Origin of the sequence: Pseudomonas sp. W15Feb34, assembly GCF_023127765.1 — a bacterium.
Taxonomy (GTDB): Bacteria; Pseudomonadota; Gammaproteobacteria; order Pseudomonadales; family Pseudomonadaceae; genus Aquipseudomonas; species Aquipseudomonas synxantha_A.
Genome location: NZ_SPKN01000044.1, coordinates 286899 through 343301, shown reverse-complemented (window position 1 = coordinate 343301; position 56403 = coordinate 286899). Strand labels below are relative to the sequence as shown.

At 60.6% G+C, this 56403-nt stretch carries 53 protein-coding genes (2 of these 53 running past the window's edge); 38 read left to right on the top strand and 15 right to left on the bottom strand.

What is annotated here, in order from left to right; genetic code table 11:
* From E4O97_RS21535 to E4O97_RS21495, 9 genes are all read left to right on the top strand, one after another.
* Positions 1-88, top strand: partial view of a sigma factor-like helix-turn-helix DNA-binding protein gene (locus tag E4O97_RS21535; protein ID WP_050989018.1) — the 3' end only. It extends 455 nt beyond the left edge of the window; only the last 88 of its 543 coding nucleotides appear in the window; the start codon falls outside the window, past its left edge; its stop codon occupies positions 86-88.
* Positions 89-191: 103 nt separating this feature from the next.
* Positions 192-419: a RebB family R body protein gene (locus tag E4O97_RS21530; RefSeq protein ID WP_003187543.1), complete on the top strand. Its 228-nt coding sequence runs from the start codon at positions 192-194 to the stop codon at positions 417-419.
* Between the two features lie 18 nt (positions 420-437).
* Complete coding sequence (locus E4O97_RS21525; protein WP_078819992.1) at positions 438-1010, top strand: hypothetical protein; 573 nt, start codon at positions 438-440, stop codon at positions 1008-1010.
* 82 nt (positions 1011-1092) lie between these two features.
* Complete coding sequence (locus tag E4O97_RS21520) at positions 1093-1719, top strand: hypothetical protein (protein ID WP_003187547.1); 627 nt, start codon at positions 1093-1095, stop codon at positions 1717-1719.
* Between the two features lie 40 nt (positions 1720-1759).
* Positions 1760-2080 carry a hypothetical protein gene (locus tag E4O97_RS21515; protein WP_248128521.1) on the top strand — a complete coding sequence of 107 codons (321 nt, stop codon included), beginning with the start codon at positions 1760-1762 and terminating at the stop codon, positions 2078-2080.
* 82 nt (positions 2081-2162) lie between these two features.
* Positions 2163-2477, top strand: a complete 315-nt coding sequence (locus E4O97_RS21510; protein WP_248162188.1) for a RebB family R body protein — start codon at positions 2163-2165, stop codon at positions 2475-2477.
* Between the two features lie 296 nt (positions 2478-2773).
* On the top strand, positions 2774-4216 hold the full coding sequence (gene gabD, locus E4O97_RS21505; RefSeq protein ID WP_248162186.1) for an NADP-dependent succinate-semialdehyde dehydrogenase: 1443 nt from the start codon (positions 2774-2776) through the stop codon (positions 4214-4216).
* A 178-nt stretch (positions 4217-4394) separates the two neighbouring features.
* Complete coding sequence (gene gabT / locus E4O97_RS21500; RefSeq protein WP_078819994.1) at positions 4395-5672, top strand: 4-aminobutyrate--2-oxoglutarate transaminase; 1278 nt, start codon at positions 4395-4397, stop codon at positions 5670-5672.
* A gap of 118 nt (positions 5673-5790) precedes the next feature.
* Positions 5791-6999 (top strand): HDOD domain-containing protein, encoded by a 1209-nt coding sequence (locus E4O97_RS21495; protein ID WP_248162184.1) that lies wholly within the window; start codon positions 5791-5793, stop codon positions 6997-6999.
* A gap of 99 nt (positions 7000-7098) precedes the next feature.
* On the opposite strand, the gene E4O97_RS21490 is transcribed toward E4O97_RS21495, so the two are convergent.
* Positions 7099-8100: a sensor domain-containing diguanylate cyclase gene (locus E4O97_RS21490; RefSeq protein WP_248162182.1), complete on the bottom strand. Its 1002-nt coding sequence runs from the start codon at positions 8098-8100 to the stop codon at positions 7099-7101.
* Between the two features lie 188 nt (positions 8101-8288).
* Positions 8289-9473, bottom strand: a complete 1185-nt coding sequence (desA, locus tag E4O97_RS21485; RefSeq protein ID WP_005783697.1) for a delta-9 fatty acid desaturase DesA — start codon at positions 9471-9473, stop codon at positions 8289-8291.
* A 166-nt stretch (positions 9474-9639) separates the two neighbouring features.
* On the opposite strand from desA, the gene dibA reads away from it, so the two are divergent.
* From dibA to E4O97_RS21455, 6 genes are all read left to right on the top strand, one after another.
* On the top strand, positions 9640-11553 hold the full coding sequence (gene dibA, locus E4O97_RS21480; RefSeq protein ID WP_078819997.1) for a phosphodiesterase DibA: 1914 nt from the start codon (positions 9640-9642) through the stop codon (positions 11551-11553).
* 250 nt (positions 11554-11803) lie between these two features.
* Positions 11804-11986, top strand: a complete 183-nt coding sequence (gene oscA, locus E4O97_RS21475; protein WP_003170956.1) for a sulfur starvation response protein OscA — start codon at positions 11804-11806, stop codon at positions 11984-11986.
* A gap of 64 nt (positions 11987-12050) precedes the next feature.
* The gene (locus tag E4O97_RS21470; RefSeq protein WP_078819998.1) at positions 12051-13061 is read left to right on the top strand and encodes a sulfate ABC transporter substrate-binding protein; all 1011 of its coding nucleotides are present in this window, start codon (positions 12051-12053) and stop codon (positions 13059-13061) included.
* 199 nt (positions 13062-13260) lie between these two features.
* Positions 13261-14079 (top strand): sulfate ABC transporter permease subunit CysT, encoded by an 819-nt coding sequence (gene cysT / locus E4O97_RS21465; protein ID WP_005783708.1) that lies wholly within the window; start codon positions 13261-13263, stop codon positions 14077-14079.
* Between the two features lie 13 nt (positions 14080-14092).
* Positions 14093-14965 carry a sulfate ABC transporter permease subunit CysW gene (cysW, locus tag E4O97_RS21460; RefSeq protein ID WP_005783709.1) on the top strand — a complete coding sequence of 291 codons (873 nt, stop codon included), beginning with the start codon at positions 14093-14095 and terminating at the stop codon, positions 14963-14965.
* A 3-nt stretch (positions 14966-14968) separates the two neighbouring features.
* Positions 14969-15949 (top strand): sulfate ABC transporter ATP-binding protein, encoded by a 981-nt coding sequence (locus tag E4O97_RS21455; protein ID WP_005783710.1) that lies wholly within the window; start codon positions 14969-14971, stop codon positions 15947-15949.
* 62 nt (positions 15950-16011) lie between these two features.
* Here the strand turns inward: E4O97_RS21455 and E4O97_RS21450 are convergent, their stop codons facing one another.
* The gene (locus tag E4O97_RS21450; protein WP_032878461.1) at positions 16012-16539 is read right to left on the bottom strand and encodes an Mpo1-like protein; all 528 of its coding nucleotides are present in this window, start codon (positions 16537-16539) and stop codon (positions 16012-16014) included.
* 83 nt (positions 16540-16622) lie between these two features.
* On the opposite strand from E4O97_RS21450, the gene E4O97_RS21445 reads away from it, so the two are divergent.
* Positions 16623-17309: a Crp/Fnr family transcriptional regulator gene (locus E4O97_RS21445; protein ID WP_248162179.1), complete on the top strand. Its 687-nt coding sequence runs from the start codon at positions 16623-16625 to the stop codon at positions 17307-17309.
* Here the strand turns inward: E4O97_RS21445 and uraH are convergent.
* Complete coding sequence (gene uraH, locus E4O97_RS21440) at positions 17304-17714, bottom strand: hydroxyisourate hydrolase (protein ID WP_032878459.1); 411 nt, start codon at positions 17712-17714, stop codon at positions 17304-17306. The two genes, E4O97_RS21445 and uraH, sit on opposite strands and share 6 nt — an antisense overlap.
* A 27-nt stretch (positions 17715-17741) precedes the next feature.
* Complete coding sequence (locus E4O97_RS21435) at positions 17742-18215, bottom strand: heme-binding protein (RefSeq protein ID WP_248162177.1); 474 nt, start codon at positions 18213-18215, stop codon at positions 17742-17744.
* Positions 18216-18315: 100 nt separating this feature from the next.
* On the opposite strand from E4O97_RS21435, the gene E4O97_RS21430 reads away from it, so the two are divergent.
* Positions 18316-18681 carry a response regulator gene (locus tag E4O97_RS21430; RefSeq protein WP_005783719.1) on the top strand — a complete coding sequence of 122 codons (366 nt, stop codon included), beginning with the start codon at positions 18316-18318 and terminating at the stop codon, positions 18679-18681.
* Between the two features lie 115 nt (positions 18682-18796).
* Here the strand turns inward: E4O97_RS21430 and E4O97_RS21425 are convergent, their stop codons facing one another.
* Positions 18797-19801: an AraC family transcriptional regulator gene (locus E4O97_RS21425; protein WP_248162175.1), complete on the bottom strand. Its 1005-nt coding sequence runs from the start codon at positions 19799-19801 to the stop codon at positions 18797-18799.
* A gap of 101 nt (positions 19802-19902) precedes the next feature.
* On the opposite strand from E4O97_RS21425, the gene E4O97_RS21420 reads away from it, so the two are divergent.
* On the top strand, positions 19903-20973 hold the full coding sequence (locus E4O97_RS21420) for a fatty acid desaturase (protein ID WP_248162173.1): 1071 nt from the start codon (positions 19903-19905) through the stop codon (positions 20971-20973).
* On the opposite strand, the gene E4O97_RS21415 is transcribed toward E4O97_RS21420, so the two are convergent.
* Both E4O97_RS21415 and E4O97_RS21410 read right to left on the bottom strand, forming a co-directional pair.
* Complete coding sequence (locus tag E4O97_RS21415; protein WP_248162171.1) at positions 20960-21775, bottom strand: ABC transporter ATP-binding protein; 816 nt, start codon at positions 21773-21775, stop codon at positions 20960-20962. The two genes, E4O97_RS21420 and E4O97_RS21415, sit on opposite strands and share 14 nt — an antisense overlap.
* Entirely contained in the window at positions 21772-23370 is a 1599-nt protein-coding gene (locus tag E4O97_RS21410) for an ABC transporter permease (RefSeq protein WP_248162169.1), read from the bottom strand. Before E4O97_RS21410 ends, E4O97_RS21415 begins: the two co-directional genes overlap by 4 nt.
* Positions 23371-23657: 287 nt before the next feature.
* On the opposite strand from E4O97_RS21410, the gene E4O97_RS21405 reads away from it, so the two are divergent.
* Positions 23658-24659 carry an ABC transporter substrate-binding protein gene (locus tag E4O97_RS21405; RefSeq protein WP_216090575.1) on the top strand — a complete coding sequence of 334 codons (1002 nt, stop codon included), beginning with the start codon at positions 23658-23660 and terminating at the stop codon, positions 24657-24659.
* Positions 24660-24762: 103 nt separating this feature from the next.
* On the opposite strand, the gene E4O97_RS21400 is transcribed toward E4O97_RS21405, so the two are convergent.
* Positions 24763-25683: a LysR family transcriptional regulator gene (locus tag E4O97_RS21400; RefSeq protein ID WP_248162167.1), complete on the bottom strand. Its 921-nt coding sequence runs from the start codon at positions 25681-25683 to the stop codon at positions 24763-24765.
* Positions 25684-25865: 182 nt separating this feature from the next.
* On the opposite strand from E4O97_RS21400, the gene E4O97_RS21395 reads away from it, so the two are divergent.
* The gene (locus E4O97_RS21395) at positions 25866-26771 is read left to right on the top strand and encodes a TauD/TfdA family dioxygenase (protein WP_248162165.1); all 906 of its coding nucleotides are present in this window, start codon (positions 25866-25868) and stop codon (positions 26769-26771) included.
* Between the two features lie 121 nt (positions 26772-26892).
* Here the strand turns inward: E4O97_RS21395 and E4O97_RS21390 are convergent, their stop codons facing one another.
* Together E4O97_RS21390 and E4O97_RS21385 are read right to left on the bottom strand one after the other, a co-directional pair.
* A complete protein-coding gene (locus E4O97_RS21390; protein ID WP_248162162.1) occupies positions 26893-28500 on the bottom strand; it encodes an alkaline phosphatase family protein in 1608 nt (535 codons plus the stop codon).
* A gap of 190 nt (positions 28501-28690) precedes the next feature.
* On the bottom strand, positions 28691-29635 hold the full coding sequence (locus tag E4O97_RS21385) for a LysR family transcriptional regulator (protein ID WP_248162161.1): 945 nt from the start codon (positions 29633-29635) through the stop codon (positions 28691-28693).
* Positions 29636-29790: 155 nt separating this feature from the next.
* On the opposite strand from E4O97_RS21385, the gene E4O97_RS21380 reads away from it, so the two are divergent.
* Positions 29791-32106: a TonB-dependent receptor gene (locus tag E4O97_RS21380; RefSeq protein WP_248162160.1), complete on the top strand. Its 2316-nt coding sequence runs from the start codon at positions 29791-29793 to the stop codon at positions 32104-32106.
* Here E4O97_RS21380 and E4O97_RS21375 read toward each other — a convergent pair.
* Positions 32077-33264, bottom strand: a complete 1188-nt coding sequence (locus tag E4O97_RS21375) for a CynX/NimT family MFS transporter (RefSeq protein ID WP_248162157.1) — start codon at positions 33262-33264, stop codon at positions 32077-32079. The genes E4O97_RS21380 and E4O97_RS21375 overlap by 30 nt on opposite strands.
* A complete protein-coding gene (locus E4O97_RS21370) occupies positions 33251-33712 on the bottom strand; it encodes a nucleoside deaminase (protein ID WP_248162155.1) in 462 nt (153 codons plus the stop codon). The genes E4O97_RS21375 and E4O97_RS21370 overlap by 14 nt, the downstream gene beginning before the upstream one ends.
* 93 nt (positions 33713-33805) lie before the next feature.
* Between E4O97_RS21370 and E4O97_RS21365 the strand changes: the two genes are divergently transcribed.
* The 12 genes from E4O97_RS21365 (at position 33806) to E4O97_RS21310 (ending at position 45828) form a co-directional block, all read left to right on the top strand.
* Complete coding sequence (locus E4O97_RS21365) at positions 33806-34669, top strand: LysR substrate-binding domain-containing protein (protein ID WP_078820013.1); 864 nt, start codon at positions 33806-33808, stop codon at positions 34667-34669.
* A 234-nt stretch (positions 34670-34903) separates the two neighbouring features.
* Positions 34904-35704 (top strand): energy transducer TonB, encoded by an 801-nt coding sequence (locus E4O97_RS21360; RefSeq protein ID WP_248162152.1) that lies wholly within the window; start codon positions 34904-34906, stop codon positions 35702-35704.
* A 49-nt stretch (positions 35705-35753) separates the two neighbouring features.
* Positions 35754-36476, top strand: a complete 723-nt coding sequence (locus E4O97_RS21355; protein ID WP_103734064.1) for a MotA/TolQ/ExbB proton channel family protein — start codon at positions 35754-35756, stop codon at positions 36474-36476.
* Position 36477: 1 nt separating this feature from the next.
* Positions 36478-36879 (top strand): biopolymer transporter ExbD, encoded by a 402-nt coding sequence (locus E4O97_RS21350; protein WP_034125467.1) that lies wholly within the window; start codon positions 36478-36480, stop codon positions 36877-36879.
* A gap of 187 nt (positions 36880-37066) precedes the next feature.
* Positions 37067-39964: a DUF6543 domain-containing protein gene (locus E4O97_RS21345; RefSeq protein WP_248162150.1), complete on the top strand. Its 2898-nt coding sequence runs from the start codon at positions 37067-37069 to the stop codon at positions 39962-39964.
* Between the two features lie 240 nt (positions 39965-40204).
* The gene (locus E4O97_RS21340) at positions 40205-40786 is read left to right on the top strand and encodes an alpha/beta hydrolase (protein WP_032878440.1); all 582 of its coding nucleotides are present in this window, start codon (positions 40205-40207) and stop codon (positions 40784-40786) included.
* Positions 40787-40834: 48 nt separating this feature from the next.
* Positions 40835-41761 (top strand): sigma 54-interacting transcriptional regulator, encoded by a 927-nt coding sequence (locus E4O97_RS21335; protein WP_032878439.1) that lies wholly within the window; start codon positions 40835-40837, stop codon positions 41759-41761.
* Between the two features lie 109 nt (positions 41762-41870).
* A complete protein-coding gene (locus tag E4O97_RS21330; RefSeq protein WP_032878438.1) occupies positions 41871-42653 on the top strand; it encodes a MetQ/NlpA family ABC transporter substrate-binding protein in 783 nt (260 codons plus the stop codon).
* Positions 42654-42904: 251 nt separating this feature from the next.
* Entirely contained in the window at positions 42905-43570 is a 666-nt protein-coding gene (locus E4O97_RS21325; RefSeq protein ID WP_005783759.1) for an amino acid ABC transporter permease, read from the top strand.
* Entirely contained in the window at positions 43551-44210 is a 660-nt protein-coding gene (locus E4O97_RS21320; RefSeq protein WP_248162148.1) for an amino acid ABC transporter permease, read from the top strand. Before E4O97_RS21325 ends, E4O97_RS21320 begins: the two co-directional genes overlap by 20 nt.
* Positions 44207-44983, top strand: coding sequence for an amino acid ABC transporter ATP-binding protein (locus E4O97_RS21315; protein ID WP_005783763.1), 777 nt, complete (start codon positions 44207-44209; stop codon positions 44981-44983). The genes E4O97_RS21320 and E4O97_RS21315 overlap by 4 nt, the downstream gene beginning before the upstream one ends.
* Entirely contained in the window at positions 44980-45828 is an 849-nt protein-coding gene (locus E4O97_RS21310) for a transporter substrate-binding domain-containing protein (RefSeq protein ID WP_078820017.1), read from the top strand. Before E4O97_RS21315 ends, E4O97_RS21310 begins: the two co-directional genes overlap by 4 nt.
* 99 nt (positions 45829-45927) lie before the next feature.
* On the opposite strand, the gene E4O97_RS21305 is transcribed toward E4O97_RS21310, so the two are convergent.
* Positions 45928-47088 (bottom strand): AAA family ATPase, encoded by a 1161-nt coding sequence (locus E4O97_RS21305; protein WP_248162139.1) that lies wholly within the window; start codon positions 47086-47088, stop codon positions 45928-45930.
* A gap of 121 nt (positions 47089-47209) precedes the next feature.
* On the opposite strand from E4O97_RS21305, the gene E4O97_RS21300 reads away from it, so the two are divergent.
* The 4 genes from E4O97_RS21300 to E4O97_RS21285 all read left to right on the top strand — a co-directional run bounded on the left by E4O97_RS21300 (position 47210) and on the right by E4O97_RS21285 (position 54774).
* Positions 47210-48292: an efflux RND transporter periplasmic adaptor subunit gene (locus tag E4O97_RS21300; protein WP_216090587.1), complete on the top strand. Its 1083-nt coding sequence runs from the start codon at positions 47210-47212 to the stop codon at positions 48290-48292.
* Complete coding sequence (locus tag E4O97_RS21295; protein ID WP_032878432.1) at positions 48289-49359, top strand: efflux RND transporter periplasmic adaptor subunit; 1071 nt, start codon at positions 48289-48291, stop codon at positions 49357-49359. Before E4O97_RS21300 ends, E4O97_RS21295 begins: the two co-directional genes overlap by 4 nt.
* Complete coding sequence (locus tag E4O97_RS21290; protein WP_032878431.1) at positions 49356-52421, top strand: efflux RND transporter permease subunit; 3066 nt, start codon at positions 49356-49358, stop codon at positions 52419-52421. Before E4O97_RS21295 ends, E4O97_RS21290 begins: the two co-directional genes overlap by 4 nt.
* Positions 52422-52584: 163 nt before the next feature.
* The gene (locus tag E4O97_RS21285) at positions 52585-54774 is read left to right on the top strand and encodes a glycoside hydrolase (RefSeq protein WP_248162137.1); all 2190 of its coding nucleotides are present in this window, start codon (positions 52585-52587) and stop codon (positions 54772-54774) included.
* Positions 54775-54883: 109 nt separating this feature from the next.
* Here E4O97_RS21285 and E4O97_RS21280 read toward each other — a convergent pair whose 3' ends face one another.
* Entirely contained in the window at positions 54884-55510 is a 627-nt protein-coding gene (locus E4O97_RS21280; RefSeq protein WP_032878428.1) for a class I SAM-dependent methyltransferase, read from the bottom strand.
* A gap of 177 nt (positions 55511-55687) precedes the next feature.
* Here E4O97_RS21280 and E4O97_RS21275 point away from each other — a divergent pair, with 177 nt between their 5' ends.
* Positions 55688-56403, top strand: the 5' portion of a protein-coding gene (locus tag E4O97_RS21275) for a hypothetical protein (RefSeq protein WP_216090589.1). It continues 388 nt past the right edge of the window; only the first 716 of its 1104 coding nucleotides appear in the window; its start codon is at positions 55688-55690; the stop codon falls past the right edge of the window.

The following is a 56403-nucleotide window of genomic DNA, read 5'->3' as shown; positions in this document are numbered from 1 at the left end:
GCCTTACCCGCAAATCGCCGCCGAGTTGCACGTGAAGCTGCCGCTGGTGCGCAAGCGCGTGCAACTGCTGCGCAGTGCTTTGCGCTGAAGGTGATTCACAGACGTTGGCGTGGGGCGTTCTAGTGATATGAGCGCAGCACGCCGCCGCTATCCACACCCAAACCTGGGTGAATGCCATCAAGGAGAGATGTATGACAGAGGTCAACAGCCAGATCACCGACGCGGTCACTCAAACCAACGTCAAGGTGGTGGCCGAGGCGCCGGCCCAGGCCATCGCGTCGCTGTACCAGGTGGCCAGCAGCGCGGCGGGCCTGTCGTTGCAGAACGCGGTCAACAGCCAGCAGGCGATGAATCAGATTTCCAACGCGGTGATCTCCAAGGCCGTGGCGCTGATCATGCAGATTGGCGAGAAGGGCTGAGGCCTCGGGAGATTGATTATGTCGTGGTTCAGCAGAAAGAAACCCGCCGCCTCCCAAGCAACGCCCGCCGCCGACCCGCCGCCGCCAGCGCCCGCTGCACCGGCCTCGCGCTCGATCATGGCGCGCATGAACGAGCACCTGCTCAACCAGGTAAGCACGCCGTCGCCCGATAGCACGGCGGCGCTCAATAGCCAGATCGTGCAGGCGGTGCAGTTCACCAACGCGCAGAACTTTGCCTATGCCCCGGCGCAGATCGCGGTGCCGGCCGACATGATGATCAGCCAGGCGGCCGGGCTGGTGGCGCAGGCGGCGGCGGGGTACTTCGACGGGGTCAGCAAGATCGCGTTGGCGGCCCAGGCCGTGCTGCTCCAGCAAATGACCGAGAACATCGTCAACGACAACCTGCCAGGCGCTGCCGAAGACGCCTTGGGCGCCTTGGCCACCGACCTGCTGGTGGGCGCCGCTGCCGCCGTGGCCGCCGCCGCCGGAGCCATGGAAGCCGAAGCCGCCAGCGTGGCCATCGACAAGATCGACCAGAGCATCGCCAAGTACGCGAGCACCCTGGCCAACCGGGCCGCGCCAGCGGCCTGAACCCAGCACAGCGCTCCAGCGTTCGGCTGGAGCGGTGCAACAGCAACTTGAAAGCAACTTTTCTTGAGTGAGGAGCGACATCATGCAGCCTGGAGATATTATTTTTTCTGTCAAACAAGATGACGACAGCGCTACGCGGGCGTTTATCAAAGCAGGTCAACTGGTCAAGGCCAAGGTGTTCTCGCAGGACACGACCTACCTGAATGTGGTTCACCCGGCGATTGCGGTAAGCGACACGATGGTGATCGAAAGTGTGGGCAGTGGCCTGGCCCTGACCGACCTGAGCCTGGAAAAACCGCCGCGCTCGGCGATGGTGTTTTCCTGCGTGGATACCGAACTGGGCGAGGCGGCGACGGTAGCTGCCAAGCAGTTCTACTTCGACAAGATCGGCGGTGATATTCGGGGCCGCTACAGCGTGTGGAACGCGATGATTTCAGCGTTCCGGCGCTGGACTTCCGATACCAGCCTGGTGACGCGGATCAACGAGTCCATCGACATCGGCAGCGGGTCCTTTTGTTCGCAGTTCGCGGCCAACTGCTATGAAGTCGGCAACCTCTACAACGAGGCCAATCTGCTGCCGCCTCCGCCTGCCATTTTCCCCAACCAGCCTAGCGCCATAACGCCTGCGGAGTTGGCGACCTTCTGTGATTCCTCGCCGCACTTTTACTTTGCAGGGTTCTGGCAGGACAACGTTGAGGTGCGGCTTTAGCGGCGCTGTTGCCGCCCAGCCAGTGCCGCAGGAGGTTCACATGCAGCCACCGGTTCTATCCAGCGCTGATCGCCAGCGGCTTGAGGCGATGCTGCGCAGCCCGCAGATGTTCGAGGGTGCGCCGCGAGCCATCGTTGACGAAAGCCTCAAGCGCGCGGTGCAGGTGCTTGAACAATCGAAGACCAACGAGCAGGCCATTCGCCAGGCCGCCCAGCAGAGCGAGGCGGCGGTACGCCAAGCGCTGAATGGCGCGCCCGATCAAAGCGTCGAGCAGTTGGATCTCAAGCGTGAAGTGAACAAGGAGATCCAGCAGTTGATCGCACGGATCGAGGCCGCCCGGGCCGGACCTGCGAAATCCTGAAGCCACAGGTTTCACAGCCCTTGTTTGGCAACGTTCATTGATGAACACGGAATGCACCGTGTACTAAATAAGGAAATTGATCATGGCATTTGTTAACGAGCAAATTACCGACGCGGTCACCCAGACCAACGTCAAAGTGGTGGCCGAATCGCCAGCGATGGCGATGAGCACCATCTACCAATCCATGGGCCAGGCCACGGCGATCCTGTTCCAGAACTCGGTCTCGGCCCAACAGCAACAAAACACCCTGGCCCAGGCGGCCACCAACCAGGGCGTGATGCAGATCTACAGTGTCGACACCACCGCTGGCGCCGCGGCCACCGAAAAAGTCGCCCAGGGCGGCGTGGCCGACAACTTGACCAGCCTGCTGGCCGTGCTCAAGTCGTTCCAACCTTAAGCTGCGAGGTCCCCAACGGCCCCGGCGCCCACAAGGCTCCGGGGCTGTTGTCGTGTGTGCGCTTGATCTGAAAGATGAGCCGGATGCGCCATATTCGTTCTTTTTTTCGAACATCCTATTGCCCTGTACCCCCATTGATCCTAGGATTCGTTTGAGATTTCAAACGCTCTGTCTCCCGTGCGCACTTTTATTTCTTCTGCGCGCTGGGGCTGATTTCCCTGACGGCAGCCCACAAGGCGCCTTTCAACAACTCTAATTCGCTCCGCGTGCGCGCGGTGCTGTTAAGGAAAGCCGACATGCAGCTCAAAGATACCCAATTGTTCCGCCAGCAAGCCTTTATCGATGGCGCTTGGGTCGATGCGGACAACGGTCAGACCATCAAGGTCAACAACCCCGCCACGGGCGAGATTCTCGGCACCGTGCCGAAGATGGGCGCCGCGGAAACCCGCCGCGCCATCGAAGCCGCCGACATGGCCCTGCCGGCCTGGCGTGCACTCACCGCCAAGGAGCGCGCCAACAAGCTGCGCCGCTGGTTTGAACTGTTGATCGAAAACCAGGACGACCTCGGCCGCCTGATGACCCTCGAACAAGGCAAGCCACTGGCCGAAGCCAAGGGCGAAATCGTCTACGCCGCCTCCTTTATCGAGTGGTTCGCCGAAGAAGCCAAGCGCATCTACGGTGACGTGATCCCCGGCCACCAGCCCGATAAGCGCCTGATCGTGATCAAGCAGCCTATCGGCGTGACCGCAGCCATCACCCCGTGGAACTTCCCTGCGGCGATGATCACCCGCAAAGCCGGCCCGGCCCTGGCCGCCGGCTGCACCATGGTGATCAAGCCGGCCTCGCAAACGCCGTTCTCGGCCCTGGCCCTGGTTGAGCTGGCGCACCGCGCCGGTATCCCCAAAGGCGTGCTCAGCGTGGTCACCGGCAGCGCCGGCGACATCGGCGGCGAGCTGACCAGCAACCCGATCGTGCGTAAATTGTCCTTCACCGGCTCGACCGAAATCGGTCGCCAGCTGATGGCCGAATGCGCCAAGGACATCAAGAAAGTCTCCCTGGAGCTGGGCGGTAACGCGCCGTTCATCGTGTTCGACGACGCTGACCTGGATAAGGCCGTCGAAGGCGCGATCATCTCCAAGTACCGCAACAACGGCCAGACCTGCGTGTGCGCCAACCGTCTGTACATTCAGGATTCGGTGTACGACGCCTTCGCTGAAAAGCTCAAGGTGGCGGTGACCAAATTGAAGATCGGTAACGGTCTGGAAGAAGGCACCACCACGGGCCCGCTGATCGACGAAAAAGCCGTGGCCAAGGTTCAGGAACATATCGCTGATGCCCTGAGCAAAGGCGCCACGCTGCTGGCCGGTGGCAAGGCGATGGAAGGCAACTTCTTTGAGCCGACCATCCTCACCAACGTCTCCAAAGACGCCGCCGTGGCCAAGGAAGAAACCTTCGGCCCGCTGGCGCCGCTGTTCCGCTTCAAAGATGAAGCCGACGTGATCGCGATGGCCAACGACACCGAGTTCGGCCTGGCCTCTTACTTCTACGCCCGTGACCTGGGCCGTGTGTTCCGTGTGGCCGAGGCCCTGGAGTACGGCATGGTCGGCGTCAACACCGGGTTGATCTCCAACGAAGTGGCACCGTTCGGCGGCATCAAGGCCTCGGGCCTGGGCCGTGAAGGCTCCAAGTACGGGATCGAGGATTACCTGGAAATCAAATACCTCTGCCTGGGTATCTAAGGCGCGGGATTGCAGTAAACGCAGAGGGCACGAGAGCGCTGTCCCTTTGCGTGTTTCACATCGTAATTCGTAGTGGCCGGGAAAGCTGGGGCAGTCGATCATCGAATGCTGCCGTAGTTGCCTCCCCGCCACGTATGCCTTGGACCACGCCACCCGATGAGTGGCGAATGAGGACTTTATGAGCAAGACCAACGCTTCCCTGATGAAACGCCGCGAAGCCGCTGTACCGCGCGGTGTTGGCCAGATTCACCCGATCTTCGCCGACTCGGCGAAGAACGCCACCGTGACCGACGTTGAAGGTCGCGAGTTCATCGACTTCGCCGGCGGTATCGCCGTGCTGAACACCGGCCACGTGCACCCCAAAATCATCGCGGCCGTGACCGAGCAGTTGAACAAGCTGACCCACACCTGCTTCCAGGTATTGGCCTACGAGCCCTACGTCGAAGTGTGCGAAAAAGTCGCCGCCAAGGTGCCGGGTAATTTCGCCAAGAAAACCCTGCTGGTCACCACCGGTTCCGAAGCGGTGGAAAACGCGGTGAAGATCGCCCGCGCCGCCACGGGCCGTGCTGGTGTGATCGCCTTCACTGGCGCTTACCACGGCCGCACCATGATGACCCTCGGCCTGACCGGCAAGGTCGTGCCTTACTCGGCCGGCATGGGCTTGATGCCAGGTGGCGTGTTCCGTGCGCTGTATCCGAACGAACTGCACGGTGTGAGCGTCGATGACTCGATCGCCAGCATCGAACGCATCTTCAAGAACGATGCCGAGCCACGTGATATCGCTGCAATCATCATCGAACCGGTACAGGGCGAAGGCGGTTTCTACGTCGCGCCGAAAGCCTTCATGCAGCGCCTGCGCGAACTGTGCGACAAGCACGGCATCCTGCTGATCGCCGACGAAGTGCAAACCGGTGCCGGGCGTACCGGTACCTTCTTCGCCATGGAACAGATGGGCGTTGCCGCCGACCTGACCACCTTCGCCAAATCCATCGCTGGCGGCTTCCCGCTGGCCGGTGTGTGCGGCAAGGCCGAATACATGGACGCCATCGCCCCAGGCGGCCTGGGCGGTACCTATGCCGGTAGCCCGATTGCCTGTGCGGCAGCCCTTGCGGTGATGGAAGTGTTCGAAGAAGAGCACCTGCTGGACCGCTGCAAGGCTGTCGGCGAGCGCCTGGTGACCGGCCTCAAGGCCATCCAGGCCAAGTACCCGGTGATCGGCGAAGTGCGTGCCCTGGGCGCGATGATCGCGGTCGAGCTGTTCGAAGACGGCGACACCCACAAGCCAAACGCTGCCGCAGTTGCCTCCGTGGTGGCCAAGGCGCGTGACAAGGGCTTGATCCTGCTGTCCTGTGGTACTTACGGCAACGTGTTGCGCGTACTGGTGCCGCTGACCTCGCCGGACGAGCAGTTGGACAAGGGTCTGGCGATTATCGAAGAGTGTTTCTCCGAACTCTGACACGCCCCGCTCCTACGAAAAGCAAAAAAACCGCTTCGGCGGTTTTTTTGTGCCTGCTTCATTGTACGCACGCGGCGGCATTGTCTAAGGTGCAAGCATTGCCGATGGAGCGTGCTGGATGACTGCTGTTGATTTACCTGCTGTACCCCGAGTGTTGATTGCCGAGGCGGACCCCTGGTCGCGGGACCTGCTCAAGCAAGTGTTGTTGAATGTGCGTTGTGACGCGCGGCTGGATGTGTGCGCAGATGGTGACCACGCTGCTGCGCTGTTACGTGAGAAAAGCTATGACCTGATCCTGGCGGATTGGGAGCTTGCAGGCGTCGATGGCCTGAGCCTGCTGCGCAGTGTGCGCCAGCGCCGCCGCTCCCCCGCATTGCCATTTATTCTGCTGAGCAGTCGCAACGACAGCGCCAGCGTACGCGAAGCCTTGCCCCTGGCGCCCACGGCCTACCTGACCCGCCCGCTGAACATGGAGAGCCTGACCCAGCGCCTGCAAGACCTGCTGCTTAACGAAGGCGAAAGCGTGTATTGCGAGATCCCGGCGCTGGCACCGGGAATGACCTTGCCAGCATTCCTGGAGCAGCGCCGAGAGGTCTGCGATGGCGCACCGTTGCGCGTGGACGTGAAAGCGGCGGTGCATCGCAGCCTGGGCCCCGAGGGCGTGGACCTGCAGCAGCTCGAAGATCAGGTGCGCATGGACCCGCAAATCACCGCTGTGCTGATCGCCGCCGCCAACAGCGCCGGGTATCACGGCACGCCGGTGCAGACCCTGCACGCGGCCCTGAACAAGCTGGTCCCCGGGCAAAGCATGAACCTCATCCTGGGCCTTGCGCTCAAGCACAACGTGGTGCTGGGTGACGCCGGGCTGGTGGCCTACGCCGAGCGGCACTGGCAGTTGTCCGAGGACAGCGCCGAGTACGCCCGGCGCCTGGCACGCATGTTGGAACTGGATCACCAGCGCTGCTACAGCGCCTGCATCCTGCATCGGTTGGGCGACCTGGCCTTGTTGCGCTGCCTGGAAGACTGGCGTCAGGGTGGCGGCGCCCTGGATGACGAAGCGATCGGCGAATCCCTCGACAACTTCGGCGCCGCCTACGGTTCGGCGTTGCGCACTCGCTGGCGCTTGCCGTTGGAGTTGCGCCAATTGATCGCGGCCACCTATTCACTGGAAGGCGGTGTGTATTCACGCGAAGCCTTGGTGGTGAACCTGGCGACGCAGATGGCGCGGTTGACCGAGCACGAAGGGCTGCAAGAGCTGGCCGGCAGCAAGACCGCACGGCTGCTAAAGGTGGGCTTGTCCGAACTGACGCGAGTACGCAAAACCTGAAACACACACCGATCAATTGTGGGAGCTGGCTTGCCTGCGATAGCGGTGGGTCAGCCAAGACGCCATCGCAGGCAAGCCAGCTCCCACAGTTGATCGGTATTAACCGGCTATAACGCGGTTCTTGCCTTGGCGTTTTGCCTCATACATCGCTGCATCCGCCCGGGCGAACAGGCTGTCGAGGGTGGAGTCATCTTCACGCAGGCCGGCCAGGCCCTGGCTGACGGTCACGCTGAACTCGCGCCCTTCATAACTGAACAACAAGGCCTGGATCTCCTTGCCCAGCCGTTCGGCTACTTGCAGGGCCATCTCCGGTGGGCAACCCGGCAGGACGGCGGCAAACTCTTCGCCGCCAATGCGCCCGAACAGGTCGCCACGGCGCAATACCCCCCGACCACTCTCAGCGATGCGCCGCAGCACTTGATCGCCCTCCAGGTGGCCGTAGGTGTCGTTGACGTCCTTGAAGTCATCGATGTCCAGCAACAGGAACGCCAGCGGCGTGCCCTGAACGCAGGCGTTGTCGAACGCCTGGTTGGCGCATTCGAAAAAATACCGGCGGTTGCTGCTTTGGGTCAGCACGTCGGTGGTGGCCAGACGTTGCAGTTCCAGCTCCAGCAGCTTCTTTTCGGTGATGTCTTCGGCCATGCCAACCACAATCAGCGGTTCACCGGGCACCACCTGCTGGTTGATGTAGCACTTGTCACTCAGCCAGCGGATTTGCCCGTCGGCGGTGATGATGCGGTACTCGCGGTCTTCCACGGCGCCTTGTTCCAGCACGCGGGCCAGGCTGTGTTCGGCGTAATCGAGGTCTTCGGGGTGAACGCTGTTGCGCCATTCGCGGTGGTCGGCCAACAGCAAACCGGCCGAACGACCGAATATGCGCTCGTAGGCTGGGCTCACATACAGCACGCGACGGGTTGCCCAATCGATGGCCCAGAGCACGGCGTTCACGCTGACCAACAGCGAACTGAGCAATTGCTCGCGCTCACTCAGCCGCTCCACTTCGCCCTGGGCATGCATCAGCGCCAACAGGGTCGCCGCCGCAGCTGGACGCGGCGGCTCGGCAGTGGGCACATCGGGCAGGCAGGGCTTTTCGTGAACCATCGGTACAACTCTCTCTGGGCGCGCCGCAGGATGGAGCAGCGGTCACTACAAGGGGTCACCATGATGGCGAAGTGTTCTTTGAGAGAGGGGATTTGCAGTGAAGTTCCGTGATCGGCGTGGATTGACGGTGCCCGGAAAATGGCGCCAAAAAGCCAGTGTGTGGGAGGGCAAGCCCTCCCACAGTACCGTCAGACCGCCGCAGGGCGCAGCGAGTAGGTCTTCAACTGGTGGGCAAAGTCGCGCAGGGATTGAATGCCACTGGCCTCGGCTTCGTGCACCCATTCCTTGATCGCGGCCAGCATATCGTGGCCATTGGTGCTGGTCTTGAGCCAGATCTGCTGGAGCGCCAGACGCTTTTCATAGATCACGGTCAGCGCATGGCTGTGCTCCAACATGCTTTGGATGCGCAAGTGGTGACGGTCATCCAGCAAGCTGGTTTCCCGTGACAACAGGCGCTTGGCACGGTGGAACTGGTGACGTACCGAGTGATCGACCTTCTCCAACTCCTGCTTGACCAGCGGGCCGATCACCAACTTGCGGTATTGGGCCATGATCTGGAAGCGGTTGTTGAGGATCGCCATGGCGGTGTCCATGTCCAGGCTGCCCTTGCCTTCGACGCGGTGGGCGATGGGGGCAACACGCTGCACCTTGGCCAGGCGCAGGAAGCTGAACACCTTGATCCAGGCCCAGCCCAGGTCGAACTCCCACTTCTTCACCGACAGCTTGGCCGAGTTGGGGTAGGTGTGGTGGTTGTTATGCAGCTCTTCGCCGCCGACGATGATGCCCCACGGCACCAGGTTGGTGGCGGCGTCACGGCATTCGAAGTTGCGATAGCCCACGGCATGGCCCAGGCCATTGATCACGCCGGCGGCCCAGAACGGAATCCACATCATCTGGATCGCCCAGATGGTGATACCGATGGTGCCGAACAGCAGCAGGTCGATCACGCCCATGAGCGCCACGCCCAACAGCGGGTAGCGCGTGTAGAGCTTGCGTTCGATCCAGTCGTCCGGGCAGTTCTTGCCGTAGATGCGCAGGGTCTCGGGGTTTTCCGCCTCGGCACGGTACAGCTCGGCGCCCTTGCGCAGCACCGTGGACAGGCCCTTGATCACCGGGCTGTGCGGGTCATCGACGGTTTCGCATTTGGCGTGGTGCTTGCGGTGGATGGCGGTCCACTCGCGGGTGTTCTGCGCCGTGGTCAGCCACAGCCAGAAGCGGAAGAAGTGTTTCAGGCCGGCATTGAGCTCAAGGGAGCGATGGGCCGAATAACGGTGCAGATAGACAGTGACCCCAATAATGGTCACGTGGGTCATCAACAGCGTGACTGCCACCAGTTGCCAGGCTGACAGGTCAAGAAAACCGTTGTACCACATAGGCTGTATGGCCCTCAGATAAAGAAAAGAACAGCTCACGCATTATCACTAAGCCTACAGAGAAAACCAGCCGCTCTTTCAGATAGGAGTGACTGGATGTTTCTTATTCTATAATCCCCAGCCTTCGTAGGGCGATTCTGTTTTTTTGGTAAGGATTACTGACCATATGCTGTTTTCATACCGAGGAGCCCTACGTGCGGGGCTGGTATACCTGCTGATTTCCGTTGTATGGCTCAGACTCAGCCACCAATTATTGATCAACTTTATTGATGAACCGGGGGCGCTGGCGCATTGGCTGCAACTTCGCGGCTACGTCTGGGTAGCCCTGAGTGCGCTGGCTATATACCTGATGGGCGTACGTTTCGCCCGCGCCCACCAACTGCAGCTGCCCCTGCAAGAAAACCGCGTACGCCTGCAACAGGCGGCAGCCGTGTTCGATTGCACCCGCGAAGGTGTATTGGTCACCGATGCCCAGGGCCTGATCGTGCACGTCAACCGGGCATTCATGGAGATTACCGGCTACCGCCGGGACGACGTCATGGGCCAGCCGCCCAGCCTGTTCAAGTCCGGGCGCCATTCGTCGGCTTTCTATCAACAGATGTTTCAGACCCTGGAACGCGAAGGCGAATGGAGCGGCGAAATCTGGAACCGCCGCAAAAGCGGCGAGGTGTATCCACAGTGGCAAACCATCCGTGTGATTCGCGATGAGCGGGGCCATATCAGCCATTACGTCGCGGTGTTCTCGGACATCAGCGCCATCAAGGACTCCGAACACGAACTGGCGCACCTGGCCCATCACGACCCGCTCACCGACCTGCCCAACCGCCTTTTATTCACCGATCGTACCGAGCAGGCCCTGGCCTCGGCGCAAGTGCACAAGCGTGGCTGTGCCCTGCTGTTGATGGACCTGGACCACTTCAAGATCATCAATGACAGCCTGGGCCACAATGTTGGAGACCAGTTGCTCAAGCTGGTGGCTGACCGTCTCAAGGGCCTGTTCGGGCCTGGGGTCACACTCGCGCGGCTGGGCGGCGACGAGTTCGCTGTGCTGGCGGAAAGTTGTCCACAGGTGATCCAGGCCGCTGCCTTGGCGCAGCGCATGCTCAATGCCATGAAAGACCCGTTTGTTTTTGACGGTAATCAATTGTTTATCAGCGCCAGTATCGGCATCAGCCTGTTCCCCAGCGATGCCTTGAGCGCCGAGCAATTGCTGCGCAACGCCGACTCCGCGTTGTTCAAGGCCAAGAGCGCCGGCCGCGAGGGCTATGCCCTGTACACCGAAGAGCTGACCGCTCACGCGCAAAATCGCGTGGAGATCGCCAGCGAACTGCGCCGTGCCCTCGACCAGCAGGAACTGCGCGTCTACTACCAGCCGGTGCATAACCTGCCCGACAGCCGTTTGGTGGGCGTTGAAGCGCTGGTGCGCTGGCAGCATCCGGAGCGCGGCCTGGTGCCCCCTGGCGAATTCATCCCCATCGCCGAACGCACCGGGTTGATTGCCGATATCGACGCGTGGGTGATGGACCAGGCGTGCCGGCAGATGTGCCAATGGCTGGCGGACGGCGCGCCGTTGGGCTTTATCGCCGTCAACGTCTCCAGCCGCCTGTTTGCCCGGCGTGAACTCTATGAACAAGTGGCTCAGGTGCTGCACGACACGGGCCTGGACCCGGCGTTTCTTGAGCTGGAAGTCACCGAAAGCGCTGTGATGGACGACCCGGAGGTGGCCCTTGAGCAACTGCACCGTCTGCGCGAACTGGGCTTGCGCCTGGCCATCGACGATTTCGGCACTGGCTACTCTTCGCTGTTGCGCCTCAAGCGCCTGCCGGTGCAGAAGCTGAAGATCGACCAAGGCTTCGTCGCCGGTCTGCCGTGGGACGAAGACGACGCTGCGATCGTGCGCGTGGTCATCGCCCTGGCCAAAAGCATGGGGATGCAGGTACATGCCGAAGGAATCGAGCAGGTGGAACAGGCGCGGTTCCTGTTGGGTCAGGAGTGCGATATGGGCCAGGGGTATTGGTTTGGACGACCGATGCCGGCCCAGGAGATTGATTGGTCACGAGCCCCCGCCATCCGACCTTGAAACACGGTCAAACTGTGGGAGGGGCGGTGCGACCGCCCCGACCCTCCCACATTTGGATCACATCAGGCCTTAACTTCAGCATCTGAGCAGAAAATCCACACGCAACCCCGCGCCCTATCAGAAAATTCTTTCTGGTTATATAAACATTCTTAAATAGTATTTTTAAGAATATCCACGCTTATCTACTATCGCCCTCACGCCGCAAGCAGTGTCGTCACTGCCAGGCACTATTCATTTCAGGAGCGAGACCATGAGCGCATCTCTACGTAGCGTCGACGGCCAGGACGAAGCAGCCATTTTGCGTGAGATCCAGAGCGCCTTGCGCGATCTGCGCTTTGGCGCGGTGGAAATCACTGTGCACAACGCCCAAGTGGTACAGATCGAGCGCAAGGAAAAATTCCGTCTGCAGAACCCGGGTAACAAACCGAGCTGAGCAAGAACGGCGATAGACCCGCAACTATAAGAAAAGCCAACACTCAAGAATTTCAGGAGCTTCTATGTCGTCGATTCGCCGTTATGCCTTGGCCGCGCTGGCCAGTGCCGTGTTTGCCGGTTCCGCTGTTGCCAAGGACTACGAGTTGCTCAATGTCTCGTACGATCCGACCCGTGAGCTGTACCAGGACTACAACGCAGAGTTCACCAACTTCTGGAAGCAGTCTCACCCCGGCGACAACGTCAAGATCCAGCAGTCCCACGGCGGCTCGGGCAAGCAGGCACGAGCAGTGATCGACGGCCTGCGCGCCGACGTGGTGACCCTGGCCCTGGCCGGTGACATCGATGAAGTCGCCAAGCTGGGCAAGACCCTGCCGGAAAACTGGCAGACGCGTCTGCCGGACGCCAGCACCCCGTACACCTCGACCATCGTGTTCCTGGTGCGCAAGGGCAACCCTAAAGGCATCAAGGATTGGGGCGACCTGATCAAGAAAGACGTGTCGGTGATCACGCCCAACCCGAAAACCTCCGGCGGGGCGCGCTGGAACTTCCTTGCTGCCTGGGCCTATGGCCTCAAGGCCGGAGGCAGCGAAGCCAAGGCTCAGGAGTACGTGAAAGAGCTGTTCAAGCACGTCCCGGTACTGGACACCGGCGCCCGGGGTTCTACCATTACCTTCGTCAACAACGGTCAGGGTGACGTATTGCTGGCCTGGGAAAACGAGGCGTTCCTGGCCTTGAAAGAAGACGGCGGCGCCGACAAGTTCGACATTGTCGTGCCGTCCCTGTCGATCCTGGCGGAGCCGCCGGTGGCTGTGGTCGACAAGAACGCCGAGAAAAAAGGCAATGCCGAGATCGCCACCGAATACCTCAAACACCTGTACAGCCCGGCCGGCCAGGAGATTGCGGCGAAAAACTTCTACCGCCCACGCGATGCGAAAGTAGCCGCCAAATACGCCCAGCAGTTCCCGAAACTGGACCTGGTGACTATCGACAAAGATTTCGGCGGCTGGAAAACTGCCCAACCGAAATTCTTTAACGACGGTGGCGTGTTCGACCAGATCTACACGGCGCAGTAAGCCAAAGTAACTGTAGGGGCCTGACTTTCTGTAGGAACTGGGCTTGTGTGGGAGCTGGCTTGCCTGCGATAGCATCACCGTGGTGTGGCTGATACACCGAGGTGCCTGCATCGCGGGCAAGCCCGGCTCGCACAGAAAAGCCAGCTGCCACAAAAAGCGCGCTCCTACAGTGGTGTCTACCCTTTAACCAAGGACTCTTATGTCGCGTCGTATTTCCCCCGTCATACCCGGCTTCGGGCTGACGCTGGGCTACACCGTCGTGTACCTCAGCCTGATCGTGCTCATCCCGCTGGCGGCGATGTTTGTACACGCCGCCCAACTCACCTGGGATCAGTTCTGGAACATCATCTCCGCACCTCGCGTGCTGGCGGCGTTAAAGCTGAGCTTCAGCACCGCGCTGTACGCCGCGCTGATCAACGGCGTGATCGGCACGCTGCTGGCCTGGGTGTTGGTGCGTTACACCTTCCCCGGGCGCAAGATCATCGATGCGATGATCGACCTGCCGTTCGCCTTGCCCACTGCCGTCGCCGGTATTGCCTTGACCGCGCTGTATGCGCCTAACGGCCTGGTCGGCCAGTTCGCAACCGACCTGGGCTTCAAGATCGCCTATACCCCCTTGGGCATCACCCTGGCGCTGACCTTCGTGACCTTGCCCTTCGTGGTGCGCACGGTGCAGCCGGTACTGGCCGATATCCCCCGGGAAGTCGAAGAGGCCGCCGCTTGCCTGGGTGCCAAGCCACTGCAGGTGTTCCGCCATATCCTCGTGCCGGCATTGTTGCCTGCCTGGCTGACCGGGTTCGCGTTGGCCTTCGCCCGTGGCGTGGGTGAGTACGGTTCGGTGATCTTCATCGCCGGCAACATGCCGATGAAAACCGAAATCCTGCCGTTGCTGATCATGGTTAAGCTGGACCAATACGACTACCGCGGCGCCACCTCCATTGGTGTGCTGATGCTGGTGGTTTCCTTTGTCTTGCTGCTGCTGATCAACTTGTTGCAGCGGCGCATCGAACGTCCATAAGGAGGCGCGGAACATGTCCCAATCGTCTATTTCCGCCGCGTCCTCGGCCAACGCTGCCCGCCGTGGCAGCGCGACGTCGCGACGTATCCTGATCGGCCTTGGCTGGCTGGTGTTCGCCCTGTTCCTGCTGTTGCCGCTGGTGATCGTGGTGTCCCAGGGCCTGAAGAATGGCCTGGGTTCGTTCTTCACCGCGATCCTTGAACCGGATGCGCTGTCGGCGCTGAAACTCACGGTGATCGCCGTGTTGATTTCGGTGCCGCTCAACCTGGTGTTCGGGGTCAGCGCGGCCTGGTGCGTAAGCAAGTATTCGTTCCGTGGCAAAAGCATCCTGGTCACGCTGATCGACCTGCCGTTCTCGGTTTCACCGGTGATTGCGGGCCTGGTCTACGTGCTGATGTTCGGCGCCCAGGGCTTCTTCGGGCCGTGGTTGCAGGAGCATGACATCCAGATCGTGTTCGCCTTGCCCGGCATCGTGCTGGCGACCATCTTCGTTACTGTGCCGTTCGTGGCCCGTGAGCTGATCCCGCTGATGCAGGAGCAAGGCACTCAGGAAGAAGAGGCCGCGCGCCTGCTGGGCGCCAATGGCTGGCAGATGTTCTGGCATGTCACCGTGCCGAACATCAAATGGGGCCTGATCTACGGCGTGGTGCTGTGCACGGCGCGGGCCATGGGCGAGTTCGGCGCGGTGTCGGTGGTGTCCGGGCACATTCGCGGCGTCACCAACACCCTGCCGCTGCACGTCGAGATCCTCTACAACGAATACAACCATGTTGCCGCGTTTGCGGTGGCCAGCCTGTTGCTGATCCTGGCGCTCTTCATCCTGCTGCTCAAGCAGTGGAGCGAGAACCGAATCAACCGCCTGCGCAACAGCGCCGGTGAGGAATAAGTCATGTCGATCGAAGTCCGTAATGTCAGCAAGAACTTCAACGCCTTCAAGGCCCTGGACAGCATCAACCTGGATATCCAGAGTGGCGAGCTGGTGGCGTTGCTGGGCCCGTCCGGCTGCGGCAAGACCACCTTGCTGCGCATCATCGCCGGCCTGGAAACCCCGGATGCCGGCAGCATCGTGTTCCACGGCGAAGACGTCTCCGGCCACGATGTGCGGGATCGCAATGTTGGCTTTGTGTTCCAGCACTACGCCTTGTTCCGCCACATGACCGTGTTCGACAACGTCGCCTTCGGCCTGCGCATGAAGCCGAAAAACCAGCGCCCGAATGAAAGCCAGATCGCGGCCAAGGTCCATGAGCTGCTCAACATGGTGCAACTCGATTGGTTGTCCGACCGCTACCCGGAACAACTCTCCGGTGGCCAGCGCCAGCGTATCGCCCTGGCCCGCGCGCTGGCGGTGGAGCCTAAAGTGCTGCTGCTGGACGAGCCCTTCGGCGCCCTTGATGCCAAGGTGCGTAAAGAGCTGCGCCGCTGGCTGGCGCGCCTGCACGAAGACATCAACCTGACCTCGGTGTTTGTGACCCACGACCAGGAAGAGGCCATGGAAGTCGCCGACCGCATCGTGGTGATGAACAAGGGCGTGATCGAGCAGATCGGCTCACCGGGGGATGTCTACGAAAACCCGGCAAGCGATTTTGTTTATCACTTCCTGGGTGATTCGAACCGCCTGCATTTGGGCGAAGACAAGCACCTGCTGTTCCGCCCCCACGAAGTGTCGTTGTCGCGGCATGAACTGGAAGATCACCATGCGGCCGAGGTACGCGATATTCGTCCGCTGGGCGCAACGACTCGCGTGACCTTGAAGGTGGAAGGGCAAAGCGAGCTAATCGAGGCTGAGGTGGTGAAAGACCACGATAGCCTCACCGGGCTGGCCCGTGGCGAGACCCTGTTCTTCAAACCCAAGGTCTGGCAAAAAGCTTAAGCTCAATACAGAACCCAATGTGGGAGGGGGCAAGTCGAATCGTCGCACCGCCCCTCCCACATTTAGACTTCACTTGGCTTGAGATCGCGGCGTCCCACCGGGCCTGAACGTTGTTCAATCTGCTTTTGCAGGTCCTGCCGCAACCCCAGCAAAAACGCCAACTCCGCCACCACAAACAACGGCCCCACGATCAGCCCCGACACATCGTCCACAAACGCGGGTTTCTTGCCTTCGTAGTAGTGCCCGACAAACTGAATCACCCAGCCCACCACAAACATACCCACGCCACTGCTCAGCCATACCATCGTGCTCTGTGCCGCCAATACATGCCCAGCCCATACCGACAGACCCATCAACACCGTCATCAGCGCGCCCAGGGCCAGTTCCAGGCGCAGGTAGAACCACGCCGAGAACAACGCCAGGAGCACCGCTGGCGAGACCCAAAGGCCACCCACCGTCCACTCGGGGCGTGACAGCAGCACGGCCACGGCAACCACGATCAATGGGATACCGATAAAGTGACTGACAATATTGCGCGGGTCGCGGTGGTAGGCGGCGTATTGACTGAGGTGGTCGACGAGGCTTTTCATTGTTGTTCCTCCTGTAGGATGTTTGATCATGCCCTGTCAGTCGGTGCCTAACTGTCAATTGGGCGACAATCTTCGGAGTTCCCATGGACACAGGCAAATGGCACGCGCAATTGGTTCGCGGTCAGTGGTTCAGCCACTTGCCGCCAGACTTTCAGCGTAGCCTGCTGGGGGCGGCGCGGTTGCGCGTACTGGCAACGGGGCAGTTCCTGTTCAAACGCGGCGACCCGCCGTGTGGCCTGTATGCGGTGCTGGAAGGGGCGGTGCGCATCAGTGCCGTCAGCGCCCAAGGCAAGGAAGCGGTGTTAAGCCTGGTGGAAACCCCTCACTGGTTCGGCGAGATCTGCCTGTTCGACAACCTGCCACGCACCAACGATGCCCTCGCCACGGGAGCCTGCACGCTGTTGCAGGTACCGCAGGCGGCGATCCTCGCCATTCTCGAACAGCATCCGGTGTTCTGGCGGGATATGGCGCTGCTGATGAGCCACAAATTGCGTCTGTCATTGATCAACATCGAACAGGCGAGCCTGATGCCCGCGTCGGCACGTCTGGCCCATCGGTTGCTGATGATCGCCCAGGGTTACGGCGAAATAGAGCAGGCGCGCCGCATGTTGCAACTGCCTCAGGAGGATCTGGCGGCGATGCTGGGCCTGTCGCGCCAGACCATCAACAGTCTGCTCAAGGCGCTGGAGCAACAGGGCATCATTGGTTTGAGCTACGGCGCCATCGAGATACTGGACCTCGCCGGGCTGCGCCTTGCCGCGGGCCTATGAACCGCGATAGGTGGAGAAGCCGTAAGGGCTGAGCAACAGCGGGATGTGGTAGTGCTGGTCGACCTGCTTGACCTGGAAAATCACCGGCACCTCGGGGAAGAACGTCTCGCGGTTGGCCTTCTTGTAGTAATCGCCGGTCTTGAACACCACACGGTACTCGCCCGGCTTCATGCTCTGGTCGGCGGGGAACAGTTCGGCGATGCGTCCCTGTTGATTGGTCACGCCCTGGGACAGTGATTGCCACTGATCGCCCACATGCTGTTCCAGGGTGACGCTGACACCGGCCGATGGCAGGCCGTTTTCCAGGTTGAGCACGTGTACGCTCAGCGGGTTGCCGGCGGCCAGGGCCAGGTTGCACAGGCCGCTCAGGCTGAGGGCGGCAAGGGTCGTGCTTAGGGTTTTCATGGGGAAGTCCTTTTGGAAGGGGTCAAGTCAGGGGGTGATTTTCAAGCCCAGTTGCTCGGCAGCCTGTACGGCGCAGGCTTCGTCCTGCGCAGCGCCGCCGGCACCGGCGATGCCCAGCGCGCCGACCAGCTCAGCCTCGGCAAACAGCGGCACGCCGCCGCCGAGCAACAGCAACTCGGGCAAGCTGTTAAGGTTGGCGGCTTCAGGGTTGTTACGCGCACGCTCGGCAAACAGCCGGGTGGGGGTTTTGCTCGACAGCGCCGTGTACGCCTTGCGTTGGCTGGCGAGGCTGTTGTGCGGGCCGACACCGTCAGCCCGCAGGGCCACCAGCAAATTGCCACCGCGGTCCAATACCGTCAGCGCGGCCGTGCAGTGGGCCAGGCTGGCGTCGGCCAGTTGGCGCGCAGTGTGCAAATCCAGCTCGGCATGGCGTGGCAGTGGTGGCGTTGCCTGTGCAGCGGTGGTCACAGCGAGGCTCAAGAACAAAGCGGTGCGATACATGTTTGTGGCTCCAGGAGGCAGGTGCTCACGGTAGCCAGTGGACGCGGACAAAAGCCGCACAATTGGATGACAGGTTTGTAATCAAACCCAGAGGTAAGACATGCAGGTGTTGTTAGTGGAAGACCAGCCGCAACTGGCGCAGCTTATGGCCCAGGGCCTGAGCGAGGCCGGCTTCTCTGTGGAAGTTGCGGCCAACGGCATGGCGGCGCAGCGGTTTGTGGAAAGCTCTGTGTACGAGCTGGTGATTCTGGATGTGATGCTGCCGGGCTTGAACGCCTGGAAATTGCAGCAGGCGATTCGCCAACGCGGCAAAACGCCGATTTTGTTTTTGACCACGCCTGGCGGGATTGAAGACCGGTTGCGGGGGTTGGAGCTGCATGAGGATGATTACTTGCTCAAGCCGTTTGACGCCAAGGTGTTGGTGGCGCGGGTGAGGAAAGTATTGCGCCGGGATCGTGGGCGTTGATTGCCTGAGCGACCGCTATCGGGAGCAAGCCCCCTCCCACATTTGACCGCGTTCACAGTTCAGTGTGGGAGGGGGCTTGCCCCCGATGAGGCCATCACAGCCACTGAAAATCCTTCTACTGCAATCCCTCCCGAAATTGCCCGGGCGTCATCCCCGTCCAGCGTTTGAACGCCCGGTTGAAACTGCTGGTATCGGCAAACCCGAGCAAATGGCTGATCTCGGCCAACGAACACTGCGGATCCCTCAGGTGCAGCAACGCCAGGTTCTGCCTGCACTCATTGAGCAGCGCATCAAACCGACAGCCTTCATCCGCCAGGTGGCGCTGCAAGCTGCGCAAGCTCAGGTGCAAGGCCTGGGCAACGCGTTCGGCACTCGGCTCGCCATCGGGCAATTGCGCCTCGATCACGGCGCGCACCTTGCGCTCCCAGGTCAGCGGTTGCAGGTGGGCGAGGGTGCGCTTGAGCACGGTTTCATTGTGTTCGGCCAATTCCGGATTGGCGTCGTCGAGATGGCTGTCGAAGTCGTGGGCAGCGAACTCCAGGCGATCTTCCTCGGCGGCAAAAAACACCGGCGAGCGGAAGACTGTATGCCACGGCGTGGGGTCGGCGGGTTCCGGGCGCCTTAGATAAACGGCCAGCGGCGCGTAGTCACGCCCCAGGCGGTTGCGGCAAGTGCGCACATAGATCGCCACGAAGGCGTCGATGGCCTCCGGCGCCGGCGCGGGGCTGCCTTGGGGTTGGAGCAGGCGAAAGTGATACGCGTCGCCATGGCGGGTCAGCTCCAGGCTCAGGGCGTCACTGACCACCTGGTGATAGCGCACGATGCGCTCGAACACCTCGCGCAAGCTGCCGCTGGCCACCAGGGCATAACCGAGGGCGTGAAAGGTGGTGGGGCTGACGAACCGCGACACCCGCAAGCCAATCGCCGGATCACCGCTGGCCTGCACCGCCAGTTGCCAGAGGCGCGTGGTGGCCGACAACGGATAGCGTGCGTTGGGGTCGTCCATCTGCTGCGGGTCGAGTCCGGCCTCGGCGCACAGCGTGGCGCTGTTCAGGCCCAGGGCGTCGAGCTGCTTGCGCAGGGCGCGGGTCCAACTGGCGAGGGAAGTGGGTTCGGTCATGGCGATTGGCGCTTGCGGTCAACAGGTTGGCGTCCGGGGCTAGCGTCCTGCCCGATCGCTTAGGGCAGGATGGACACATCAATGTACAAGAGGATGGAAGCATGGACGGTACTTCTGCAAGTCCCCAACAGATGAACGCACAACAACGTTCAGCGCATATCCGTGAGGTGGTGCTGGCCGAGGGCGCCCGATTGCGCCAGCGCCATCCCTGGCTGCTGCATCAGGACGCCCTGGGCGCGGGCATCCTGGCGTTTGCCTTGTTGGGCATGCTCGGCTCGGCGGCGCTCTATATCAGCGGTCACCTGGCCTGGTGGGCGTGCCTGCTGCTCAATGCGTTCTTTGCTTCACTGACCCACGAGTTAGAGCACGACCTGATCCACAGCATGTACTTTCGCAAGCAGCGCCTGCCCCACAACCTGATGATGGGCCTGGTATGGCTGGCACGGCCAAGCACGATCAACCCGTGGATACGCCGGCATTTGCACCTCAACCATCACAAGGTCTCCGGCACGGAGACCGATATGGAAGAGCGCGCCATTACCAACGGCGAGCCCTGGGGGGTTGCGCGCTTGCTGATGGTGGGCGACAACATGATGTCGGCCTTGATCCGAATGCTGCGGGCCAAGACCTGGGCACACAAGCTCAGCATCCTCAAGCGCGTGGTGCTGGTGTATGCCCCGCTGGCACTGCTGCATTGGGGCGCCTGGTACGTCTTCCTGGGCTTTCATGCCGCCAACGGCATCGCCAGCCTGTTGGGCGCGCCGATCATGTGGTCGGCCGACACCTTGCAGATGATGCAGGTGATCGACATCGCTGCAGTGGTGATCATCGGCCCCAACGTATTGCGTACGTTCTGCCTGCACTTTGTCAGCTCCAACATGCACTACTACGGCGATGTGGAACTGGGCAACGTGATCCAGCAGACCCAGGTATTGAACCCCTGGTGGCTGTGGCCGTTGCAGGCGTTCTGCTTCAACTTCGGCAGCACCCATGGCATCCATCACTTTGTGGTGAAGGAGCCGTTCTACATTCGCCAGATGACCGTCAAGGTGGCGCATAAGGTCATGGCCCAGATGGGCGTGCGCTTCAATGATTTCGGCACCTTCGCCCGGGCCAATCGGTTTGAGCGCCAGGAGCAGCCGGACGTCAAACTCGCTTTCAGCAAGCGATGAACGCCAGGGGCAGGTCGCGGATGTGTTCGCGCACCGGCGGCTGGTAGTGGTCATCACTGATCAATTCATGCAGCAGTTCTTCGCGCAGTTGGTGGAATTCAAAGCTGCTGCGCTGGCGCGGATGGGGCAGGGCGATGTCCACCATCTGCTTGATGCGCCCGGGCCGGGGCTCCATCACCACTACGCGATCGGCGAGGAAAATCGCCTCTTCCACGTCGTGGGTGACCAGTACCGTGGTGATCCTGGCGCGGGCACGAATCGCCAGGAGTTCGTCCTGCATCTGTTGGCGAGTCAGTGCATCCAGGGCGCCGAACGGTTCGTCCAGCAACAGGATGCGCGGGCTGGCCACCAGGCCACGAGCGATTGCCACTCGTTGCGCCATGCCGCCGGAAAGTTGATGCGGGTAGGCGCGAGTGAAGTCAGTGAGGCCCACCAGCTCGATAAAGTCACGGATGCGCCGGTTGCGCTCGGCCTCGTTCAGCGGCTCGTTGACCAGACCCAGGCCGATGTTCTGCGCCACGGTCAGCCAGGGAAACAGGCGGTGCTCCTGGAACACGATGCCGCGCTCGCCACCGATACCGCTGACGGCCTTGCCATCAACCTGGATCTCGCCGCGATACTGCGTGTCTAGCCCCACCAGCAAGCGCAGCAGGGTGGACTTGCCGCAACCGCTGGCGCCGACAATCGCGACGAATTCCCCTTCGGCAATCTGCAGGTTGAACTCGCGGATGGCTTCCAGTTCGAAGCCGTCGACATCGAAGCTTTTGCCCACATGGTTGAAGCTGACAATCGGTGCGTTCATGCGTGTCTCCAGCGGGTGGCACGGGTTTCGATGCGTTGGCCGATCAGGTTGAGGGCGGCGCCGGTGAGGCCGACCAGGAGCATGCCGCTCATGATCAGGTCCATGCGCAGCAACTGTTGGGCGCCGATCATCAGGCTGCCGATGCCGCCGTCCGAAGGCATGAAATATTCCGCGCCGATGGTGCCCATCCAGGCGTAGATCAGGCTCAGGCGCAGGCCGGCGAAAATACCCGCCGCGGCCCCCGGCAGTACCAGGCGACGCAGACGTTGCCACAGGCTCAGGCGCAGCACTTGGGCGGCTTCGCGCAGTTGCGGCGACAGGTTGAGCACGCTGCGCTGGGTAGCGATAAATAACGGGAAGAACGCGGCGAGGGCGATAAACACCCACTTGGCCAGTTCACCCAGGCCGAACCAGGCGGTGAGCAGCGGCACCCAGGCGAAAATCGCGATCTGGCGCAGCGCGGCCAGGGTCGGGCCAAGTACCCGCTCACTGCGCCGCGACAGCCCCAGCCACAAGCCCATGGCAAAGCCCAGGCTGCCGCCGAGCAGCAAGCCGCCCACGGCCCGGCCGAGGCTTTTGCCTAAAGCCGCGCTCAGGCTGCCATCCAGCACACCGGCCATGGTGGTTTGCAGCACCGCCCAGGGGCTGACCAGAATATTCGGGTCGACCCAGCCCTGTTGCGTCGCCAGCTGCCACAGCGCCAGCAACAGCAGCGGCAGCAGCCACGGTTGCAAGCGTTGCCAGCCTTCATAGCGTGGCCCGCGGCGGATCTGCGCTGTAGCCGGATGGGGCCAGTGCACCCACTTGCGATCCAGCCAACCGATGCCGCGGTCCATCACCACACCCAGCACGCCGATGACCACGATGCACACAAAGACAATATCGAGCATGAACAACTGGCGCGCCCACACCATCAGGTAGCCGATGCCTTCGCTGGAGGCCAGCAACTCCACGGCCAGCAACGACGTCCAGCCCGCCGCCAGGGCCAGGCGTACCCCGGCCATGAACGCCGGTAGCGCAGCGGGCAGGATCAGGCGGCGGATCAGCAAGTGGGTGGGCAGGCGCAACACGCGGGCGGCTTCGCGCAGGTTGGGTTGGGCGTCGCGCACGCCCACCAGGGTGTGCAGGGTTACGGGCACCACAATGGCCTTGACCAGCACCACCAGTTTCAAGGTTTCACCAATGCCGAAAAACACCATGAACAGCGGAATCCACGCCAGGGTCGGGACCTGCGACAGCGCGCTGAACGTGGGGAATACCAAACGCTCGGCGCGGGCGCTGAAACCCAGGACTGCGCCGAGTATCGCGCCCACGCCGATACCGGCCAGCAGGCCCCAGAACAGGCGCTGCAAGCTGATCGCAAGATGGCTCCATAACTCGCCACCGGCCAACTCCACTGCGCTGCTCCACACCAGGGTGGGGGCGGGCAGAATCTGTTCGCTCATCCAGTGATTGCGACTGGCCAACCACCATAGGGCAAACAACGTGAACGGCAGCAGCCACGCCAACAGGCGCTGACCCAGCTGCGGCCAACGGGACACTCTACCGTTGGACGGGGCCGCCAGAGGTAGGCTCAAAAGTGAAATCCGGGCCATGGAAGACCTCCGTGTCGCCAAATGCATTATGTGATTTCGATCTTATAAAAACGTAATCAAGATGATTGCGAGATAAGAGAAATCATTTAAAGCCTCAGCTCTCCACGCATCCAATGCATTCGAAGAATATTTTCGATGCTGTTCATGCATACCGCTCTGGAGCCTGTGTATTCGCTCGCATAGTCCAAAAAGGTATTAAATTGTGCATTTATAGTATTTAAAGTTTTGTTCGTGCTGTGCCTATTTTTTGCTCCCCAGGCGACCGTCGCCCACCAGGAGCTGCGCTTATGAAACTGCCCTTCAAACGTCTGATCAGCCTGTTCGCCGGTACCGCCCTGGCCGGGCTGGTGCATGCCGCTGACCTCAAGGAAATTCGCATCGCCGTGCCCGACCTCAGTGCCGGCAGCCAGCACAGTGGCGGCGGCATCACCGACGTTTTGCGTGAACAGCAAATCTATGAAAAAGCCTTTGCCGACCAAGGCATCAAGATCCAGTGGAATTACTTCAAGGGCGCGGGCCCTGTGATCAATGAAGCCTTCGCCAATGGCCAGGTGGACCTTGCCTATCTGGGTGACCTGGCGGCAATCATCGGCCGCTCCAATGGCCTGGATACTCGCCTGCTCAGCGCCACCGCGCGTGGTGTGAAGCACTACCTCGGCGTGGTGCCGGGCTCTGGCATCAAGACGCTGCAAGACCTCAAGGGCAAGCGCGTGGCGGTGTTCCGCGGCACGGCCAGCCAGTTGTCGTTCGACAGCGCATTGGCCAGCCAGGGCTTGAGTGAAAAGGATTTAAAGGTCATCAACCTGGACTTCAATGCCGCCAGCGCTGCGTTGGCCGCCAAGCAGATTGACGCAACCTGGGGCGGCTCCACTCTCACGGCGTTGCAGGCCAAAGGTTTGGCAGAAATACCGCTGACCACCAAGGACCTGGGCGATGCCGGCAGCATCCAGGCCGTGCTGGTGGGCAGCGCCAAGTTTGTCGACGAACACCCAGATGCTGTGGCCAAGCTGCTCAAGGCCCAGCAGCAAGCAGTGCAGTGGTTGACCGATGACAACAACAAGCAGGCCTATATCGCGCTGGTGTCGGGGTTGGCCAGTTACCCGCCGGTGATCCTGACCAATGATTTGAAAGACCAGAAACTCAGTGAGATTTTCCCCTCGACCCTGGACCCGGTGTTCCTGGGCAAATTGCAGGATGCGGTGGATTTGGCCTCGAAGGAGAAGCTGATTCGCAAGTCGTTTCAGGTGAGCGATTGGGTGGCGCCGGGTTTGGTGGCGGCGGGGCTCTGAGCTTGTCGGTGCCTGGGCTATCGCTATCGCAGGCAAGCCAGCTCCCACACTTGAATGTGTTCACCGCTCAATGTGGGAGCTGGCTTGCCTGCGATGAGGCCCTTCAAACCGCCACACTTATCTGCTGACTATCCACCTCCACCAACGTCTCGATCATCGCCTTCGCCGCTGGCGACAACCGCGACCCCGTGCGGCTGACGATCCCGCAGCGTGCGCTCAGGGTATCCATGTTCTGCGGCAGGTTGCGCCAGTGCAGCAGCACCAGCGAGCCGCTGGCGATGTCTTCGGCAAAGGCTTCTGCGGTGCCGACGCCGATGGCGTTGGATTGCAGCACAATCTTCACCAGCGCCGGGAAGTGCTCGGTCTGGATGCTCGGGGAAAAATCCATGCGCCCACTCAGGTTCGCCAGCAGTTTGCGAATACCCTGGGAGATCAGCGGCGCGGCCAGCGGATAGTCGAACATATCGTTGGTCGACAGGCTGTCCTTGGCCAGCAACGGGTGCCCGGGGCGGCAGAAAAAGACGCCTCGCTTGGGTGTCAGTGCGCGGGTCTGGAAATTCGGGTCGGCCTCGAACTGACGGATGTCGGCGATAAAGAATTCGATCTCTTCACGGCTCAGGCTGCGGCTGAGGGTTTCCCAGTTGTCCACCTGGAAGCTGGTGCGGATTTTCGGGTGGGCGTTGATAAACCGCGCCACCGCATCCGGCACCAGTTTCACGGCGGGCGCGGGGCCGCAGCCGAAGCGCAGGTCGCCGGCGTCGAGCTTGGTCATACGCGTCACTTCACTGCTCAGCAGCGCTGCGCCATGCACCAGGCTCAGGGCATGTTGCAGCACCACCTGACCTTCCGGTGTGGGGCGCAGGTCCTTGTGGCCGCGGTCTACCAGCAGGCAACCAAACTCCTGTTCCAGCCCCTGGATGCTGCGGCTGAACGCCGGTTGGGTGATGCCCATGGCGTCCGCCGCACGCACGAAACTGCGGTGTTCGTTAAGGGCGATGAAGTAGCGCAGTTGGCGAAGATCCATATGCTTTCCCGGCATTTTAAAAATAGGTCGAAGGCATTTGCGACCGAGCAAGCTGAGGTTTTAAATGCAAGCTCTTATTCCGTCAACGAAGCATTGATTCATTTGCTAGATCTAAAATGCATATGGATAGAGCGTTGCTGGAAAGCATCTCCACCATCAGCAGGCACATGAGGGTCATCACAATGAGCAACGCCGCATTAGCTGTTCAACCCATCGCCCACGCGCTCGACATCCACCCGGTGGCCGGTCGTATCGGCGCCGAGATCCGTGGCATCAAACTGTCTGGTGACCTGGATGCCGCCACCGTTGAGGCCATCCAGCAGGCACTGGTGCAGTACAAGGTCATCTTCTTCCGCGAACAAACCCATCTCGATGACCAGAGCCAGGAAGCCTTCGCCCACCTGCTTGGTGAGCCGATTGCACACCCTACGGTGCCGGTGCGCGACGGCACGCGCTTTCTGATGGAATTGGATGGCACCCGTGGTCAGCGCGCCAACTCCTGGCACACCGACGTGACTTTCGTCGATGCCTACCCGAAAGCTTCGATCCTGCGTTCGGTGCTGGCGCCAGCGTCCGGCGGCGACACCGTCTGGGCCAATACCGCCGCCGCTTACAACGACATCAGCGTCGAGCTGCGTGCGTTGGCTGACCACCTATGGGCGGTGCACAGCAACGAATACGACTACGCCGCACGCAAGCCGGATGTGGCGGTGGAGAAGCTGGAGGAATACCGCAAGGTCTTCACTTCGACAGTGTACGAAACCGAACACCCGGTGGTGCGTGTGCACCCGGTCAGCGGTGAGAAAACCCTGCTGCTGGGGCACTTCGTCAAGCGCCTGAAAGGCTATTCCCAGGCGGAGTCGACCCAGCTGTTCAACCTGCTGCAAGGCCACGTCACGCGTCTGGAAAACACCGTACGCTGGCGCTGGAATACCGGTGACGTGGCGATCTGGGATAACCGTGCCACCCAGCATTACGCGGTGGACGACTATGGCACCCAAGAGCGCATCGTGCGCCGGGTCACGCTCAAGGGTGATGTGCCGGTGGGTGTGCAGGGGCAGCGCAGCCAGACCACCAAAGGTCTCTAAACCAGTTGGAGATCAAAATGTGGGAGGGGCTTGCTCCCGATAGCGGAGTGTCAGTCACAGCATCTTTGACTGGCCCACTGCTATCGGGAGCAAGCCCCCTCCCACATTGGATTTGTGGCGTTTACCAGACCCCAATTTGCACCACTTTTTCCGCCTCCGGCTCACCATACCGAAACCATTGCCCACGCACTTCAATCTCGGTGTGGCTGATGGTGGTACGCCGCTTCAACCCACGCAGCCATTCGAACAGATAACCCAAGTGAGTCTCGCGCACCTGGGCATAGGCGGGATCGCTGCCCAGGTCGTGGATTTCCTGCGGGTCGTTTTCCAGGTCGAACAGCTGCGGGCGAAAGCCGTCATAGGCCAGGTACTTCCAGCGTTCGCTGCGCACCATGGTCATGCGGCAACGGTCGATGGGCTGCGCCAGGCGTTCCCGGGCCGGGGCCTGGAAGGCGTAGTCGTATTCGGCAATGGCGTAGTGGCGCCAGGTGGGTTGCTCGCCGTGCAACAGCGGGATCAGCGAGCGGCCTTCGAGGCGATGGTCGGCGGCGGGCAGGCCCAGAGCGTCGAGGAAAGTGGGCAGGGCGTCGATGGTTTCCACCAGGTGTGTGTCCACGCTGCCACGGCTGACATCGGCACTGGCCCGTGGGTCGCGCACGATCAAGGGAACACCCACCGCAGGCTCCAGCAAAAACTCTTTTTCACCGAGGTAATGATCGCCGAGGAAGTCACCATGGTCGCTGGTAAACACGATCAGCGTGTCGTCCCAGCGGTCGTTGCTTTGCAGAAAATCAAACAGCCGCCCGAGTTGATCGTCGATCTGTTTGATCAGGCCCATGTACGTGGGAATCACCGTCAGGCGCACTTCATCCCTGGAAAAATTCAGGCTCTCCTGGTGTTGGCGAAACGCCTGGTACACCGGGTGATCGCTGGTGTGTTCAGGTTGAATCGGCGCCTGGATATGCTCGGCGCCATACAGCGCGTGGTACGGCGCCGGGGCGATGTAGGGCCAGTGCGGCTTGATGTACGACAGGTGCAGGCACCATGGCTGCTGCCCCTGCTCGCAGATAAAGTCGATGGCGCGGTCGGTGGTGTAGACGGTCTCCGAATGTTGTTCGGCCACCCGCGCAGGTTTGCCGGCATTGCGCATGTGCCAGCCGCTGAGCACTTCACCGTCTTCACCTTGGGCCGCATTGGCCCAGTCATGCCAGGGGTTGCGACCACCGTAGCCCTGCTCGCGCAGGTACTGGGTGTAGGGCGCCGACTCGCGTTTGTCGTCGAACAGCGGGCTGTCAGGATAGATGCCGTCGTGGCGCAGGTACGCATCAAAGCCCACCTCATTGAGCTGTTCGGCCTGGGCGCTGTCGGGGTCGATATGCAGGCGGTGCAACGCCTCCAGGTTCGGCGTGGCGTGGGTCTTGCCCACCAGTGCGGTGCGGATGCCGTGGGGGCGCAGGTAGTCGCCAATCGTCAGCTCTTCCAGCGGCAGCGGTACGGCGTTCCATGCCACCTGATGGCTGCTGACGTAACGCCCGGTATAGGCCGACATGCGCGACGGGCCGCAGATCGTGCCCTGGGTGTAGGCACGGCTGAAACGCACACCGGCAGCGGCCAGGCGGTCGATATTCGGCGTGTGCAGATGGGCATGGCCGTAGCACGACAGGTAATCGCGACGCAGTTGGTCGCACATGATGTAGAGCACATTGCGCACGGGTTTGGGACCAGACATGGGAATTTACCGAACGGAGGACAGGTGGTTTTTTTCGCCGTTCGAGGGGTGCTCTGGCAAGTGCATTTGGGGACTGGGTTCCATGCAATGAATGCATGGGTGTTGCCACCGGCGCTTTCGCGAGCAAGCTCGCTCCCACATTTGGAACGCATTTGAAGTGTGGGAGCGAGCTTGCTCGCGAAAGGCCAGTTCAGACGGCGACATTCTCCAGTGCACACACCTCTTCATCCAAGGTATCAATCTCCTTGATCTGCTCAATCATCGCCTCCGCCAACGGCGACAATCGATACCCCGCACGGCTGACAATCCCGTAGCGGGTGTAACGCTCCTCCAGGTTTTCATCCAGGCCATCGATTTTCAAACACACCAGCTCGCCCCGCGCCATGTGCAGCACATCGCTGTTGGCGCTGACGATGCCAATGGCGTCCGAGCGCAGCACCACACCCATCAGGCTATAGCCGTTTTCGCACTCCACATTGGGTTGGTAATCAGGCCTGCCGCTGAGGTCGACGATGACCTTGCGCAGGTTCGGCGGGCGAATGGTGACCGCCAGCGGATAACTCATCAGTTCATCGGCGCGGATGCTTTCGCGGCCGGCCAGGGGGTGGCCGGCGCGGCAGCAGAAATACCAGCGACGGGCGCGCAGGCGGTGGGTGTGGTAGTCGGGGTTGGCTTCGAAGTGGCGAGTGTCGGCGACGAAGAATTCGAACTCTTCGCTGAGCAGGCGTTTGCCCAGGCTTTGCCAGTCATCCACCTGGAACTGCACGCGGGCCTTGGGGTAGCGCCCGATAAAACTGCCGATGGCGCGCGGGATCAACCCACCTGCCGGGGCCGGGCCGCAGCCGAAGCGCAGCTCGCCGGCTTCCAGGCCGTTGAACTGGCTGATCTCGTTGGCCAATTGCTGGGCGCCGCTGACCAGGCGCCGGGCATGTTCGAGCAGTACCTGACCTTGCTTGGTGGGCGCCAGGTCCTTGCGGCCACGGTCTACCAGCTGGCAGCCGGCGCTGTGTTCAAGGGCCTGGATGCTGCGACTGAACGCCGACTGCGACAGGTTCACGGCCAAGGCTGCCGCGACAAAACTGCGTTGCTCGGCGAGGGCGATGAAGTGGCGAAGCTGGCGCAAATCGATATGCATTTTTCACATCAAAAATATCCGGGAAATGCATTGGCTATGCATTAGGTCGACTCCTTATAAAGGCTATCTCTTATGCAGTAAATGTTCGTAAAAACATAAATAAATAACCTTTAGGAATATCTGGCGACGGATATCTCCGGGTTCTGGAGCCGCTTATGAGTCTGTTCAAGTCCTTGCCGCTGGCGATGCTGGTGGCCGGTAGCAGCAGTTGGTCGCCTTCCCAGGCCGCTGAAACACCCGCGCCTGCCGGCAAGGGCGAAAGCGCCAGTGGCCAACTGGAAACCGTCACCGTGACGGCCCGGCGGCGTACCGAAAGTGCCCAGGCCGTGCCAACGCCCATGAGCGTGGTCGGCGGCCAGGCGCTGGAAACCCAGCGGGTGTACCGCATCCAGGATTTGCAGCAACTGGTGCCCAGCGTCAACGTCGCCTACATGCACGCGCGCCAGTCCAGCGTGTCGATTCGCGGCCTGGGCAACAACCCGGCCAGCGATGGCCTGGAAGGCAGCGTGGGGTTGTACATCGACAACGTCTATCTCGGGCGCCCGGGCATGGCGGTGTTCGACCTGATGGACATCGAGCAGCTTGAAGTACTGCGTGGCCCGCAAGGGACGTTGTTCGGCAAGAACACCACCGCCGGGGTCATCAACATCAGCACCCGCGCACCGAGCTTTACCCCGGAGCGCAGCATCGAAACCTCTCTGGGCGAGGACGGTTATTTCCAGACCAAGGGCACGATCTCCGGCCCACTCACCGAGGACCTGGCGGGGCGTTTCTCGGCCTATCGCACCCGCAGCGACGGCGACATCAAGAACGAGCACGACGGCCATGAGCTTAACGGCGGTTCGCGCCAGGGCTTTCGCGGGCAACTGTTGTACAAGCCCAACGAGGCGTTCAACCTGCGCTGGATCGGTGATTACAACGAAGAGGATTCCAGCGCCGGCACCCGCGTGCTGTACAGCACCGGGCCGACCATCAATGGCACCAACCTGTATCAATCCCGGGCCAACGCAGCGGGGGCGACCCTGGTGGATGGCACCCATCGCAAGGTCAACCTGGACAACGACCAGCATGTCACCGTGTTCCAGGGTGGTACCTCGCTGGAGGCCAACTGGACGCTGCCAAGCGACTTCACCCTGACGTCGGTGAGTGCCTATCGCTGGTGGAATTTCACCCCACGCAATGATGACGGCCTCAACGTACCGGCGTCGTATAACGCCGGGGTTTCGGTGGAAGATAAGCAGTGGTCCCAGGAGTTTCGCCTGGCATCGCCAACCGGTGGCTTCTTCGATTACGTGCTCGGCGCCTATTACTTCGGCTCCGACCTGGACAACAAATCCTTCGCCTATTACGGCCCCAAGGCCGATATCTGGAACGGCACGCCGAACGGCGCTTTGAGCAATGTGAGCAGCGTCGGCAACGGGCATATCCGCACCGACAGTTTTGCCCTGTTTGCCCAAGGCACCTGGCACCTCACCGAGCGCCTGGATTTCACCGCCGGCCTGCGCGGCACCTACGAAGAAAAAAGCGCCTGGGTCACGCGCAATGCGCCGCTGGGCGGTGCTGCGGTGAGCGGTGCGGGGGCCACTGCACGGCGGGGGCGCACCGGGGCGTATGACTCGGGCGACCTGACGCAGTACAGCGCCACCCCTTCGGGGCTGCTCAACCTCAGTTATCACTTCAATGACAACCTGCTGGGCTACGCGACGCTGTCCCATGGCGAGAAGTCTGGTGGGGTCAACCTGGCGGTAGGGTCTGCGCCCACGGCCGGGGCCGACTCGTTACTGATCGGCACCGAGCGCGCCAACAACGCCGAGTTGGGTTTCAAGAGCACGTTGTGGGACCGCCGCCTGCAACTCAACGCCAACCTGTTCTGGACCCAGGTCAACGGCTACCAGACCAACGCCTACGACCAGGACAACCGCGTGCAGTACCTGACCAACGCCGGTTCCGTGCGTTCGCGGGGCGTGGAAGTGGAAAGCACACTGGTGCCGATCAAGGGCCTGACCCTGAATATCAACGGCTCGTTCAACGACGTGAGCTACCTGTCGTACAAGGATGCACCGTGCCCACCCGAAACCAGCTTGCGCCCTGGTGCTCCGGCGTCCTGCGACCTCACCGGCCATCAAGTGGTGGGCGCGTCCAAATGGATCGCCAACGCCAACGGCGAGTACAAGTGGAACCTGGCCAACGGTTTCGAACCCTATGTCACCGCCAGCTACGCGTTCCGTTCCAAGGCGGTGGGCACGGTGGAAGATTCCGACTACGGGCAGATCCCGGCCTATGCGGTGGTCAACCTGTCCACCGGCCTGCGCGGTGACTATGAGCAGGGGCAGTGGGACGTGTCGCTGTGGCTGAAAAACGCCTTCGACAAAACCTACTACACCACCCTGTGGACCGGCGGTAACGGCGGTTACGAGGGCCTGTTGGGCACGCCGCGCACCCTAGGCGTGACTGGGCGCTACGACTTCTAGGTCGGTGCGATAGGTGGCCGGGTTGAACACCCGCGTCACCAGCAGCATCGCCACCACGGTCACCGTCAGCACCATCCAGGCGCTGACGAAGTTGCCGGTGAGTTCGCGCAGCGCGCCGGTCAGCCACGGCGAAAGTGCATTGATCAGAAAGCCTACGCCTTGCACGAATGCCGCCAGCTGCCCGGCTTGGCGTGGGTCGCGGTGGTGGTCGAGGGTCAGCAGCAGGCTCAGGGCGAAACATGCGCCCAGGCCGAAGCCGATCAGCGCTACCCACAGGTGTGGGAATTGCTGTGGCGACATCAGCAGGCCGAGGTAGCCGACCGTTTGCGCCAGCAGGCTGATGCTCAGCAACGGGCGCCGATCAATCCCACGTTGCGCCAGCACCGGCATCAACAGTGCGGCGATCACCTGGAAGATGGTCATGAACGCCAGCAACGAACCGCTGGGCAACACGCCCCAGCCCAGTTGCTGATAGTAGGCGGGCAGCCACGCGACCATGCTCATGTAGCCACAATTGACCAGGCCGAAATACAGCGCCAGCAGCCAGGCGCGCCGGTTGCGCAACCCTTTGAACGCAGGTGCCTGTTGTGGGTTTCGCGCGGCACCCAGCGGCAGCCAGGCCCATAGCAGCAATGCCCCCAGCGCCGGCAACAACCACACCCCCAGGCCCGCCTGCCATTGCTGGAAATGCATGGCCACCACAGGGCTAAGCAGCGCCGCCAGCCCACCACCGGCCATCAGCGAGGCCGAATACACGCCCATCGCCACCGGCACGCGGTAATTAAATTCGCGCTTGATCATCGCCGGCACCAGCGCCTGGATCAGCGCCACGCCCGCGCCACCGAGCAGTGCGGTAACCAACAGCGCCGAAGCCTGGCCCATCAACCAGCGCGCCAGGCACGCCAGCAAAATCATCAACAAGCCCAAGGCGATGCCGCGACGTTCGCCCAAGCGGGCTTCCACCCGTACGCCCACCAATGCCACCAACCCCATGCAGATCACCGGCAGGCTGGTGAGCAAGGCGCTGCTCTGGAAGCTCAGCCCGGTGGCCTGGCGAATCTCGCCGAGCAACGGGCTGATGGAGCTGAGGATGGGGCGCAGGTTCAGGCCGAGCACCAGCAGCAGGCCCCAGCCGGCAAGGGATTTATTCAGGGTCATGCAGGGTTTTCCACTGGTGATACAGCGCAGTCATTGCTGGGTCGGGCAGGTGCTGGATGGGCAGGCGTTGCGCACCGATGGGCAAGCCGACCTGTTGGCTAATGGCTGCGGTCGACAGGCCGAACGGCTCGGCCATTTCGTTGCTGGCGGCAAACACCACCCGTTCTACACCGCACAGGTACATGGCGCTCAGGCACATCGGGCAAGGCTGGCCGCTGGCGTAGATCACGCAGCCGTCCAGGCGTGCACCCAGCAGCCGGCTCGCTGCGCGGATCGCCAGCAGCTCGGCGTGGGCGGTGGGGTCCTGGGTCAGGTGGATCTCATTCACGGCTTCCACCAGCACTTCACCGTTGCGCGTCAGCACCGCGCCGAAGGGGCGGCCACCTTGGGCGACGTTGGTGCGGGCCAAGGCGATAGCGCGTTGCAGGTGTGGTTGATCGTTGGTCATGCAGGGCCCCCGGGCGCGATGAAAGGTGAAGTATGGTCAGCCACCGGGGTATGCTGAAATTAAATATAAACATGCCAATCAGTGGCAAACGCAATGGTGATGACGTTGTTCGATCCCGTGTTGTTGCGCAGTTTTGTCGCCGTGGTGGACTGCGGCAATTTCACTCGCGCCGCCGAGCGCCTGCATTTGACCCAGTCCACTGTCAGCCAGCAGATCCGCCGGCTGGAAGACGCAGTGGCTTGTCAGTTACTGGACCGCGACCAGCGCCGCGTGGTGGCTACCGCCGAGGGTGAGCGTCTGCTCGCGTATGCGCGCCGCATTCTCGCACTGCACGAAGAAGCCGCTGACGTGCTGATCAACCAGCAGAGCGACGGTGTGTTGCGCCTTGGCGTGCCGGAGGACTTTGCCGCCGAGCGCCTGATGCCGCTGCTTTCAGCGTTTGTCGTGGCGTATCCACGGGTGCGGCTGGAAGTCACCAGCGGTCTGGGCCCTGAATTGCAGCGCCAGTACCGGAGTGGAGAGTTCGATGTGCTGCTGGTCAAGCAGATGGGCGACAGCGACGACTGTGTGGCGTCGTGGCCGGAGCCCTTGTATTGGGTCGACAGCCTGAGCACTCCGGCGCTGGGTCGCGACCCGCTGCCGCTGGTGGCTTTCCCGGTGGGCGGCTTGTACCGCAACGACATGCTTCACCATCTTGAGCGGGCCGGCTGGCGTTGGCGCATCGGCTACTCCAGCGCCAGCCTGGCCAGCGTGTGTTCAGCGGTGGCGGCAGGCTTGGGCATCAGCCTGTTGCCGGAGCGGGTGTTGCAACCGGGCCATTGCATACTCGGCCCAGAGAGTGGCCTGCCGCCTGTTCATGGTGTGCGATTGGCCCTGTATGGCCGCAGTGGTTTGGGCGCAGCGGGCCAGAGTTTGCTGGGAGAATTGCTGGCGTTGTGCAGTGGAAATCCGCACTGAGCCATACCTTTGCTGAATATTTTGTATGCCTTTAAAGCATTGAAAAACAAGGGTTTGGCGCCAGGCCCCGAGCCACGTGGCTTTGACGTCAGCGGCTGTTTCATTTATGCATTTTTGTTCTATATATAAATTTAAAGATTACTTTAAGAGATAAGTGTCTGGCCCCGATGATTCAGCCCTCGACGGGGCTGCACGCTGGCCCGTCGGTTTTTCAAAACCGTAGGGAGTGAATCAATGGGCAATGTCCAGACCGCCGCCAGTGCACCCGAGGCGCAGTGGCGCCAGGCACCGAGTGGTGAGTTGGTCGACCTTGGCCGGCCGCATCGCGCGCCGTTGGGGCAATTGCGCCTGCAGAAGACCCCGAAGCGTTTTTCCAGCCGCCGCGAAGGGATTTTGCTCGGGTTGCTGGTGTTGGCGCTGCACGGCGCAGTGATCTATTGGGTGAGCCAGAAACCCACGCCGGTGCTGCCGATTGTGCCGCCGGAAATTCCGCCGATGACCATCGAATTTTCTCAGCCGGCGCCGCCGGTGGTTGAACCGCCACCGCCAGTACCGTCACCACCGCCGTCGCCTGTGGTCGAGCCACCGCCGGTGGTGGATGAGTTGGCGGCCAAGCCGGCGCCGCCCAAACCTGTTGTGAAACCCAAGCCCAAGCCCGCGCCGAAACCTGAGCCCAAGCCGGCCCCCAAAGCCGTCGAGCAGCCGCCTGCGCCACCGACGCCAGCCCCACCTGCTCCGCCCGCACCCGCGCCGGTGACGCCGGCTTCGGCCAACGCCGCGTACCTGAAAAACCCGGCACCGGAGTACCCGTCACTGGCTCAGCGACGCGGTTGGGAAGGCACGGTGTTGTTAAGGGTGCATGTGCTGGCCAGCGGTAAACCGGGTGAGATTCAGGTGCAGAAAAGCAGCGGGCGCCAGCAGCTCGATGACGCCGCACTGGCCGCCGTAAAGCGCTGGAGCTTCGTACCGGCCAAGCAGGGGGATGTGGCCCAGGACGGCTGGGTCAGCGTACCGATCGACTTCAAGATTCATTAATTATTCGGCCGCGGTGTGCACACGCCGCGACCTGCACAAGAGGGAAAACATCATGGCATTAGCGTCTCCACTTGAATCCATCGAAAGCGCGGTGATCTGGCTGCTGGTGATCTTTTCGGTCGCCACCTGGGGCCTGGCCTTGCTCAAGGGCGTGCAGTTCGGTCGCCTCAAGGCCCAGGATCGCAAGTTTCACAAACAGTTCTGGGCGGCATCGAGCCTCGATTCAGCCGCCGAACTCGCCGAAACCCAGCCCGGCGCCGCCGCGCGTGTGGCCCAGGCCGGCTATGCCGCAATCCAGGTGGGCGATACCCCTCACGCTGCGGATCTAAGCCAGGCGATCAATCATCAGGACCGCCTCGAACGCGCCCTGCGCCAGCAAATCGTGCGCGAGCGCCGCTCCCTGGAGACCGGCCTGGCTGTGGTCGCCAGTATCGGCAGCACCTCGCCGTTCATCGGCCTGTTTGGCACCGTGTGGGGCATCATGGAAGCCCTGAAGGGGATCAGCGCCGCCGGGTCCGCCAGCCTGGAAACCGTGGCGGGGCCGATTGGTGCGGCGCTGGTGGCGACCGGCGTGGGGATCGCCGTGGCCGTGCCTGCGGTGCTGGTCTACAACTATTTCCTGCGCCGCCTGAAGCTGACAGCGGCAGACCTGGATGACTTTGCCCACGACTTCTACAGCCTGGCGCAGAAGAACTCATTCCGCGTGCTGTTGCACCCGACACTGACCAAAGCCAGCGCCGCCAGCCCGCAAAAAGTGAAGGAGGCGTCCTGACATGGCCTTCTCCACGCAAGACAGTGATGAGGTGCTGAGCGAGATCAACGTCACGCCCCTGGTGGATGTGATGCTGGTGCTGCTGGTGGTGTTTATCGTCACCGCTCCGCTGTTGACCAACTCGATCCCGATCAACCTGCCCAAGACCCAGGCCGTGGCGCCTGTCGAGCAGAAAGACCCGCTGGTGGTGAGCATCGACGGCGCCGGCAAACTGTTTATCAACAAGGACGAAATCCAGCCGGACCTGCTGGAATTCAACCTGCAGGCGGCCAAGGCCAAGGACCCCGATGTGCGGGTGCAATTGCAGGCTGACGATGGAGTGAACTACGGCGAAGTGGCACGCGCCATGGCGTCGATTGAACGTGCGGGGATTACCAAATTGTCGGTGATTACCGCACGTTAGTTTCATCCGCCGCGACACGTTTTTTAGGCCGTTTCCTTGGCAGGGTGCGGCCTTTTTTTATTTTGTGGTTACAGTGTTTATAGAGGAAAAGAATTTTCACGTATTTGAATATTTCTGGGCGTGCAATTCACAACGGTATGATTACTCTAGTCGGCGCATGGAGAAATTTAACTAATGGAGAAGTTGCATGAACGTACGCTTTCCTATTCATTCGGTAAGTGCATTTGTTAACCCACAATCAACTCCCCCTCAGCTCGAAGAAACCCCCACTGCAAGGATTTATTCGCGGCCTGATAGGCCGGGTGTGCAGCATCCGCTTCCCAAAAAATCATTAAGTCGCGCTGATTATCGAGAGAGTAAAGCGCCAAAGGCCGGGGCGCCGGTGTTGAAACCAAACCCTGAAATAGATGCTTATATCAGCACACACTCTTTTGACTACATTTCTCCCGAGAAAGAAATTTCGACGATACTCTCGGAGAAAATAAAACAACATTGGGGCGTCGACGTTGATCCTGATAAAACGTATCTGGTTACGTTTAAAGATAATGGTAAAGATGATAAGGATGTTGTGGAAAAAATAACGCTGACACAAGCGGCGTTGAAAAACAGACAAGATGTAACGATTGAGGATAATGAGGGCTGGTTTGTAAAGATTGCCAAGTATTTTTCGCCGGCAGTTTATATTTACAATAAAGTTGACGGTTGGGTGCAGGAAGCACACAGTCGACAAGCTATTTACCGAGAGCCGAGTTCCCCAGGTTCTGCGCTGTATAGTGCAGACACTCAAGTGTCCATTCCTGTTGAAGACTTCAAAGCCTTGGTCTGGGATACAGACCGAACCAAACTTTACAAGAACACCCTTGACGGGTTTTGGGACAAGCACAGTAGTTCCTATGCTTCATTGAGTAAAATATCCTTTGTTAAAGCGATCAACCTACAGCGCTTGGAAGGCACGCTTGGCCCAGTCGAGGCGGCACTCGCCCAGAGGGCGTTGGGGCCTGTTGCGCAAAAGGAATGGTCCGAGCTGACGGTTCAGGACTTTTCAGCACCTGCCGTCAAGGATCCGAACCTGGATATCGGGTTGCTGAGCATCAATGGCCTGCAGTCAACCGACTTGATGTGTATGACCGATCGCAAAACCCAGCTGACCTTGCTTTACATCCCTGGTAACTCCTCGCCGATACATCGTTTCGATAACCCACAGCAAATGAATATCTGGCTGGCCAAGCAAGCCACTGATCCTGTGAAACTTGAATCACTGCTGACGCATTTTTCCCTCAAGGACCAGGCCCAAAAGCTGTTGGCAGACGGTGTGCGTCAATCCTTGGACGGGATGGCACATTGGTCCAATGCGCAAGTATCTGGCAACGGCTTCCTTGCAAGGATCAACGGCTGGGTGCCCGATCGCTTTATCTCGGTTGAGCCTTTGCGCAGCGACCCTTTTGAAGCGGTCAAGGTCCGGCAAAAGGCGCGGTCTTATTCGGATGCAGAAAACGCGATCGTCAGCGATGGTGACTACACCAAGAACAAAGTCTTGCAAGGTGTGGAAGAGGCCACGAAGGTTGCCATGTTCATGACGCCGCTGGCATTGGTCATGCCGGAAGTAGCGATAGGCTTGGATGTTTTTTTCATGGCAGCCGGAGCCACTCAAACAGGTATTGGTATTGATGATGCCGTCAAAGGAAAGGCCACGGGTTCTGACCGGATTGTATTTGGAGTACTGAACGCGATACCGCCCTTGGTCACCCATGCGGGGGCGCCGCTGGCGAAAGCGATGACAGAGAGAATGGCCAACGGGGGCGTTACAGCAGGGGTTGACGCCGCAGCCCAGGCGCCCACTCAAGTGGCTGAACAGGAGCGTCCATTCTTCAATCCCCCACGACGAGTCAATGGGCATATCGGCTACCCAATGGGGCCTACTACGCCTCCCGTTATCCTCGATGAGTTCACGGTCCCCATGGATGACGTGCAGCGAATGTTTTCTCAGGACTACATGGTTTTTGTCGGGCAGTACGGTACTAAAGTCACTTATGACGTTGAGGCACGCCTCTGGCGTGGGCTCAACGAAAATGGTCAAGTGAATGACGTATATTATTGGCGTAAAGGCCGAGGAAGATGGTTGGGTGGTACTAAAGCCGAAGCGATCGAAGGGAATAAAAACGCACCTCCTTCGATGATAAGTAAGACGCTTAAGTTGCCGCGGTTGCCGTCGCTGCCATCCGGCACGACAGAAGTGCCCAAAGTCATTCATTATTTTTGGGCTGGCAATGAAATGCCGGAGCATTTAATCCAGAACATTATTGAGAACGCCAGGAAAAGCCCGGGTTACAAGTCTGTCGTTCACGTGGATGCAAACAGCGGGAGTGCGTTTCAGAAAATAAAATCTGCTCTGGATCACAAAGTGGGTGGGCTGGAGGTGCATGATCTGAAAGAGGATGAAGCTTTTCGAGAGCTAACGGCAAGTAAATATGGAGAGATGTATCAGTATTTTAGATCAGGTCAAGGGCAAAATTTAGCGGCTTCATCGGATGTGATGCGCGTTGCACTGATAAAGAAGCACGGTGGAATATACCTGGATACGGATGACACGCTGACCTTCAACGTGGGGGATGTCACGCTGAAAGCCACACCAAGTGATCTATTGATGAACTCGCCCATTACTTATGAGGGAGCGGATTTCAATGGGTTCAATACAAGTAATTTCGCAAGCCATGCAGACAATCCATTATTTGACAAGATTCTGGAGGAGTCATATCAGCGGTTCAAAGCCAACGAGTCGTGGTTTAACAATAATCGTCCGTTTTTAAGAGAAGGTTCGACAGACATAGAACGGCAAGCCTATAAAGAGTACGAAACGAAAATCTTCGAGGTTACCGGGCCGAGAATGTTTGGTGATGTAGTGGCACAAGAGGAATATGGTTTCTTCCCGTTTGTTGATGACATGACTGAACTTTTGAATGCGCGTCTTCTTTTGCCCGAAGATTTCGGAAAAAAGTACACGGAAGTACGCGATTTCTATATGCCCATGAATCGTAAATTTGGGGTCGATATCGGCTCGGAGCACTCTATGCATCATTCTCGTTGAGTCGGTATAGCGGTAGCGGTCGTTGAGCATTGGGTTATCCAACTCAACATTACCGGCCCCCGATGCCATGGTGTCGGGGGGCACAATGGTTGGGTTTTCTGGAATGTGGAAGGGAGTCGGATTCGAATAAATGATGTGATGAGTTTTTGGTTATTAATAAATTCCTTTTTATTCCTTATTTGATTGTTGGGGCGCCCCTATACTGGTCAGCAACGTTAAAAGCTGCAGGAGGGCACACCCATGCACAGCGAGTCGATTCGTTATCTGATCGTGCCGGGCTGGCAAGGATCGCCAGAAGATCATTGGCAAACCCATTGGCAGCACAGCCTGCCCAACAGCGCTCGCGTGGAGCAGGCCGATTGGCTGACGCCGCGTCGAGAGGATTGGGTAGCTGCACTGGCCGAGGCGATTGCCGCCGACAGCACACCGGTAATCCTGATTGCCCATAGCCTGGGATGCATCACCGTGGCTCATTGGGCGGCCACTGCCCCCGTGCATTTCTTGCGTCAGGTTCGCGGCGCCTTGCTGGTAGCCCCAGCCGATGTCGAGCGCGCAGCCTGTGCCCCCGCCCTGCGTAACTTCGCACCAATTCCCACCGACCTGCTGCCGTTTCCCAGCCAGGTGGTCAGCTCCGACAACGATAGCGCCGTCAGCGCGCCCCGGGCTCTGGAGTTGGCGCGTCAATGGGGGGCCGAAGCCGGCATTTTGTCCGGCGCCGGGCATATCAATGTGAAGTCCGGCCACCGCCGCTGGGAGCAGGGTTTCGCCTATCTCTATCGCCTGCAGAGCCGCCTCGAGCACCATGCTCGGCGTAGTGCCTGATATTTTTTCAACGCCCCGTCCCTGAGTGGATTGGGGCGGGAGCCTGCCATGAGTTTGCATGAAACCTACGGCCAGCCTTTGCTGACCTTTCCCGATGCCGAAAAGAGCCCACTGAGCATCCGCGCCAAGGCGTTGGTGTTCGTCGACCCACGCTCACGCCAACTGCGTGAAGAATTGGAAAGCCTTGCGCCGCGCGCCTTACCCGTATTGATCCGCGGTGAAACCGGCAGTGGTAAAGAACTGCTGGCGCGACACATCCACCGTGGCAGTGACCGTACTGGCCTGTTTGTCTCGGTCAACTGTGGCGCCATCAGTCCTACCTATGCGGATGCGGAGTTGTTTGGCTATGCCGCCGGCAGCCACAGCGGCGCAGCGAGCAGTCGAGCTGGCTGGTTTGGCTCTGCCAACGGCGGCACCTTGTACCTGGATGAGATTGGTGACTTGCCACTGCCGATCCAGGTGAAATTGCTCGCGGCCCTGGAAAATCATGAGGTCACCCGCGTCGGTGCCCATCAGCCCAGCCCGGTAGACGTACGTCTGGTGGCCGCTACCAGCATCGACCTGGCCCAGGCTGTGGCCGTTGGCAAGTTTCACGAGCGCCTGTTTCATTACTTGAGCGAAGGCCGGCTGGACCTGCCGGCGTTGCGCGAGCGGGTGGGGGATATTTTGTCTCTGGCCGAGTATTTCCTCGGCATCTACAGCCAGCGCCTGGACCTGCCGGTGCCGCTTATCAGCGACGCCGCTCAACAGGTACTGGAGCGTCACACCTGGCCGGGCAATACCCGCGAACTGGAAAACGTCATTCACTTTGCCTTGCTGGTGAGCAGTGGCGATGAAATCTTGCCCGAGCATTTGAACCTGCCGGTGGCCGGCTCGCCGCTGGAGCAAGTGCGACGAATTTTTGCCAGCGCCAGTGCGACCGAGCGCGAATCGCTGCGTACCTTCCTGTATGAACAAAATGGAATATCAACGTGAATAAAAGATATTGTTCGGGAATAAAAAATCTAGGTATTGTCCTTCCTACGCCGCGATAGCATTTCGCTGGCACCTCACATAAAAAATGGTCGTTAGAAAAGGACACTGCATGAAAAAGGTTCTGTTGTTTACCGCACTGGCGGCTGCCCTGACTGCCGGCTTCGCTCAGGCCAACGAAAAGCTGGTGGTTGCGGCCACGCCGATTCCGCACGCTGAGATCCTGGAGTTGATCAAGCCGACCCTGGCCAAGGAAGGCGTGGACCTGCAGATCAAAGTCTTCACCGATTACGTGCAGCCAAACGTGCAAGTCGCTGAGAAGCGCCTGGACGCCAACTACTTCCAGACCCTGCCGTACCTGGAAAACTTCAACAAGGGCAAGGGCACTAACCTGGTCACTGTAGTCGGTGTGCATGTTGAACCCATCGGCGGCTACTCGAAAAAGATCAAGAAAATTGAAGATCTGAAAGACGGCGCGACCGTGGCCATCCCGAACGAAGGCTCCAACAGTGGACGCGCCCTGTTGCTACTGCAGAAGAACGGGCTGATCACCCTGAAAGACCCGACCAACGCGTTGTCCACGCCAAAAGACATCAAGGACAACCCGAAAAACCTCAAATTCAAAGAGCTGGAATCGGCCCTGCTGCCACGCGTGCTGGATCAGGTTGATCTGGATGTGATCAACACCAACTACGCCCTGGAAGCCGGTCTGAACCCGGCCAAGGACGCGTTGATCATCGAAGATGCCAAATCCCCTTACGTGAACTTCCTGGTAGCGCGCCCGGACAACAAGGACAGCGACGCTATCCAGAAACTGTCCAAGGCCCTGACCAGCCCGGAAGTCAAAGCTTTCATCGAGAAGAAGTACAACGGCGCAGTCGTGCCGGCGTTCTGATGTAACTCAAAACCCCCTTCAAGGTTTCAACGCCGACGGCTACTACAGCGTCGGCGTTTTTTTTGTGGGAGGGGGCTTGCCCCTCCCACATTGATCGCCCTGGCGAAGGTTAGTTTTTTGGGTGATATCAATATGCTATTTCGGTATTTAAATTTTGCTTTTTATACCTTTAAAGTTCGCGCTACCCGACGTTATCCACGCCGGAACGGATTGCGCTCGCAGCATTACCCATGCGGCGATATGGACTGCACATGACCTTCGATTTCGCTTTTATCCTCAGCACCTTGCCGGCGTTCCTGCAAGCGGTGGGCGTAACCCTGCAAGTGGGCCTGATCGCCATCGGCACCTCCTTGCTGGTGGCGCTGATCAATGCAGCCTTGTTGGTGTTTCGCACGCCGTACCTGTCACGGCTGGTAGCGCTGTATGTGGAGCTGGCGCGGAACACGCCGCTGTTGATCCAACTGTTTTTCGTCTACTTCGCACTGCCGGCCCTGGGTTTGAATATCTCCGGGTTCTGGGCGGCGATCATCACCATGACCTTCCTGGGCGGCGCCTACCTCACCGAAGTGCTGCGCGCCGGCGTGGAAGCGGTGCCGCTGGCGCAGATTGAGTCGGGCAAGTCCATTGGCCTGTCCGACTGGCAGCTGTTGCGCCATGTGATCTTGCCTCAGGCCGGCATCCTCAGCCTGCCGGCGCTGTTCGCCAACTTCATCTTCCTGCTCAAGGAGACCACCGTGGTTTCCGCGGTGGCGGTGCCGGAGATTCTCTACACCACCAAGAGCTACATCGCCCTCTACTACAAGACCTACGAGATGCTCGCCGTGCTGACGCTGATTTGCGTGCTGCTGTTTTTGCCGTTGTCGTTGCTGCTCAGCCGTTTGGAAAGGAGGCTCCAGCATGGCCAGTTCGGGTCTTGAGTTGCTGTGGGTGTCGTTGCCACAACTGGGTAAAGGCGCTGCGCAAACCCTGTCGATTTCGTTTTTGAGCATCGCTTTCAGTACGGTCGGCGGCGTGCTGTATGGCGTGCTGCGCACCTTGGATAACAAGGTGATCAACGGTGTGCTGCGCATCTACCTGGAGCTGTTCCGGGCGATTCCGGTGCTGGTGTGGTTGTACCTGCTGTTTTTCGGCCTGCCGATTTTCTTTGGTGTGAGCCTGCCGAGCTTCTGGTGCGCGGTACTGGTGTTGTCGCTATGGGGCGCCAGCGAAGTCGGCGAGGTGGTGCGCGGTGCATTGCATTCGCTGCCGCGTGGTCAGCGTGAAGCGGGCTTGTCGATTGGCCTGTCCGGCCCGCAGTTGTACGGCTACGTGCTGCTGCCCCAGGCCCTTAAACGCATGACGCCGCCGACCATCAACGTCTACACGCGCATCATCAAGACCAGTTCCCTTGCGGTGCTGATTGGCGTGGTGGATGTGATCAAGGTCGGCCAGCAAATCATCGAGCGTACCTACGAGTCGGTATTGATCTACGGCGCGCTGTTCCTGTTTTTCTTCTTTATCTGCTACCCGTTGTCGGCCGCCTCCAAGGTGCTGGAACGGCGCTGGGCCCACGCATGAGCGCATTGATCGAGTTCCAGGGTTTCAACAAATTCTTTGGCCAGGCACAGGTGCTCAAGGGCATCGACTTGAGCGTGCAAAGCGGCGAGGTGGTGGTGATCCTCGGCCCCAGCGGCTGTGGCAAAAGCACCTTGCTGCGCTGCCTCAATGGGCTGGAAGTCGCGCACAGCGGCAGCCTGCGGTTTGCAGGCGTTGAGCTGCTGGATAAAAACACCGACTGGCGCCAGGTGCGCCAGGACATCGGCATGGTGTTCCAGAGTTACCACCTGTTCCCGCACATGAGCGTGCTCGACAACATCCTGCTCGGCCCGCTGAAAGTGCAAAAGCGTGACCCCCGCGAGGCTCGTGAGCAGGCGCAAAAACTGCTGGAGCGCGTGGGCCTGGCCGACAAGCGCGACGCGTTCCCGCGCCAGCTCTCCGGCGGCCAGCAGCAACGCATCGCCATCGTGCGTTCATTGTGCATGAACCCCCAGGTCATGCTCTTTGATGAGGTCACGGCGGCTCTTGACCCGGAGATGGTCAAGGAAGTGCTGGAAGTGATCCAGGGCCTGGCCCGCGATGGCATGACCCTGCTGATCGTCACCCACGAAATGGCCTTCGCCCGCGCCGTCGCTGACCGCGTGGTGTTCATGGAGGCCGGTCGCATCCTCGAACACAACACCCCCGAGGCATTCTTTACGAACCCGCAGACCGCACGCGCGCAGCAGTTCCTGGAGAAGTTCTCCTTCGTTTCAACACTGCCCAAAAAGATCAAGGAACTGGAGCTGATATGAAAAAGTTACTGCTGCCACTGTTTGCCGTCGCCGTGCTGGCCGGCTGCGATAAAAAGGCCGAAGAGCCGGTAAAACCCGCGGCTGTCAGCTACATCGACAAAATAAAAGCGCGGGACAAGCTGATCGTTGGCGTCTTCACCGACAAGCCACCGTTTGGCTTTGTCGACGAGGCTGGCCGCTACGTCGGCTTCGATACTGACATTGGCCGTCAATTCGCCAAGGACCTGTTGGGCGACGAAAACAAGGTGGAGTTTGTCGCCGTTGAGCCCGCCAGCCGCATTCCGTTCCTGCAAAGCGACAAGGTCGACCTGATTCTCGCCAACATGACGGTGACGCCCGAGCGCAAGGAAGCGGTGGACTTTACCAACCCCAACCTGAAAGTCGCGGTGCAGGCCCTTGTACCGAATGACAGCACGGTAAAAAGCCTGGATGACCTGGCCACTCGCACCACCATTGTCACCACCGGCACCACCGCCGACATCTGGCTGACCAAAAACCACCCGGACTGGAAGCTGCTCAAGTTCGAGAAAAACTCCGAGTCGCTGCAAGCGCTGTCGGCCGGGCGTGGCGATGCATATGCCCAGGACAACCTGGTGCTGTTCAGCTGGGCCAAGCAGAACCCGGGCTACCGTGTGCTGGAAGAAAAGCTGGGTGATGAAGCACCGATTGCTCCGGCGGTGAAGAAGGGCAATACCGAACTGCGCGACTGGGTGAATGCCGAGCTGGCGAAGCTGGGCGAGGAGAAGTTTCTGCTCAAGCTCTATGACCAATATGTGCGCAAAGAACTGAGCGATGACACCAAGCCTGAAAGTGTGATTGTTGAAGGCGGGAAGTGGCAGGGCTGATATAGCTATCGCAGGCAAGCCAGCTCCCACATTTGAATGTACTCACAGGTCAAAATGTGGGAGGGGGCTTGCTCCCGATGAGGCCGGTACAGTCACCACCTACTCCGGCCAATGCCAGGCCGGCCCATCCAGAATCCCTTGCCCCACGATCCGCGTTTCCCCCAACACCTTCTCCAGCACAATCGAATTGCACCCCTCATCCTGCTGCAACGCCGCAATCAAGCGGCTGGCATGGGACACCACCCACACCTGGCACTGCTTCGACGCCTGGATAATCAAGCGCGCCAATGCCGGCAACAGGTCCGGGTGCAGGCTGGTCTCCGGCTCGTTCAGCACCATCATGGTCGGTGGCCGTGGCGTCAGCAGTGCGGCGATCAGCAACAAGTAGCGCAGGGTGCCGTCTGACAGTTCCGCCGCCGACAACGGCCGCAGCAAGCCTTCCTGATAGAACTCAATGGCAAAGCGTCCGCCTTGCAACGGTTCAATGTTCAGGCGCGCCCCCGGGAATGCATCGCTTACGGCACGTTGCAGCGCCTCGGGGTCGCCGATCTCGCGGATAGTCTGCAACGCGGCCGCCAAATCGCGGCCATCGTGGTGCAACACCGGCGTACGCGTACCCAACTGGGGCTGGCGCACTGGCGCGTCCACGTCGCTGCGAAAGTGATCATAAAAGCGCCAGCCACGAATGCTTTCACGCAACAGCAGCACTTCCGGCGAGCCGCGCAGGCTGCCGACCTGATCGAACAGGCTGTGGTAGTTGGGTGTGTGCTGCGCCAGTACATCCCAGGCACGGCCTTCGCGGGCACGCACCATGGCACCTGAGCGCTGCACCAACAGGTTGGCCGGGCGGTAGACGTGGCCGGCCCAGATGCATTCCTTCTTTACCTGCGGGTCGAGGCTGAAAAACGACTCGCAGGGCTCCGGCAATCCCAGGGAAATGGCGTAGCTGAAATCTTCGGCGGCAAACCCCAGGCGCAGGCGTTTGACGCCTTGGCGCACATTGGATTCGATCGGTACTTCACCAGTGCGCATACGCCGGCTGATGGTTTCCGGCCCGGCCCAGAAGGTCGAATCCAGCCCGCCTTCACGGGCCAGGGCATTGATCACTCCGCCCTGGGCGGTTTCTGCCAGCAGGCGCAGGGCCCGGTACAGGTTGGACTTGCCGCTGCCATTGGGCCCGGTGATCAGGTTCAAGCGGTCCAGCGGCACTACCAATTTGTTGATCGAGCGGTAATTGGCCACCGCGAGGGTTTTCAGCATATGCATTTAATCGGCTGGGGAACCATTGGAGTATGGGATCCTCCATGCAGATAAGGAACCCTGTTCTAAGCTCACAGTCGCATACACACTTGTACGTGAGCATCACGCAAAAGGAGCCTGCATGGGCGGTCGCGCTTCGACATTAATTTTCAGCCTTGGCCTCCTGGCGCTGCTGAGCGGCTGTGGCCAAGACAAAGCCGAGCCCAAGCAGCATTCACGGGTATTTGTGCAAACCGTGCAGCCGGCGGATTTTGCCGCGGCGGTCACGCTGACGGGCGATATCCAGGCGCGGGTGCAGACCGATTTGTCCTTTCGCGTGGGTGGCAAGATCATTCAGCGCATGGTGGACGTGGGCGACCGAGTAACGGCCAAGCAAGTACTGGCCAAGCTTGACCCCAAGGACCTGCAAACCAACGTCGATTCCGCCCAGGCCCAGGTTGTGGCCGAACAGGCGCGGGTCAAGCAGACCGCCGCCGCCTTCGTGCGCCAGGAAAAACTCTTACCCAAGGGCTACACCAGTCGCAGCGAATACGACGCCGCCCAGGCCGCGTTGCGCAGCAGCCAAAGTGCCCTGGCCGCCGCGCAGGCGCAATTGGCCAACGCCCGTGAGCAACTTGGCTACACGGCGCTGGTCGCCGATGCACCGGGGATCATCACGGCGCGCCAGGCCGAAGTCGGCCAAGTGGTACAAGCCACCGTACCGATCTTCAGCCTGGCCCGTGATGGCGAACGTGACGCGGTGTTCAACGTGTATGAATCCCTGCTGGTGGAGCCGCCGCCGGATGCGCCGATTACCGTCAGCCTGCTGGACAACCCGAGCATCAAAGCCGTGGGCAAGGTGCGGGAAGTGACCCCGGCAGTGGCGGCCAATACCGGCACCATACAAGTGAAGATCGCCCTGCAAAACCTGCCTAAAGGCATGGAGCTGGGTTCGGTGGTGAGCGCCACCGCCAACGGCCCGGCCAAGGCCAGCATCGAATTACCCTGGGCGGCCTTGACCAAAGACCTCAGCGAGCCTGCCGTATGGCTGGTGGATGCCGACGGCAAGGCGCAGCTGCACAAGGTCAAGGTGGCGCGTTACCTCACCGGCAAGGTGATTATTGGCGAGGGCCTTGAAGGCGGCGAAAAAGTCGTAGTGGCCGGTGGGCAATTGCTGCACCCCGGCATGGTAGTCGAGATCGCCCAGCAAGGAGCCCAGCCATGAAGCAACTGACGGTTATCGTCGCCGCCAGCCTGTTGCTGATGGCTTGCTCCAAGGAAGAGGCGCCGCCTGAACCTGTGCGCCCGGTGTTGTCCATGCAAGTGAAGGCTGAAGATCAGGAAAACCTCGGCCGCTTCGCCGGCACTATCCAGGCCCGCTACGAAAGCAACCTGGGTTTCCGGGTGTCGGGCCGCATCGCCCGTCGCGCCGTCGACGTGGGCGCCGAGGTGGAGAAGGGGGCCTTGCTTGCCGTGCTCGACCCCACCGACCAGCAGAACCAACTGCGTGCCGCCCAGGGCGACCTCGCCCGCGTGCAGGCACAGTTCATCAATGCCCAGGCCAATGCCCGTCGCCAGCAGGAGCTGTTCAACCGGGGCGTCGGCGCCCAGGCTCAGTTGGATGTGGCGCAGACTGACCTGAAAACCACCCAGGCCACCCTTGATCAGGCCCGCGCCTCGGTCAATCAAGCCAAGGACCAGCTCAATTACGCCGAACTGCACACTGACCACGCCGGTATCGTCACCGCCTGGAATGCCGAGGCTGGCCAGGTAGTCAGCGCGGGGCAGCAGGTGGTGACCCTGGCTCGCCCGGACATCAAGGAGGCGGTGATCGACCTGCCTGCCGGCCTGGCCGAGCGCCTGCCGACGGATGTGGTGTTTCTGGTCGCCGGGCAACTGGACCCCAGCGTGCATACCACCGCCATCGTGCGCGAGATCGAACCCCAGGCCCAAAGTGCCACGCGCACCCGCCGCGCACGTCTGAGCCTGACCGACACTCCCGCCGCGTTCCGCCTGGGCACCGCCATCAGCGTGACCTTGAGCAGCGCCATTACGCCGCGTATCGAATTGCCCTTGAGCGCCTTGCAGGACGTCGACGGCAAGACGCGCATCTGGCTGCTTGATACCCAGAGCCAGACCGTGCAGCCACGCGACGTCAGTGTGGTCAGCCGGGATGCTGACAGCGCCTTGGTCAATGGCGGCATCAAAGCCGGTGAACGCATCGTCACCGCCGGCGTGAACAGCCTGAAACCCGGGCAAAAAGTCAAAATCGACGAGGACAGCCCGCGATGAAAGGGAGCTTCAACTTATCCGACTGGGCACTCAAGCATCAGTCCTTCGTCTGGTACCTGATGTTCGTCGCGCTACTGATGGGCGTGTTCTCGTATATGAACCTGGGCCGCGAAGAAGACCCCTCGTTCACCATCAAGACCATGGTGATCCAGACCCGCTGGCCGGGCGCTACCCAGGAGGAAACCCTCAAGCAGGTCACCGATCGCATCGAGAAAAAACTCGAAGAGCTCGACTCCCTCGACTACGTGAAAAGTTATACGCGACCGGGTGAGTCCACGGTGTTCGTGTTCCTCAAGGACACCACCAGCGCCAAGGCCATTCCGGAGATCTGGTACCAGGTTCGCAAGAAGATCGATGATATTCGCGGCACCTTCCCCCAGGGGCTGCAGGGGCCGTCGTTCAACGATGAGTTCGGTGATGTGTTCGGCTCGGTGTACGCCTTTACTGGCGACGGCTTGTCGATGCGCCAGTTGCGCGACTACGTGGAGCAGGTGCGCGCCGAAATCCGCTCGGTGCCGGGGCTGGGCAAGGTCGAGATGATCGGCCAGCAGGACGAAGTGATCTACTTGAACTTCTCCACGCGCAAACTGGCGGCATTGGGCATTGATCAACGTCAGGTCGTGCAAAGCCTGCAATCGCAGAATGCGGTAACGCCCGCCGGGGTGATCGAGGCCGGGCCGGAGCGGATTTCGGTGCGCACCTCCGGGCAGTTCGCTTCGGAGAAAGACCTGGCCAACGTCAACCTGCGCCTCAATGACCGCTTCTATCGGCTGGCGGATATCGCTGACATCAGTCGCGGTTACGTCGACCCGGCAAGGCCGATGTTCCGCTTCAATGGCAAGCCGGCGATTGGCTTGGCGATCGCCATGCAAAAGGGCGGCAATATCCAGTCGTTCGGCAAGGCGCTGCACGGGCGCATGGATGAGCTGACTGCCGACCTGCCGGTGGGCGTCGGTGTGCACAAGGTGTCTGACCAGGCCGAAGTGGTGGAAGAGGCCGTCGGCGGCTTTACCAGCGCGTTGTTCGAAGCCGTGATTATCGTGCTGGTGGTGAGCTTTATCAGCCTCGGTATGCGCGCCGGGCTGGTGGTGGCGTGCTCGATTCCGTTGGTGCTGGCGCTGGTGTTCGTGTTTATGGAATACAGCGGCATCACCATGCAGCGGGTATCGTTGGGCGCCTTGATCATTGCTCTCGGCCTGTTGGTGGATGATGCGATGATCACCGTGGAGATGATGATCACGCGCCTGGAAAAAGGCGAAACCAAGGAGCAGGCCGCCACCTACGCCTACACCTCAACAGCGTTCCCGATGCTCACCGGTACGCTGGTGACCGTGGCGGGTTTCGTGCCGATTGGCCTCAATGCCAGTTCGGCGGGCGAGTACACCTTTACCCTGTTCGCGGTGATCGCCGTGGCGATGTTGGTGTCGTGGGTCGTGGCGGTGCTGTTTGCGCCGGTGATCGGCGTGCATATCCTCAGCGCCAATGTGAAGCCGCATAACGCCGAACCTGGGCGTATTGGTCGCGCGTTCAATGGCGGTATGCTCTGGGCCATGCGCAACCGCTGGTGGGCCATCGGTATCACCGTGGCGCTGTTTGCGGCCTCGGTGTTTTCCATGCAGTTTGTGCAGAACCAGTTTTTCCCGTCATCGGATCGCCCGGAAATCCTGGTTGATCTGAACCTGCCGCAAAACGCCTCGATCAACGAGACGCGCAAGGCGGTTGACCGCCTCGAAGCGATCATCAAGGACGACCCGGACATTTCTCGCTGGAGCACCTACATCGGCCAGGGCGCGATCCGTTTTTACCTGCCGCTGGACCAACAACTGGAGAACCCGTACTACGCGCAGTTGGTGATCGTCAGCAAGGGCCTGGAAGAGCGCAGCGCCTTGATTGCGCGATTGCAGAAACGCCTGCGCGATGATTTTGTCGGTATCGGCAGCTATGTGCAGCCGCTGGAAATGGGCCCGCCGGTCGGGCGGCCGATCCAGTACCGCGTCTCCGGTAAAGACACCGACCAGGTGCGCAAGCACGCCATCGAACTGGCGACCTTGCTGGACCAGAACACCCACTTGGGCGAGATCATCTACGACTGGAACGAGCCGGGCAAAGTGCTACGCGTCGACATCGCCCAGGACAAGGCGCGGCAACTGGGGCTGTCGTCGGAAGACGTGGCGCAGTTGATGAACAGCGTGGTCAGCGGCGCGGCGGTGACCCAGGTGCACGACGATATCTACCTGATCAATGTGGTCGGTCGCGCCGAAGATGCCGAGCGCGGTACGCCGGAAACCTTGCAGAACCTGCAGATCGTTACGCCCAACGGCACCTCGATCCCGTTGCTCGCGTTTGCCACGGTGCGTTACGAGTTGGAGCAGCCGCTGGTGTGGCGTCGTGACCGCAAGCCGACGATTACCATCAAGGCCGCGGTGCGCGATGAGATGCAGCCGACCGACCTGGTCAAGCAACTGGCGCCGACCATCCAGAAATTCAGTGACGGCCTGCCGGTGGGCTACAAAGTCGCCACCGGCGGCACCGTGGAAGAAAGCGGCAAGGCCCAGGGCCCGATTGCGAGTGTGGTGCCGTTGATGCTGTTCCTGATGGCCACGTTCCTGATGATCCAGTTGCACAGCGTGCAGAAAATGTTCCTGGTGGCCAGCGTTGCCCCGCTGGGGCTGATCGGCGTGGTGCTGGCGTTGATCCCCACCGGTACGCCGATGGGGTTCGTAGCGATCCTGGGGATCCTGGCGCTGATCGGTATCATCATCCGCAACTCGGTGATCCTGGTCACACAGATTCATGAGTATGAAGTGGCGGGCTATACGCCGTGGGATGCGGTGGTGGAAGCGACCGAACACCGGCGTCGGCCGATTCTGCTTACGGCGGCAGCGGCGAGCCTGGGCATGATCCCGATTGCCCGGGAAGTGTTCTGGGGGCCGATGGCCTACGCGATGATTGGCGGGATTATCATCGCCACGTTGCTGACGCTGCTGTTTTTGCCGGCGCTGTATGTGGCCTGGTACAAAATCCGCGAACCCAAACAAGAGCATCAGGAACAGCGCGGTTAAAAATGTGGGAGGGGCAAGTCGAATCGTCGCACCGCCCCTCCCACATTTGGATCTTCATCTCGCTTGAGGCTGTGGGAAGCTTCCGAAAGATCCACTTGTTGCCCCGGCCACTGTCTGCATGTTTTACCCTCTCGACCTAACTTCTCCGTCCAGGTCGATTCCCATGCAGTGCCTGCGCCTCATCTTTGTGCTCTGTGCGCTTGTTCTTGCGCCCTCAGTCTTTGCCTCCACCGTGCTGGAAAACGCCCTGTGGCGCGTTGACCTCGACCCTGCAACCCTGGCGCTGCGTGTCACGCCAGCGGGGGAGGCCCCGGTACAAGCCTCCAGCGGTGTCGCCGCGCACGCTGTCAGTGCGTTGCAAGCTGATGCCGCACAGGTCTCCTGGCAATGGGATAGCGGCGCCTACCGCCTGACGGCCCGGCTTGAGCAGCGCGAACTGTCCCTGTCTATCAGTGCTCGCGAGCCGGGTGAATTGGCCCTGCTGCGCCAGCCGGCCACGGCCATGGGCCAGGCGCTGATCTGGCCGTTGGCTGAAGGGCATTATGTGCCCTTTGATAACCCCGTGTGGAAGGCGTTCCTGCTTGAGCACGGCGAAGTCAATACCACCCAGGACCTGAGCTTGCCCTTGTGGGGCCTGGATCACGGGCGCTTCACGCTTAACTGGCTGCTGACCAACCCTTACAACAATCGCCTTGAATGGCAAGCGGACGGCCAGGGTCTGGCGCTGTCAGCGGCCCATGAATTCACCACCCTTGCCCCCGACGTACCGATGACGCTGCGCCTGTACCTGGGCGATGCAGACCCATTGGCCGGGGCCAAGCATTATCGCCAATGGTTGGTGGAGCAGGGCCGTTACGAGCCGCTGGCGGACAAGCTGCGGCAAACCCCCGAGGCGGTGAAATTGCTCGGCGCCAGTCACGTTTACCTCTGGGGCAACGGCTTGCTGACGCTGGATGATGTCCGTGATTGGCCAACGTTGATCAAACGGCTGCGCACCCATGAGCTTGGCAGGCTGCTGGACAAAGAGTCTGCGAAGGTGCTCGCACAGACAACCGCATTGAATCGTTATGAGCAAACCGTGTTGCTGCGCGGCCTCAATGCGGCCATCAACCAGAAGGCCCGGCAAGCCTGGCAAGTGGAAGAGCCCGACATGAGTCGCCTTGCCACTCGCTACGGCGAGTTGCGTAGCGAGCTGGCCGTGGATTTCGCCTCAGCCTTGAGTGATCGCCCCGAAACCTGGGGGCATTCGACTATCCAAGCCTTGCGTGACGCGGGGCTCTCGCGTCTGCTGTTGACCCTGGGTGATGGCTGGGAAGGCGGGCTCTGGCATCCCGAAGCGATTCGCGCAGGCGTGGATGCCGGGTATCTGATGGCGCCTTACGATTCGTATGAAACGGCGCTGTCGGCCAGCGAAAATCCGGATTGGGCCACTGCCCACCTGGGCGGCAAGGCGTACCGTGACTGCGCAATCATATTGAAGAACGGCCAGCCGAAAGCCGGTTTCCAACAATCCGGCCACTACACGGACCCGCGCTGTGTGCGACCGTTGCTGGAAGCACGGGTAAAGGCGGTGCAGGCCGCAGCCGGATTCAATGCCTGGTTCCTCGATGCGTACGCCACCAGCATGATCTTTGACAGCTACCGCGACGGCGCCTCCATGAGTCAGGTGCAGAATGCCCAGGGCAATATCGACGCCTCGCGCTGGATCAACACTTCGCTAAAACTGCCCGCAGGTTCCGAAGACGGCAACGCCGTCACCGCTCAGGGCATTATGTTTGCCCATGGTATGCAAACTCCGGTGATCGGCTGGGGTGACCGGGACATGACCCGCGACCGGCAGTCGCCCTATTACGTCGGCAACTGGTACCCGGCGGAACAGCCGGCGGTGTTCTTCAAGCCTGTGCCGTTGAAAGCGTCGCTGCGCACGGTGTATTTCGACCCGACGATGCGGCTGCCGTTGTATCAGGCGGTGTTCCATGGCTCGGTGATCACCACTCATCACTGGCTGTTCGACAACCTCAAGCTGAGCAATGTACGGGCTGAAAATGAACTGGCCCAACTGCTCTACAACGTACCGCCGCTGTATCACCTGAGCGCGACGACACTCAAGGACAGGCTGCCGGTGATTCAGCGCCAGGACCGGTTCTTTCGGCCGCTGCATCAACGGTTGGGGACTCAGGCAATGACTGAGTTTCGCTGGCTGACAGCGGACAAACTGTTGCAGCAAACCACCTTCGCCGATGGGACGCGGTTGGTGGCGAATTTTTCGGACGCGCAGAAAGATGGGTATGCCGGGCGCAGTGTGACGGCGCTCGTGGAGGGGGAGAAGCCGGTGGTGTATCAGGTGAAATAACGCTGCCTGTTACGGCGCCATCGCGGGCAAGCCCGGCTCCCACAGTGAAATGCATTCCGAATGTGGGAGCTGGCTTGCCTGCGATGAGGTCGGTACAGGCGATGCGGCACTAAATTTTACGCCACACACTCGCCAACCAAGGCTGCTGTTCCCGCGGCAACCCGGCCGGCCGGTAGTAGTGCTCCAGCTCTTCAAATCCGGCCTCGGTCAGCAAGCCCCGCCACGCCTCCAGGTCGTGATAAGAGCCATACCGCGGCCCATTCCAACCCTCCTGGTTTTCACCTCGAGGGTTGGAGCTGAACAGCACGCCTCCAGGCTTCAACGTGCCATGCAGCTGCTTGAGAACCCGCGGCAATTCCTGCTTGGGAATATGAAACAGCACCGCATTGGCGAACACGCCATCGAAGCGCTCGGGTGGCAGGTCCAGCTTGAGAAAATCCTGTTGCAATACCTCACAGCCGCTGTCGTCCCGCGCCATCTGCGCAAACCGCTCGGAGCCATCCAGCCCCACGGCGATATGCCCCATGCGCGTAAAAGTCTGCAAATCCCGCCCCGGCCCGCAGCCGAAATCCAGCACGGTAAACGGCGCCGAGCCCTGGATATGTCGCAACAGCGCGTCGATGTTCTGGCTCACATCGTGATCGCGGGTGCCTTCACGGAAGTCTTCGGCGACTTTGTTGTAATGGCCGAGGGTGGTGGAGGTGATCTGGTTGAGGTCGTCGGGGGCGAGTTTCATGGTGTGGCGCACCGCTGCGGTTGAGGTGGTCGGACTATACCTCAGGCTCACCCTTGAGTTGAAAGACGTGTATCTGGTGTAGGGCGGTTCATTGTGTGCGTGTTGGGAGAATCCGACAGACCGCCCCGCAGGATTCTGGGTAAGATTCGGCCCTCATTCAAAGAGGGTTGTACATTCATGGAAGAAGAAAAACGTTCACGTGAGGGTCAGAAATTCACTGCAAACAAGGTGGACCAATACGCCACGAAACTCAGCAGCGGCCTGTTCTGGCTCAATGAACGCGCCTGGCCGCTGACGGTGGGGATCCTGTCGGTGGCAGGCTTGTATTTGTACCAGTACATCCAGGTGGAAAAGGTACCCCTGAGCATTCTGTCGGCCGCGGCGTTCACCGCATTGCCGGCCATGTTCGCCATGTTGGTATTCGTCATCGGCATGATGGGCGCGTCGATCCTGATCCCTACATTCATCTTGTTCAAACGCCTTAACGACACGGGCGTGCGCCTTAGTGATCAGCTGAATCTCAGTCCGCTTTCCCCTCAGTTGACGGCCCAGCACCGGCGTTTATTGTTGCACTGGGCTGCCAGCCTGGTCGTCATGGCCATCTTCTGGATGTGCGCCGTGTACCTGTCGGTGAACGCCGAAAGTGGGCCTTTGCTGACTGTCAGTTGGATTGTGGCGATCGTGGTGGCGGTACTCGCCTATGTCGGCATCATCATGCGCGCACGCCCTGCTCAGGTTGGATTGCGTGACATATCCGGCGAGTTCTGGCTGGCCAGTGTGGGTGCTGGCGCGGTTCAAATGCTGGTAATCCTGATGGTAACCGTGCCGGTCTCCCGCGCCTTCCTTGAGTATTCCGACAGCGCTGTGCTCTTTGCACCGTTCATGTTTGCCGA

Bases quoted from the DNA above. Each gene is read 5' to 3' on its own strand.
- E4O97_RS21495 (WP_248162184.1), top strand. From the start codon at position 5,791: ATGACTGCTGTTGATTTACCTGCTGTACCCCGAGTGTTGATTGCCGAG.
- E4O97_RS21430 (WP_005783719.1), top strand. From the start codon at position 18,316: ATGCAGGTGTTGTTAGTGGAAGACCAGCCGCAACTGGCGCAGCTTATG.
- desA (WP_005783697.1), bottom strand. From the start codon at position 9,473: ATGTGGTACAACGGTTTTCTTGACCTGTCAGCCTGGCAACTGGTGGCA.
- dibA (WP_078819997.1), top strand. From the start codon at position 9,640: ATGCTGTTTTCATACCGAGGAGCCCTACGTGCGGGGCTGGTATACCTG.
- E4O97_RS21335 (WP_032878439.1), top strand. From the start codon at position 40,835: ATGAGTTTGCATGAAACCTACGGCCAGCCTTTGCTGACCTTTCCCGAT.
- E4O97_RS21385 (WP_248162161.1), bottom strand. From the start codon at position 29,635: ATGCATATCGATTTGCGCCAGCTTCGCCACTTCATCGCCCTCGCCGAG.
- E4O97_RS21510 (WP_248162188.1), top strand. From the start codon at position 2,163: ATGGCATTTGTTAACGAGCAAATTACCGACGCGGTCACCCAGACCAAC.
- E4O97_RS21455 (WP_005783710.1), top strand. From the start codon at position 14,969: ATGTCGATCGAAGTCCGTAATGTCAGCAAGAACTTCAACGCCTTCAAG.
- E4O97_RS21320 (WP_248162148.1), top strand. From the start codon at position 43,551: ATGGCCAGTTCGGGTCTTGAGTTGCTGTGGGTGTCGTTGCCACAACTG.
- E4O97_RS21450 (WP_032878461.1), bottom strand. From the start codon at position 16,539: ATGAAAAGCCTCGTCGACCACCTCAGTCAATACGCCGCCTACCACCGC.
- E4O97_RS21375 (WP_248162157.1), bottom strand. From the start codon at position 33,264: ATGACCCTGAATAAATCCCTTGCCGGCTGGGGCCTGCTGCTGGTGCTC.
- E4O97_RS21390 (WP_248162162.1), bottom strand. From the start codon at position 28,500: ATGTCTGGTCCCAAACCCGTGCGCAATGTGCTCTACATCATGTGCGAC.
- E4O97_RS21490 (WP_248162182.1), bottom strand. From the start codon at position 8,100: ATGGTTCACGAAAAGCCCTGCCTGCCCGATGTGCCCACTGCCGAGCCG.
- E4O97_RS21470 (WP_078819998.1), top strand. From the start codon at position 12,051: ATGTCGTCGATTCGCCGTTATGCCTTGGCCGCGCTGGCCAGTGCCGTG.
- E4O97_RS21360 (WP_248162152.1), top strand. From the start codon at position 34,904: ATGGGCAATGTCCAGACCGCCGCCAGTGCACCCGAGGCGCAGTGGCGC.
- cysT (WP_005783708.1), top strand. From the start codon at position 13,261: ATGTCGCGTCGTATTTCCCCCGTCATACCCGGCTTCGGGCTGACGCTG.
- E4O97_RS21410 (WP_248162169.1), bottom strand. From the start codon at position 23,370: ATGGCCCGGATTTCACTTTTGAGCCTACCTCTGGCGGCCCCGTCCAAC.
- E4O97_RS21350 (WP_034125467.1), top strand. From the start codon at position 36,478: ATGGCCTTCTCCACGCAAGACAGTGATGAGGTGCTGAGCGAGATCAAC.
- cysW (WP_005783709.1), top strand. From the start codon at position 14,093: ATGTCCCAATCGTCTATTTCCGCCGCGTCCTCGGCCAACGCTGCCCGC.
- E4O97_RS21400 (WP_248162167.1), bottom strand. From the start codon at position 25,683: ATGGATCTTCGCCAACTGCGCTACTTCATCGCCCTTAACGAACACCGC.
- E4O97_RS21425 (WP_248162175.1), bottom strand. From the start codon at position 19,801: ATGACCGAACCCACTTCCCTCGCCAGTTGGACCCGCGCCCTGCGCAAG.
- E4O97_RS21310 (WP_078820017.1), top strand. From the start codon at position 44,980: ATGAAAAAGTTACTGCTGCCACTGTTTGCCGTCGCCGTGCTGGCCGGC.
- E4O97_RS21325 (WP_005783759.1), top strand. From the start codon at position 42,905: ATGACCTTCGATTTCGCTTTTATCCTCAGCACCTTGCCGGCGTTCCTG.
- E4O97_RS21300 (WP_216090587.1), top strand. From the start codon at position 47,210: ATGGGCGGTCGCGCTTCGACATTAATTTTCAGCCTTGGCCTCCTGGCG.
- E4O97_RS21525 (WP_078819992.1), top strand. From the start codon at position 438: ATGTCGTGGTTCAGCAGAAAGAAACCCGCCGCCTCCCAAGCAACGCCC.
- E4O97_RS21365 (WP_078820013.1), top strand. From the start codon at position 33,806: ATGGTGATGACGTTGTTCGATCCCGTGTTGTTGCGCAGTTTTGTCGCC.
- E4O97_RS21305 (WP_248162139.1), bottom strand. From the start codon at position 47,088: ATGCTGAAAACCCTCGCGGTGGCCAATTACCGCTCGATCAACAAATTG.
- E4O97_RS21395 (WP_248162165.1), top strand. From the start codon at position 25,866: ATGAGCAACGCCGCATTAGCTGTTCAACCCATCGCCCACGCGCTCGAC.
- E4O97_RS21315 (WP_005783763.1), top strand. From the start codon at position 44,207: ATGAGCGCATTGATCGAGTTCCAGGGTTTCAACAAATTCTTTGGCCAG.
- E4O97_RS21295 (WP_032878432.1), top strand. From the start codon at position 48,289: ATGAAGCAACTGACGGTTATCGTCGCCGCCAGCCTGTTGCTGATGGCT.
- E4O97_RS21380 (WP_248162160.1), top strand. From the start codon at position 29,791: ATGAGTCTGTTCAAGTCCTTGCCGCTGGCGATGCTGGTGGCCGGTAGC.
- E4O97_RS21285 (WP_248162137.1), top strand. From the start codon at position 52,585: ATGCAGTGCCTGCGCCTCATCTTTGTGCTCTGTGCGCTTGTTCTTGCG.
- E4O97_RS21330 (WP_032878438.1), top strand. From the start codon at position 41,871: ATGAAAAAGGTTCTGTTGTTTACCGCACTGGCGGCTGCCCTGACTGCC.
- E4O97_RS21345 (WP_248162150.1), top strand. From the start codon at position 37,067: ATGAACGTACGCTTTCCTATTCATTCGGTAAGTGCATTTGTTAACCCA.
- E4O97_RS21520 (WP_003187547.1), top strand. From the start codon at position 1,093: ATGCAGCCTGGAGATATTATTTTTTCTGTCAAACAAGATGACGACAGC.
- uraH (WP_032878459.1), bottom strand. From the start codon at position 17,714: ATGAAAACCCTAAGCACGACCCTTGCCGCCCTCAGCCTGAGCGGCCTG.
- E4O97_RS21515 (WP_248128521.1), top strand. From the start codon at position 1,760: ATGCAGCCACCGGTTCTATCCAGCGCTGATCGCCAGCGGCTTGAGGCG.
- oscA (WP_003170956.1), top strand. From the start codon at position 11,804: ATGAGCGCATCTCTACGTAGCGTCGACGGCCAGGACGAAGCAGCCATT.
- E4O97_RS21420 (WP_248162173.1), top strand. From the start codon at position 19,903: ATGGACGGTACTTCTGCAAGTCCCCAACAGATGAACGCACAACAACGT.
- E4O97_RS21290 (WP_032878431.1), top strand. From the start codon at position 49,356: ATGAAAGGGAGCTTCAACTTATCCGACTGGGCACTCAAGCATCAGTCC.
- E4O97_RS21435 (WP_248162177.1), bottom strand. From the start codon at position 18,215: ATGTATCGCACCGCTTTGTTCTTGAGCCTCGCTGTGACCACCGCTGCA.
- E4O97_RS21445 (WP_248162179.1), top strand. From the start codon at position 16,623: ATGGACACAGGCAAATGGCACGCGCAATTGGTTCGCGGTCAGTGGTTC.
- E4O97_RS21370 (WP_248162155.1), bottom strand. From the start codon at position 33,712: ATGACCAACGATCAACCACACCTGCAACGCGCTATCGCCTTGGCCCGC.
- gabT (WP_078819994.1), top strand. From the start codon at position 4,395: ATGAGCAAGACCAACGCTTCCCTGATGAAACGCCGCGAAGCCGCTGTA.
- E4O97_RS21280 (WP_032878428.1), bottom strand. From the start codon at position 55,510: ATGAAACTCGCCCCCGACGACCTCAACCAGATCACCTCCACCACCCTC.
- E4O97_RS21530 (WP_003187543.1), top strand. From the start codon at position 192: ATGACAGAGGTCAACAGCCAGATCACCGACGCGGTCACTCAAACCAAC.
- E4O97_RS21340 (WP_032878440.1), top strand. From the start codon at position 40,205: ATGCACAGCGAGTCGATTCGTTATCTGATCGTGCCGGGCTGGCAAGGA.
- E4O97_RS21415 (WP_248162171.1), bottom strand. From the start codon at position 21,775: ATGAACGCACCGATTGTCAGCTTCAACCATGTGGGCAAAAGCTTCGAT.
- gabD (WP_248162186.1), top strand. From the start codon at position 2,774: ATGCAGCTCAAAGATACCCAATTGTTCCGCCAGCAAGCCTTTATCGAT.
- E4O97_RS21405 (WP_216090575.1), top strand. From the start codon at position 23,658: ATGAAACTGCCCTTCAAACGTCTGATCAGCCTGTTCGCCGGTACCGCC.